The sequence below is a fragment of the Nocardioides sp. InS609-2 genome (assembly GCF_023208195.1).
Taxonomy (GTDB): Bacteria; Actinomycetota; Actinomycetes; order Propionibacteriales; family Nocardioidaceae; genus Nocardioides.
This window is the reverse complement of record NZ_CP060034.1, coordinates 1398282-1453604: the sequence shown is the minus strand read 5'-3', so window position 1 is coordinate 1453604 and position 55323 is coordinate 1398282. Positions and strand designations below refer to the sequence as shown.

Annotated in this window: 57 protein-coding genes (2 of these 57 running past the window's edge); 42 read left to right on the top strand and 15 right to left on the bottom strand. The window is 70.7% G+C overall.

Going from position 1 to position 55323, the window contains the following annotated elements:
• Positions 1-158: the 5' portion of a DUF3107 domain-containing protein gene (locus tag H4Q84_RS07720; protein WP_248583626.1), read on the bottom strand. It extends 61 nt beyond the left edge of the window; only the first 158 of its 219 coding nucleotides appear in the window; the start codon lies at positions 156-158; its stop codon lies beyond the left edge, outside the window.
• A gap of 26 nt (positions 159-184) precedes the next feature.
• Complete coding sequence (locus tag H4Q84_RS07715) at positions 185-781, bottom strand: TetR/AcrR family transcriptional regulator (protein WP_349238422.1); 597 nt, start codon at positions 779-781, stop codon at positions 185-187.
• A 265-nt stretch (positions 782-1046) separates the two neighbouring features.
• Here H4Q84_RS07715 and moeZ point away from each other — a divergent pair, with 265 nt between their 5' ends.
• From moeZ to H4Q84_RS07670, 9 genes are all read left to right on the top strand, one after another.
• The gene (gene moeZ, locus H4Q84_RS07710) at positions 1047-2288 is read left to right on the top strand and encodes an adenylyltransferase/sulfurtransferase MoeZ (protein WP_248582807.1); all 1242 of its coding nucleotides are present in this window, start codon (positions 1047-1049) and stop codon (positions 2286-2288) included.
• Positions 2289-2446: 158 nt separating this feature from the next.
• Positions 2447-3325 (top strand): hypothetical protein, encoded by an 879-nt coding sequence (locus tag H4Q84_RS07705; RefSeq protein WP_248582806.1) that lies wholly within the window; start codon positions 2447-2449, stop codon positions 3323-3325.
• Between the two features lie 92 nt (positions 3326-3417).
• The gene (locus H4Q84_RS07700) at positions 3418-4167 is read left to right on the top strand and encodes a DUF4129 domain-containing protein (protein WP_248582805.1); all 750 of its coding nucleotides are present in this window, start codon (positions 3418-3420) and stop codon (positions 4165-4167) included.
• Positions 4164-4631 (top strand): hypothetical protein, encoded by a 468-nt coding sequence (locus H4Q84_RS07695; RefSeq protein WP_248582804.1) that lies wholly within the window; start codon positions 4164-4166, stop codon positions 4629-4631. Before H4Q84_RS07700 ends, H4Q84_RS07695 begins: the two co-directional genes overlap by 4 nt.
• A 20-nt stretch (positions 4632-4651) precedes the next feature.
• Positions 4652-5617, top strand: a complete 966-nt coding sequence (locus H4Q84_RS07690) for a MoxR family ATPase (protein WP_248582803.1) — start codon at positions 4652-4654, stop codon at positions 5615-5617.
• Positions 5614-6894 carry a DUF58 domain-containing protein gene (locus tag H4Q84_RS07685; RefSeq protein ID WP_248582802.1) on the top strand — a complete coding sequence of 427 codons (1281 nt, stop codon included), beginning with the start codon at positions 5614-5616 and terminating at the stop codon, positions 6892-6894. The genes H4Q84_RS07690 and H4Q84_RS07685 overlap by 4 nt, the downstream gene beginning before the upstream one ends.
• Positions 6891-7424, top strand: coding sequence for a hypothetical protein (locus H4Q84_RS07680; RefSeq protein WP_248582801.1), 534 nt, complete (start codon positions 6891-6893; stop codon positions 7422-7424). The genes H4Q84_RS07685 and H4Q84_RS07680 overlap by 4 nt, the downstream gene beginning before the upstream one ends.
• Positions 7421-7849 (top strand): MGMT family protein, encoded by a 429-nt coding sequence (locus H4Q84_RS07675; protein ID WP_349238411.1) that lies wholly within the window; start codon positions 7421-7423, stop codon positions 7847-7849. Before H4Q84_RS07680 ends, H4Q84_RS07675 begins: the two co-directional genes overlap by 4 nt.
• Before the next feature lie 332 nt (positions 7850-8181).
• The gene (locus H4Q84_RS07670; protein WP_248582800.1) at positions 8182-8850 is read left to right on the top strand and encodes a lysophospholipid acyltransferase family protein; all 669 of its coding nucleotides are present in this window, start codon (positions 8182-8184) and stop codon (positions 8848-8850) included.
• A gap of 91 nt (positions 8851-8941) precedes the next feature.
• Here H4Q84_RS07670 and H4Q84_RS07665 read toward each other — a convergent pair whose 3' ends face one another.
• From H4Q84_RS07665 to H4Q84_RS07655, 3 genes are read right to left on the bottom strand one after another with little or no spacing between them, the layout of a single operon-like run.
• Entirely contained in the window at positions 8942-10357 is a 1416-nt protein-coding gene (locus H4Q84_RS07665) for a DUF1116 domain-containing protein (RefSeq protein ID WP_248582799.1), read from the bottom strand.
• Complete coding sequence (locus tag H4Q84_RS07660; RefSeq protein WP_248582798.1) at positions 10354-11838, bottom strand: FdrA family protein; 1485 nt, start codon at positions 11836-11838, stop codon at positions 10354-10356. The genes H4Q84_RS07665 and H4Q84_RS07660 overlap by 4 nt, the downstream gene beginning before the upstream one ends.
• On the bottom strand, positions 11835-12575 hold the full coding sequence (locus tag H4Q84_RS07655) for a DUF2877 domain-containing protein (RefSeq protein WP_248582797.1): 741 nt from the start codon (positions 12573-12575) through the stop codon (positions 11835-11837). Before H4Q84_RS07655 ends, H4Q84_RS07660 begins: the two co-directional genes overlap by 4 nt.
• A 79-nt stretch (positions 12576-12654) precedes the next feature.
• Here H4Q84_RS07655 and H4Q84_RS07650 point away from each other — a divergent pair, with 79 nt between their 5' ends.
• The 8 genes from H4Q84_RS07650 (at position 12655) to H4Q84_RS07615 (ending at position 21675) form a co-directional block, all read left to right on the top strand.
• Positions 12655-13902 (top strand): helix-turn-helix domain-containing protein, encoded by a 1248-nt coding sequence (locus H4Q84_RS07650; protein WP_248582796.1) that lies wholly within the window; start codon positions 12655-12657, stop codon positions 13900-13902.
• Positions 13903-14059: 157 nt separating this feature from the next.
• The gene (locus H4Q84_RS07645; protein WP_248582795.1) at positions 14060-15421 is read left to right on the top strand and encodes a solute carrier family 23 protein; all 1362 of its coding nucleotides are present in this window, start codon (positions 14060-14062) and stop codon (positions 15419-15421) included.
• A complete protein-coding gene (locus H4Q84_RS07640) occupies positions 15418-16257 on the top strand; it encodes an FAD binding domain-containing protein (RefSeq protein WP_248582794.1) in 840 nt (279 codons plus the stop codon). Before H4Q84_RS07645 ends, H4Q84_RS07640 begins: the two co-directional genes overlap by 4 nt.
• The gene (locus H4Q84_RS07635) at positions 16250-16756 is read left to right on the top strand and encodes a (2Fe-2S)-binding protein (protein ID WP_248582793.1); all 507 of its coding nucleotides are present in this window, start codon (positions 16250-16252) and stop codon (positions 16754-16756) included. Before H4Q84_RS07640 ends, H4Q84_RS07635 begins: the two co-directional genes overlap by 8 nt.
• Positions 16753-19143, top strand: a complete 2391-nt coding sequence (gene cutA, locus H4Q84_RS07630) for an aerobic carbon-monoxide dehydrogenase large subunit (protein ID WP_248582792.1) — start codon at positions 16753-16755, stop codon at positions 19141-19143. Before H4Q84_RS07635 ends, cutA begins: the two co-directional genes overlap by 4 nt.
• Positions 19140-19766, top strand: a complete 627-nt coding sequence (locus H4Q84_RS07625; protein ID WP_248582791.1) for a carbon monoxide dehydrogenase subunit G — start codon at positions 19140-19142, stop codon at positions 19764-19766. Before cutA ends, H4Q84_RS07625 begins: the two co-directional genes overlap by 4 nt.
• Positions 19763-21151, top strand: a complete 1389-nt coding sequence (locus tag H4Q84_RS07620) for an amidase (RefSeq protein ID WP_248582790.1) — start codon at positions 19763-19765, stop codon at positions 21149-21151. The genes H4Q84_RS07625 and H4Q84_RS07620 overlap by 4 nt, the downstream gene beginning before the upstream one ends.
• A 380-nt stretch (positions 21152-21531) precedes the next feature.
• On the top strand, positions 21532-21675 hold the full coding sequence (locus H4Q84_RS07615; RefSeq protein ID WP_248582789.1) for a hypothetical protein: 144 nt from the start codon (positions 21532-21534) through the stop codon (positions 21673-21675).
• A gap of 10 nt (positions 21676-21685) precedes the next feature.
• Here H4Q84_RS07615 and H4Q84_RS07610 read toward each other — a convergent pair whose 3' ends face one another.
• Positions 21686-23047, bottom strand: a complete 1362-nt coding sequence (locus H4Q84_RS07610; protein WP_248582788.1) for a helix-turn-helix transcriptional regulator — start codon at positions 23045-23047, stop codon at positions 21686-21688.
• Between the two features lie 267 nt (positions 23048-23314).
• Between H4Q84_RS07610 and H4Q84_RS07605 the strand changes: the two genes are divergently transcribed.
• From H4Q84_RS07605 to H4Q84_RS07590, 4 genes are all read left to right on the top strand, one after another.
• Positions 23315-23818, top strand: a complete 504-nt coding sequence (locus H4Q84_RS07605; protein ID WP_248582787.1) for a hypothetical protein — start codon at positions 23315-23317, stop codon at positions 23816-23818.
• 438 nt (positions 23819-24256) lie between these two features.
• Positions 24257-26374, top strand: coding sequence for a hydantoinase/oxoprolinase family protein (locus tag H4Q84_RS07600; RefSeq protein ID WP_248582786.1), 2118 nt, complete (start codon positions 24257-24259; stop codon positions 26372-26374).
• Positions 26371-28287 carry a hydantoinase B/oxoprolinase family protein gene (locus tag H4Q84_RS07595; protein WP_248582785.1) on the top strand — a complete coding sequence of 639 codons (1917 nt, stop codon included), beginning with the start codon at positions 26371-26373 and terminating at the stop codon, positions 28285-28287. Before H4Q84_RS07600 ends, H4Q84_RS07595 begins: the two co-directional genes overlap by 4 nt.
• An 80-nt stretch (positions 28288-28367) precedes the next feature.
• Positions 28368-29078, top strand: coding sequence for a DinB family protein (locus H4Q84_RS07590; RefSeq protein WP_248582784.1), 711 nt, complete (start codon positions 28368-28370; stop codon positions 29076-29078).
• Between the two features lie 93 nt (positions 29079-29171).
• Here the strand turns inward: H4Q84_RS07590 and H4Q84_RS07585 are convergent, their stop codons facing one another.
• Positions 29172-29711 (bottom strand): Type 1 glutamine amidotransferase-like domain-containing protein, encoded by a 540-nt coding sequence (locus H4Q84_RS07585; protein ID WP_349238410.1) that lies wholly within the window; start codon positions 29709-29711, stop codon positions 29172-29174.
• Between the two features lie 225 nt (positions 29712-29936).
• Complete coding sequence (locus tag H4Q84_RS07580) at positions 29937-30635, bottom strand: DNA alkylation repair protein (protein ID WP_248582782.1); 699 nt, start codon at positions 30633-30635, stop codon at positions 29937-29939.
• Positions 30636-30658: 23 nt separating this feature from the next.
• Here H4Q84_RS07580 and H4Q84_RS07575 point away from each other — a divergent pair, with 23 nt between their 5' ends.
• The 10 genes from H4Q84_RS07575 to H4Q84_RS07530 all read left to right on the top strand — a co-directional run bounded on the left by H4Q84_RS07575 (position 30659) and on the right by H4Q84_RS07530 (position 38332).
• A complete protein-coding gene (locus H4Q84_RS07575) occupies positions 30659-31348 on the top strand; it encodes an NAD(P)H-binding protein (RefSeq protein WP_248582781.1) in 690 nt (229 codons plus the stop codon).
• 3 nt (positions 31349-31351) lie between these two features.
• Positions 31352-31921 carry a pyridoxamine 5'-phosphate oxidase family protein gene (locus tag H4Q84_RS07570; protein WP_248582780.1) on the top strand — a complete coding sequence of 190 codons (570 nt, stop codon included), beginning with the start codon at positions 31352-31354 and terminating at the stop codon, positions 31919-31921.
• Positions 31918-32394: a nucleoside deaminase gene (locus tag H4Q84_RS07565; protein WP_248582779.1), complete on the top strand. Its 477-nt coding sequence runs from the start codon at positions 31918-31920 to the stop codon at positions 32392-32394. The genes H4Q84_RS07570 and H4Q84_RS07565 overlap by 4 nt, the downstream gene beginning before the upstream one ends.
• On the top strand, positions 32394-33587 hold the full coding sequence (locus tag H4Q84_RS07560) for a lanthionine synthetase LanC family protein (protein ID WP_248582778.1): 1194 nt from the start codon (positions 32394-32396) through the stop codon (positions 33585-33587). The genes H4Q84_RS07565 and H4Q84_RS07560 overlap by 1 nt, the downstream gene beginning before the upstream one ends.
• Positions 33588-33622: 35 nt before the next feature.
• Positions 33623-34849, top strand: coding sequence for an MFS transporter (locus tag H4Q84_RS07555; RefSeq protein WP_248582777.1), 1227 nt, complete (start codon positions 33623-33625; stop codon positions 34847-34849).
• Between the two features lie 9 nt (positions 34850-34858).
• Entirely contained in the window at positions 34859-35605 is a 747-nt protein-coding gene (locus H4Q84_RS07550; RefSeq protein ID WP_248582776.1) for an SDR family oxidoreductase, read from the top strand.
• Between the two features lie 63 nt (positions 35606-35668).
• Entirely contained in the window at positions 35669-36004 is a 336-nt protein-coding gene (locus H4Q84_RS07545) for a hypothetical protein (protein ID WP_248582775.1), read from the top strand.
• Between the two features lies 1 nt (position 36005).
• Positions 36006-36188, top strand: coding sequence for a hypothetical protein (locus H4Q84_RS07540; RefSeq protein WP_248582774.1), 183 nt, complete (start codon positions 36006-36008; stop codon positions 36186-36188).
• 88 nt (positions 36189-36276) lie between these two features.
• On the top strand, positions 36277-37215 hold the full coding sequence (gene arcC, locus H4Q84_RS07535) for a carbamate kinase (RefSeq protein ID WP_248582773.1): 939 nt from the start codon (positions 36277-36279) through the stop codon (positions 37213-37215).
• A 22-nt stretch (positions 37216-37237) separates the two neighbouring features.
• The gene (locus H4Q84_RS07530) at positions 37238-38332 is read left to right on the top strand and encodes a ring-opening amidohydrolase (protein WP_248582772.1); all 1095 of its coding nucleotides are present in this window, start codon (positions 37238-37240) and stop codon (positions 38330-38332) included.
• A gap of 87 nt (positions 38333-38419) precedes the next feature.
• Here H4Q84_RS07530 and H4Q84_RS07525 read toward each other — a convergent pair whose 3' ends face one another.
• Together H4Q84_RS07525 and H4Q84_RS07520 are read right to left on the bottom strand one after the other, a co-directional pair.
• Positions 38420-38833 carry a VOC family protein gene (locus H4Q84_RS07525; RefSeq protein ID WP_248582771.1) on the bottom strand — a complete coding sequence of 138 codons (414 nt, stop codon included), beginning with the start codon at positions 38831-38833 and terminating at the stop codon, positions 38420-38422.
• Positions 38834-38864: 31 nt separating this feature from the next.
• Positions 38865-39401: a TIGR03086 family metal-binding protein gene (locus H4Q84_RS07520; RefSeq protein WP_248582770.1), complete on the bottom strand. Its 537-nt coding sequence runs from the start codon at positions 39399-39401 to the stop codon at positions 38865-38867.
• A 56-nt stretch (positions 39402-39457) separates the two neighbouring features.
• Here H4Q84_RS07520 and H4Q84_RS07515 point away from each other — a divergent pair, with 56 nt between their 5' ends.
• Both H4Q84_RS07515 and H4Q84_RS07510 read left to right on the top strand, forming a co-directional pair.
• Positions 39458-42664 carry an ATP-dependent DNA helicase gene (locus H4Q84_RS07515; RefSeq protein WP_248582769.1) on the top strand — a complete coding sequence of 1069 codons (3207 nt, stop codon included), beginning with the start codon at positions 39458-39460 and terminating at the stop codon, positions 42662-42664.
• The gene (locus tag H4Q84_RS07510; RefSeq protein WP_248582768.1) at positions 42661-45888 is read left to right on the top strand and encodes a UvrD-helicase domain-containing protein; all 3228 of its coding nucleotides are present in this window, start codon (positions 42661-42663) and stop codon (positions 45886-45888) included. The genes H4Q84_RS07515 and H4Q84_RS07510 overlap by 4 nt, the downstream gene beginning before the upstream one ends.
• Here the strand turns inward: H4Q84_RS07510 and deoD are convergent.
• Complete coding sequence (deoD, locus tag H4Q84_RS07505) at positions 45869-46573, bottom strand: purine-nucleoside phosphorylase (protein WP_248582767.1); 705 nt, start codon at positions 46571-46573, stop codon at positions 45869-45871. The genes H4Q84_RS07510 and deoD overlap by 20 nt on opposite strands.
• 32 nt (positions 46574-46605) lie before the next feature.
• Here deoD and nudC point away from each other — a divergent pair, with 32 nt between their 5' ends.
• Positions 46606-47550: an NAD(+) diphosphatase gene (nudC, locus tag H4Q84_RS07500; RefSeq protein ID WP_248582766.1), complete on the top strand. Its 945-nt coding sequence runs from the start codon at positions 46606-46608 to the stop codon at positions 47548-47550.
• Between the two features lie 22 nt (positions 47551-47572).
• Here nudC and H4Q84_RS07495 read toward each other — a convergent pair whose 3' ends face one another.
• The gene (locus H4Q84_RS07495; protein WP_248582765.1) at positions 47573-47821 is read right to left on the bottom strand and encodes a mycoredoxin; all 249 of its coding nucleotides are present in this window, start codon (positions 47819-47821) and stop codon (positions 47573-47575) included.
• A gap of 89 nt (positions 47822-47910) precedes the next feature.
• Here H4Q84_RS07495 and H4Q84_RS07490 point away from each other — a divergent pair, with 89 nt between their 5' ends.
• From H4Q84_RS07490 to H4Q84_RS07470, 5 genes are all read left to right on the top strand, one after another.
• Entirely contained in the window at positions 47911-49962 is a 2052-nt protein-coding gene (locus H4Q84_RS07490; protein ID WP_248582764.1) for an ATP-dependent DNA helicase UvrD2, read from the top strand.
• A 143-nt stretch (positions 49963-50105) separates the two neighbouring features.
• A complete protein-coding gene (locus H4Q84_RS07485; RefSeq protein ID WP_248582763.1) occupies positions 50106-50315 on the top strand; it encodes a hypothetical protein in 210 nt (69 codons plus the stop codon).
• A 114-nt stretch (positions 50316-50429) separates the two neighbouring features.
• Entirely contained in the window at positions 50430-50717 is a 288-nt protein-coding gene (locus tag H4Q84_RS07480; protein WP_248582762.1) for a WhiB family transcriptional regulator, read from the top strand.
• A gap of 38 nt (positions 50718-50755) precedes the next feature.
• Entirely contained in the window at positions 50756-50956 is a 201-nt protein-coding gene (locus H4Q84_RS07475) for a hypothetical protein (protein WP_248582761.1), read from the top strand.
• Positions 50957-50992: 36 nt separating this feature from the next.
• Positions 50993-51244: a hypothetical protein gene (locus H4Q84_RS07470; protein ID WP_248582760.1), complete on the top strand. Its 252-nt coding sequence runs from the start codon at positions 50993-50995 to the stop codon at positions 51242-51244.
• A gap of 12 nt (positions 51245-51256) precedes the next feature.
• Here the strand turns inward: H4Q84_RS07470 and H4Q84_RS07465 are convergent, their stop codons facing one another.
• Positions 51257-52057, bottom strand: coding sequence for a hypothetical protein (locus H4Q84_RS07465; protein WP_248582759.1), 801 nt, complete (start codon positions 52055-52057; stop codon positions 51257-51259).
• A 117-nt stretch (positions 52058-52174) separates the two neighbouring features.
• On the bottom strand, positions 52175-52333 hold the full coding sequence (locus H4Q84_RS07460) for a DUF5679 domain-containing protein (protein ID WP_248582758.1): 159 nt from the start codon (positions 52331-52333) through the stop codon (positions 52175-52177).
• A 183-nt stretch (positions 52334-52516) separates the two neighbouring features.
• On the opposite strand from H4Q84_RS07460, the gene H4Q84_RS07455 reads away from it, so the two are divergent.
• The 3 genes from H4Q84_RS07455 to H4Q84_RS07445 all read left to right on the top strand — a co-directional run bounded on the left by H4Q84_RS07455 (position 52517) and on the right by H4Q84_RS07445 (position 55216).
• Positions 52517-53317, top strand: a complete 801-nt coding sequence (locus H4Q84_RS07455) for an enoyl-CoA hydratase-related protein (protein ID WP_248582757.1) — start codon at positions 52517-52519, stop codon at positions 53315-53317.
• 307 nt (positions 53318-53624) lie between these two features.
• A complete protein-coding gene (locus tag H4Q84_RS07450; RefSeq protein ID WP_248582756.1) occupies positions 53625-54683 on the top strand; it encodes a PHP domain-containing protein in 1059 nt (352 codons plus the stop codon).
• A complete protein-coding gene (locus tag H4Q84_RS07445; protein WP_248582755.1) occupies positions 54680-55216 on the top strand; it encodes a M48 family metallopeptidase in 537 nt (178 codons plus the stop codon). The genes H4Q84_RS07450 and H4Q84_RS07445 overlap by 4 nt, the downstream gene beginning before the upstream one ends.
• A 27-nt stretch (positions 55217-55243) precedes the next feature.
• Here the strand turns inward: H4Q84_RS07445 and H4Q84_RS07440 are convergent, their stop codons facing one another.
• Positions 55244-55323, bottom strand: partial view of an NUDIX domain-containing protein gene (locus H4Q84_RS07440; RefSeq protein ID WP_248582754.1) — the final stretch only. 475 nt of this gene lie beyond the right edge of the window; the window shows 80 of its 555 coding nt (coding positions 476-555); its start codon lies beyond the right edge, outside the window — the gene reads right to left on this strand; the stop codon is at positions 55244-55246.

Sequence of the window (55323 nt, the reverse complement as noted above, 5' to 3'; positions counted from 1 at the left end):
GCGGGTACGACGATGCGTCGACCCTTGCTGTCGGTGAGTGCGAGCACGCCGTCACCGGCCACGGCCGCTTCGAGCTGCTTCTCGACGTCTTCGGCGGTGGCGTCGGTTTCGACGACGAGTTCGCGGGGGGCGTGCAGTACGCCGATCTTGACCTCCACGGTCAGGGCTCCTTCTGTTGCGGGCATCAGTGGTCGTCGGTGAGCGGGTAGCCGCGGATGCCACGCCAGGCCAGACCCGCCACGAGTGCGGCGGCGTCGTTCTGGGTGATGTCCCCCGAAGCTCCCGCCCCGGACAACCAGAACCGCGCGCTGACCTGAGCCATTCCCACCAGCGACACGGCGAGCAGCCGCGAGGCCTCGTCGGGCAGGCCGGTGTCGTCGTGGATGACGTCGGCGATCATCTCGGCGCAGTCGATGGTGACCCGGTCGACGAGGGCGCGCACGGCGGGCTCGTTGGTCAGGTCGGACTCGAAGACCAGCCGGAACGCGCCGGTCTCGCTCGCGACGTACGCGAAGAAGACCTCCACCGTCGCGCCGACCCGCAGCTTGTTGTCGGTGGTCGAGGCCAGCGCCTGGCGACAGTTGTCGATGATCTGGTCGCAGGAGGTGTCCAGGAGCGCGAGGTACAGCTCGAGCTTGCCCGGGAAGTGCTGGTAGAGCACCGGCTTGGAGACCCCGGCCCGCTCGGCGATGTCGTCCATCGCGGCGGCGTGGTAGCCCTGCGCGACGAAGACCTCCAGCGCGGACCCGAGTAGCTGTTCGCGGCGCTCCCGGCGCGGCATCCGGCCACCACGGGGACGGACCTCGGTGGCGTCGTGCTCGGCCACTAAGCGGCTCCTTCGGCTGGTCGTGTCTGGTGCTACGGCGCGGCGCAGGCACCGCTGTCGGTGAACCCTACCGGCACGGCAGGAGGGGCCCCGCGAACGAGCCCCCCAGGTCCGGGATCCGGTCGTGGGGCTCCGGTCGCCCGCCGGCGAGGGAGGATGGGAAGAAGCCGCTCCCGGTTGTCGTTGTCGTGGGAGCAGCCGCCCAGACGAAGGAGCAACCGTGTCCTACCCAGCGCTCGTAGAGCCCGCAGCCGAGCTCACAATCGACGAGGTACGCCGCTACAGCCGGCACCTGATCATCCCCGATGTCGGCATGACCGGGCAGAGGCGGCTCAAGAACGCGAAGGTGCTCGTCATCGGCGCGGGCGGCCTCGGCAGCCCGGCGCTGCTCTACCTGGCAGCGGCCGGCGTACACACGCTCGGCATCGCGGAGTTCGACGAGGTCGACGAGTCCAACCTGCAGCGGCAGATCATCCACGGCCAGTCCGACATCGGGAAGTCCAAGGGCCTGTCGGCCAAGGAGTCGATCGCCGAGGCGAACCCCTACGTCGAGGTGATCCTGCACGAGGAGCGCCTCGACAACGACAACGTGATGCAGGTCTTCGAGGGCTACGACCTGATCGTCGACGGCACCGACAACTTCGCGACGCGCTACCTGGTCAACGACGCGGCGTACTTCCTGAAGATCCCCTACGTGTGGGGCTCGATCTACCGCTTCGACGGCCAGGCCAGTGTCTTCGCGCCGTGGCTACGCCAAGAGAACGACGCGCTCTCCTCATCGGCCGACTCCGTCGGGCCGTGCTACCGCTGCCTCTATCCCGAGCCCCCGCCGCCCGGCATGGTCCCGAGCTGCGCCGAGGGCGGCGTGCTGGGCGTGCTGTGCGCGAGCATCGGCTCCATCCAGGTCAACGAGGCCATCAAGCTGATCACCGGCATCGGTGACCCCGCGATCGGCAAGCTCGTGATCTACGACGCCCTCGAGCTGGAGTGGCGCAAGCTCAAGGTCCGCAAGGACCCGAACTGCGCGCTGTGCGGCGAGAACCCCACCGTCACCGGCCTCATCGACTACGACGCGTTCTGTGGTGCGGTCAGTGACGAGGCGGCCGAGGCCGCCGCCGGCTCGACCATCTCCGTCGTGACGCTCGAGCACATGCTCAAGGAGCGCGAGGAGGGCACTCGCGACTTCGTGCTCGTCGACGTACGCGAGCCCAACGAGTACGAGATCAACAAGATCCCCGGCTCGGTCCTGATCCCGAAGGGCGACTTCCTCAACGGCCATGCGATAGCGCAACTCCCGCCTGTCGACTCCGGCAAGCAGGTCGTCATGCACTGCAAGTCGGGCGTGCGCTCGGCGGAGACGCTGGCGATCGTCAAGGGGGCGGGGTACGCCGACGCCGTGCACGTGGGTGGCGGGGTCGTGGCCTGGGTCAACCAGATCGACCCGAGCCAGGCCTCGTACTGAGTCTTCGGGCTGGTCGGCCCGCGCCCTCGCTGGCCCACGGTCACCCGAAAGCAGTCCCATGGGTCTACGGAGTAACCCACAGGTAACTTCGTCGTTGGACCGCTCGCAGACACCGGCGGCAGACTCAGGAGCCGCCGGGACATGACGAGAGGGAACTCATGCGTACCCATCGCACTCGCGCAATCGTCGGGGCCGTGTTCGGCGCCGGCATCCTGGCCACCATGGCCGCGGCCGCGGTCACCGGTCCGGCCAACGCAGCCACGCCCACCTGGGCGCCGGCCGCCACCGCCGAGATCCACCCCGGCGTACAGATGTACACCGAAGGTGCCCAGTGCACCGCCAACTTCGTCTTCGCCGACAGCGCCGGCAATACCTATGTCGGGTACGCCGCGCACTGCGCCGGCCTCGGCGCGGCCACCGACACCGACGGCTGCCTGGCCGAGTCGCTGCCGCTCGGCACGCGCGTCACATTCAACGAGGGCGGCTCGCTGCTCTCCGAGGGCACCCGGGTGGGCGGCGGCACGCTGGCCTACAGCTCCTGGCTGACCATGCAGCAGCGCAACGAGCAAGACGCCAACACCTGCGCCTACAACGACCTCGCGCTGGTCAAGGTCGACGCGGCTGACGTCGCCAACGTCAACCCGTCCGTGCCCTTCTGGGGCGGCCCGGTCGGCATCGACACCGACGGCACGGCTGCCGGCGACAAGCTCTACACCTACGGCAACTCCAGCCTGCGCGGCGGCATCGAGGAACTGTCCCCGCACGTCGGGGCCAGCATCGGCGACGACCCGACCACCGATGGCTGGACCCACCCGCTCTACACCGTGACCCCGGGCGTCCCGGGAGACTCCGGCTCGGGCTTCCTGAGCGCGGACGGCTCGGCCATCGGCACCCTCTCGACCCTGGGTCTGGCGCCGCTGCCGCTGTCGAACAACATCGGTGACCTGGGTCGCGAGCTCGCCTTCGCCCAAGCGAACTCTGGCATCTCCGGTCTCACCGTGGTCAACGGCACGGAGCCCTTCAGCCCGATCCTCTGACCCGCACACCATCCGGGTGCGACGCCCCGACCGCGCAAGCGAGCGGGGCGTCGCGCGTGTCGCCCACCGGGGAGTGAGGCTAGGTTGCTGCCATGCGGGGGCAGACGACTGGCGGCACGCGAGCAGGCGTGGTCGCCGTACTCGCCGTCGCGGGCCTGATGCTCGTGGCGGTCCTCGCCGTGTGGGCAGCCTCGATCGGCCGCGACGCGGTGCTCTCGGGCGACGGGCCGGAGCGCATGCAGATCGACACCCCGACGCCCACGCCCACACCGAGCACGAGCGAGGGCCCCGGCCCCCCGCCCATCAACAAGTTGCCGAGCGAACCCCCGGCCTTCTTCCGCGTCCTCGCCCTGCTGGTCGTGGCCGTCTTCTGGCTGTTGCTCGCGGTGCTCGTGTTCTTTTTCCTGCGCGGGCTGTGGCGACAGGCACGGCTCATCCGCCGTGAGGCCGAGGCCGCGCCGGTGGAGATCGACATGCTCGAGCCTGACCAGCCAGCCCGGGTGAGCGACCAGATGGAGCGCGACGCGTCGACCCAGCGCGCGCTCCTCGAGGAAGGCAGCCCACGGACCGCGATCGAGGCGTGCTGGCACCGCTTCGAGGTTCAGGCCGGCGAGGCCGGTCTAGCGCGGAAGTCTTGGGAGACGTCCTCGGAGTTCACCTACCGGATGCTCGACGTGGTGGGCGCCGACCCGCATGCCGCCTTCACCCTGGGTGAGCTCTACCGCGAGGCCCGGTTCTCCGAGCACCCGCTGGGTGAGGAAGCCCGGGCGTCCGCTCGCGCCGCGCTCGCCGCGATCCAGCTCGGCCCCCGCCTGCGCCGGGCCAGCGAGGAGCAGTCATGAAGGGCTGGCTGGGGCGCATCTCGCTGACGGCGGTGAGCTACGCCGTGCTGTACGTCGCCCTGCGGCGCTTCGACTTCGAGCCGCACGCGGTGCCGCTCCTGCTGCTTGTCATCCTCATGCTGCTCGTCTGGTGGCTGGTCAGGGACGCGCTCGACGCACCGCCGGCCGAATGGGACGTGGGCACGAGCGCACCCTTCCAGCCGCCCGGCCAAGACGTCGTACTGTCCGGATACCTGCGGCTCCTGGAGAGCCACATGGCGTCCCGCCAGCCCGAGCACGCGCTGCGCCGGCGGCTCCTCGTGCTCGGGCGCACCCGGCTGGAGACGCGACTCGGCATGCCCGCCGACGACCTCACCTCCGACAATGAGCTCGGGCCCGAGTGGGCCGCCCTGCGCCGGGACCCTGACCGCCACCTGTCCGCGGCCGAGATCGACCGACTGCTCACCCGAATCGAGGACCTGTGACCACAGAGACGACCCCGCCGATGAGTGTCGCCGACGCGGCCGGGCTGGCCGGCCGGGTGCTGACCGAGGTCGAGAAGGCCGTGGTCGGCAAGCACGACAAGCTGGCGCTGGTGCTGGCGGCCGTGCTTGCCAAGGGGCACGTCCTTCTCGAGGACTTCCCGGGGCTGGGCAAGACGCTGGCCGCCCGGTCGTTCGCGCAGGCCCTCGGACTCGACTTCGCGCGCGCCCAGTTCACTCCCGACCTGCTGCCGGCGGATCTGACCGGGTCGTTCATCTACGACCAGCGCGAGGGGCGGTTCGACTTCCGCAAGGGCCCCCTGTTCACCGGGCTGTTGCTCGCCGACGAGATCAACCGGACGCCGCCCAAGACCCAGGCCGCGCTGCTCGAGGCCATGCAGGAACGCCAGATCACCATCGAGGGCGAGACGTTCCTGCTGCCCGAGCCGTTCCACGTGATCGCCACCGCCAACCCGGTGGAGTACGAAGGCACCTACCCGCTGCCCGAGGCGCAGCTAGACCGCTTCCTGCTGCGCGTCAGCTTCGGCTATCCCGGCCCCGAGCAGGAGTACGACGTCGTGGCGCGGCGGCTGGTCCGGCGACGCGAGGAGATCGACCTGGACCAGGTGACCGACGCGACCGGCGTGCTGGCCATGCAGGCCGCGGTCGAGGAGATCGAGGTCGACGCGAGCATCGGCCGCTACTGCGTCGACCTGGTGACCGCCACCCGCCAGCATCCGGACGCCCTGACCGGCGCGTCACCCCGAGGCTCGCTGGGTCTGGTGCTGGCGGCACGCGGTTTCGCGTTGCTGCGCGGGCGTGACTACGTCATCCCCGAGGACATCAAGGCGGTCGCCCGGCCGGTGCTGTCGCACCGCATCACCGTGCGCCCCGAGCTGTGGATGACCCAGGCGTCGGGGGAGCGGATCGTCGACGCCGTTCTCTCCGACGTACCCGCACCGCCCACTCTTGGTGGCAGGCGGTCGTGACCGCCTGGCAGGCGACACCGGCCCTGGCGCGGGCCGTCGTCCTGGCCGCCGTCGGCGTGCTGGGCGCCGTCACGCTGGGTGAGCCGGTGGTCATCGTGCTGGTCAGCCCGTTCCTCGTGGTGACGCTGATGTCGGTGCTCCAGCGACCGCGGGCCGCCGCACGGGTGGATCACCGGCTGGACCACGTGAGCCTGCACGAGGGGCAGGGCACCGTGTCGCGGCTCCACATGACCGGCGCCGACGAGGTCGAGACCGTCACACGGGTCGCCCAGCGAGTGCCGTACGTCGCGATGCGGCCGACGGGCGGAGCGCTGGTCGCGCTGGCCGGCGACGACCATGACCTGAACTTGAGCCCGCGCCGGTGGGGACGCCGGCAGCTGGGCTCCGAGAACGTGGCGCTGACGAGCCGGTGGGCGGGTTTCCGGCTCGGCGTGGTCACGCTGGGCGGGCAGGAGATGTACGTGCTGCCTGCGCGGGCGCCGTACGACTCACGCGCTGAGGCGCCGGCTCCGGTCGGCCTCGTCGGCGCGCACCGGTCGCGCCGCAACGGATCGGGCACGGAGTTCTCCGGCATCCGGCCGTTCGCGTCGGGCGACCGGCTTCGACGCATCCAGTGGCGTACGTCGCTGCGCACCGGCGCACTGCACGTCGTGACCACCCGCGCCGAGGAGGACAGCGCCGTCCTGGTCGTGCTCGACGCGCTCGTCGACCTGGGTCGCTCCGACGGCATCGACGGCGAGGCGAGCAGCCTCGACCTCGGCATCCGGGCCGCCTCTGCGCTGGCCGAGCACCACGTGCGACGCGGCGACCGCGTCGGCCTGCGGGTGCTGGGTGCGCACGACGTGCGGCTCGCGCCCGCCGCCGGGCAACGGCACCTGCGGCGCCTGCAGGGGCTGCTCGCCCGCACCCACATCGAGCGCGGCCACCTGCCCGGGGGCTTCGCGCTCGGCGTGTCCGGCGGCACCGTGGTCTACGTCCTCTCCCCGATGCTCGACGACGGTGTGGTGACCGCCGTGGCGACCGCCAGCCGGCGGGGACTGCCGGTCGTCGTGGTCGACACGCTGCCGCCCGACCTACGAATGGCCGTGGTCGAGGGCACCGACGTGGCGCTGGCCGACCTCGCCTGGCGGATGCGTCGCCTCGATCGCGAAGACCTGCTGCGACACCTGGCCGCCACCGGCTGCCCGGTCGTGCCCTGGCGCGGGCCGGGCACGCTCGACGAGGTGCTGCACCGGCTTGCCCGGCGCGCCCAGCTGCCATCGGTGCGGGTCCGATGAGGAGCCGGAGTGACGGGGCCCAGCTCTGGGTGCTGCGGGCGGCGGTGACGGTCGCACCGGTCGTGGCGTTGTTGCTGGGCGGGGTGGTGGGCCCGGGTCCGGGGCTCGGGCTGGTGGTCGTGGTGGCGGTGCTCGCAGGTGGCTGGGCGGTCTTCCCCGAGTCGGCCGCCGGCGTCGTCGTACTCATCGTCGTGGTGGCGTGGTGGGCGGGTGGTCCCGAGGGTGACGCCGCCCTGCATCCGATCGTGATCGCGGTCGCAGCCTGCCTGATCCTCGCGCACGTGGCCGCCCTGCTGGCGTCGTACGGACCGTCGGAGGCCGCCCTGCGGCGCCCGCTGGTGATGCTGTGGGTACGCCGCGGGCTGGCCGTGCTGGTGCCGGTGCCGGTGCTGCTCGGGGTGGCGTGGCTGCTGCGCGGTGACGTCGATGTCGCCGGCGCGTGGACGGCCGGGCTGGTGGGCGTGATGGCCGCGACCGTGCTGTGCGCTCTCGCGGTTCGACGGCCGCGCGAGGAGGAGGTGTCGTCGTGACGCGCGTCGATCCGGAGGAGTACGCCGAGCTGGTGCTGTCGTGCGTGGAGCGCGTGCCGCGGGGGCGGGTGACGACGTACGGCTCGATCGCGGAGGCTGTCGGCGCCGTGGCCGGTGGCGGCGGACCCAGGCAGGTCGGCTCGGTGATGTCGTCGTACGGCGGTCCGGTGCCGTGGTGGCGCGTGGTGCGCGCCGACGGGTCGCTGCCGCCGAGCCACCAGGACGAGGCCCGGCAGGCGTACCTCGAGGAGGCCACCCCGCTACGGCAGTCGGGGTCGATCGACCTGGCTCGGGCCTTCTGGTCGGCGGAGCTCCCGGCCGATCTCAGTGTGGACATCCCTGTGGACAAGTCTGGGGATGAACCGGGCCTACCTGTGGACAGCGGGGTCGTGGCTGTGGACGACACGCCGGACCCGGCGAAATAGTCCAGAAAGTTCGGCAAACCCCTTGTGCGTAGAGGTTCTGAGCACATAGAACTTCTCCCACGCACTTCCTCCGGGAAGAGCGGGATGGCTCGGAGACGAGGATCCGTGCGGTAGTTCTTCCCTTCTGGGCAGGGCCGCCGAGGCGCCAGGGTGACGGGGCGTCGGGATCGGAGTCGATGGGCAGTCGACCGGAAGCGTCACCACGATCCGGTCACCAGAAGGGCCCCTGCATCTCATACATGCGGGGGCCCTTCGTCCATCCCGGGACTTCTCGGCGGTCGGGCCTGAGCACGTGTGCTGGCTCACCGCCGCGACCCGGCATGATGGGCGTCATGCTCTACGGCCTGATCCACCGCGTCGTCGCCCCGCTCTCCAAGGCGGTGTGGCGCCCCGACGTCACCGGCCTGGAGAACATCCCGCCCACCGGCGGGGTGATCCTGGCCAGCAACCACCTCAGCTTCGTCGACTCCGTGGTGATCCCCGTCGTGGTGCCGCGCAAGGTGGCGATCCTCGCGAAGAAGGACTACTTCGAGGGCACCGGCCTCAAGGGGTTCCTCACGAAGGCGTGGTTCGTGGGCATCGGCATGCTGCCGGTCGACCGCGACGACCCGCAGGCCGCGATCAACAGTCTCAACACCGCGCTGGAGGTGCTCGGCAAGGGCGAGGCGTTCGGCATCTACCCCGAGGGCACCCGCAGCCGCGACGGCCGGCTCTACCGCGGCCGCACCGGCGCCGCGCACGTCGCCCTGACCGCCGGCGTACCCATCGTGCCGGTGGCAGTCCGCGGCACAGAGAAGCTCATGCCTGTCGGGACCAACCGGCCGCGGCTGGTCAAGGTGTCCGTCACGTTCGGTGAGCCGCTCGACTTCACCGGTCGCTTCGACGGCGTACCTCTGGGCAAGGCTCGTCGCATGGTCACCGACGAGGTGATGGCCGCGATCGCTGCCCTCTCCGGGCAGGAACTCGCCGGCGTCTACAACGAGCGGGCGCCCGACGCTTAGGAGTCCCGCTCGTTGAGTTGCGCCCCTGTCCCCGTTCAGTTGCGTCTGTGTGCGGAACGGAAACGCAACTCAACGGGTACGACGGCGCAACTCAACGGGTACGACGGCGCTGCCGCGCCTTCTCGGCCAGCCTGACCAGCGCTGCCGGGAAGATCTCTCCGGGCGGGGTCACGAGCCCGGCGCCGACCTGTCCGGTGCCTGCGACCTTGCCGGCCATGCCGGTGTTGATCTGCGGCAGGATCCCGGTGCGGCAGACGCGGGTGACGTCGATGCCGGACGGAACGCCGCGGAAGTCGAGGATCGGCACCGACCAGCGCGGGTTCTCACCGAGCGTGATCTCGTGCATCCGCCGGGTGGTGGCCAGGGCGTCGGACACGGTCCCGCCCACCAGGCGCACGATCGCGGGTGCGGTGGCCATCGCGAAGCCGCCGATGCCGGCGGTCTCGGTGATCGCCGAGTCGCCGATGTCGGCGTTGGCGTCGTCGGGGCCGTAGTCGCCGAGGTAGAGACCGTCGGCGACCTGTGCCGGCCCGGTGAACCATTCGTCGCCGGTGCCGGAGACCTGGATGCCGAAGTCGGTGCCGTTGCGCGCCATCGCCACCACCATCGTCGAGCCCTCGATGTCGCGGGCCGCGTCGAGCGCCAGCTTGCAGGCCGGCATGGCAAGGTTGAGGAAGAAGTGGTCGTTGGCCCCGATAAACCTGAGCGACTCGGCAATGTCAGCAGGGTCGGCCGAGTCGGCCCGGGACATCGCCATCGCCGGCGCGAGATCGCGCAGCATCATCAGCGTGCCCGCGCGGTTGCGGTTGTGGGCCTCGTCGCCCATCTGGAGCATCTGGGTCAGGATGCCGGTCACGTCGACCGGACCATGGGCGCGTACGGCGGTGCGCAGCAGTGGCCCGAGCACGTCGCCCATCCAGCGCAGTCGGGTGAGCACGTCGGGGCCGTAGGCGCCGTACCTCAGCACCTTGCCGAGGCCCTCGTTGAGCGAGCAGTGCGTACGCCGCCCGGTGGTCGGGTCCTCAAGCACGAACATCCACATCGACGGCGTGACCACACCGGCCATCGGGCCGACGGTGTTGCGGTGGTGGCAGGGCTCGAGGCTGACGGACGTGCCGGCCTCGAAGAGGCGTACGGCGTCCTCGGGGTCCTCGACCAGGCCCTCCAGTGCGGCGCCACCCATCAGCGCGCCACGTAACGGGCCGGTCGCGCGGGCCCACTCGATCGGCGGGCCGGCGTGCAGGAACTCGCCCTCCTGGAGGCCGAGCACCTCGCTGGCCGGGCCGACGTCGACGAGCATCGCCTGGACGCCGAGCATCGCCGCGAGGGCCTGCTCGTTGGCGGCGGAGCGGAGCGGGTCGCTCGCCAGGGTGGCCAGGTCGTCGGCCGTGTCGGGCATCGGCGGGCGCCAGTCGACGCGGGTGACGTCGACGGCCTGGCCGGCCACGGCGTCGGCGAAGAGGTCGGCGCCGACGCCGACGACGAGCTGGGGGGTGGGGGTGGTCATCGGGGTCCTCCCGCGAGAGTCAGGGCGACGGCAGCACGGGTGGCCGCCGCGTTGGAGAGGTGCACCTGCGCGCCGGCTTCGGCGAGGGCGGCCACCTGCCGTTCGAGTCCTTGGGGGTCGGCCGCCGTGCCGACCACGGAGACCACGACGGGCTGGCTGACTGCCGCGATGGCCGGGGCCAGCAGGGCCGCCGGATCGGGCTCGGCCGCATGGCCGAGTACGACGTCGAGGAGGAGTACGCAGGTAGTGGGGTCGGCGGCGGTCCGGGCGAGATGCTCGAGGCGGAGCGTCGGGTCGATCATCGGGTGCGCACGCCCGGCGGTCAGCTCGTCGTCGCCGAAGTCGATCATCGTGTGACCAACTGCTGTGAGGCCTGCGCCGAGCTCGAGCTCGAGCCCGGCCGAGAGCGGGATGTTGCTGCGGATCGGGCCGAGCTCAGCCGTCGCGATCAGCATCGCCTCATCGCACAGGGTGCCGCCGACGAAGAGGCCTCGCAGATGGCCGCCGGTCGATGCGCGCACAGTCGCGGGCTCGCGCACCGGCCACTGGGGCACCGGCCTGCCCAGTGCGCCGAGAGCCGACTCGCAGGCGGCGGTCAGGTCGGGTCGCCCGGCACCGAGGAACGCGAACTCGACCTGCGTGCCCAGCCCGGCGGCGTACTCACGAATCTCGTCGGCGACGTCGTCGGCCGGCGGCTTCGAGACCAGGACGATGAGCTCGACCGAGTCGTCTGCGTCGAGGCGGGCCAGCGCGGCGCGCGTGGACAGGCCACGCACCTGGGCGGAGAGGTCGCGGCCGCCGACCCCGAGTGCGTGCGTCACGCCGACGCCGGCGTGGTCGAGCAGGCAGAGGAGCTGCTGGGCCCCGGTGCCGGACGCCGCGACGAGAGCGACCGGTCCGGGCTCGGTGGTGTTGGCGAAGCCGAGCCCGATGCCGCCCAGGACGCTGGTGCCGCAGTCGGGTCCCATGACGAGTACGCCGCGCTCGGCCGCCGCTCGTTTGAGGGCGAGCTCGTGGTCGAGGCGCATGTTGTCGCTGAAGATCATCACGTCGCGGCCGGCCTCGACCGCGTCCATCGCCTCGACCAGGGCGTTCGCGCCAGGCACCGAGACCAGCACGAGCGCGTTGTCGGGCGCCTGCCTGAGCGCGGTGGCGGTCGTGCGCGGCGGCGCCTGCTCCTCGGAGGCCGACTCGGTGCGGGTGGCGAGGGCGTTCTCCATGGCGGCGTGAGCCTTGGCGAGGGCGTCGGGGCCGGCGTCGTCGGTCAGCCTGACCGCCACGACCATGTCGTTGGGCGTGGCACCGGCGGGCACGTCGAACCCCATCTGCGCGAGCACGTCGACGTTGAGGGGAGTGCCCATCGCGACCTGGGCGGTCGCGACTCCGGGCAGCTGCTGGAGGGTCCGGCTGACCTGCAGCAGGGCCACGGAGTCGGCGTACGCGCCGGGGCGCAGCTCGACGTGGCTGGTGGCAGTGGTCATGCGGCGGCCTTCCGGTGGAGGTGGGTGAGCGCGGCGCGGGCGCCGTAGAGCAGTCCGGAGCCGGAGGAGTGGCCGACGGCGGCCAGCCTCGCAGCCCGGGTCGGTTCGTCGGCCTCGGTCGCGGCCATCCACGCAGCGAACTCGGGGATCACCTCGCCGTGGGCCGCACACTCGATGAGCGTGGCGGACAGGGTCGTGGTGCGCGTGCGCGCGCGGCCGACGAGGTCGTCGGCCCAGGGCGTGGCCACCCTGACGGAATGGTGCAGGGCGAGCCAGCCGCACACGACGTCGTCGCCGAGCGGGGTCAGGCCGCCGCCGCGGCCGAGCAAGCTGTCGAGCCGTTCTGCGTGGAGGTCGAGGGCGGTGAGCTCTGCGGCCACGCCGGGGTCGATGCCGGCTGCCGGGTCGCCGGCTACGGGGCCTCGCATCAGCCGGGGCACGGCGGCGTCGACCACGCGGCGTACGGGAAGGGCGACACCGTCGACCTGCAGGACACCGCCACGGATCTCGGCGTGCTCGCCGGTGAGTGGAGCGACCGTGGTGGTGGCCAGGCGCAGGCCGCACGGTACGGCGGTCGCGGCGGACCCGACCACGCCCGTGCAGAAGGCGTCTGGCCCGGGGAGCGCGACGTAGATCGCGTGCGGTCCGCGGTGCACGATCGCCAGCGTCGCGTCGGGTGTGCGCGCCACCAGGGAGCGCAAGCGCGCCGGGGCGCTGACTGGCAGTTGGACCATCATGATCGACCACGCTAGTGGCGATGCATACTGTTGACCGATGTGAGGTTCTGCCAACGATCTGGTGAATGAGGTCCAACAGTTGACGACACGTGGTGGGGCCAGCGCGGCGCTGGCCCGGATCGATGCCCTGCACTCGGCGCTGACCGAGCTCGTCCTCGAGGGCGGTGACCTCGACCGGATCGCCGCCGAGGCCGCGCGCGTCCTCGACCTGGGTGTCCTGATCACCTCGACCGACGGCCGGGAACGGGCGTCGGCGGTCAGCGACGACCTGCGTACGGCGCTCGGCGAGGCCGGACTTGTCGACCCCACCGGCCGGGTCCGGGTCGAGCGGGCCGGTGCCGACGGCGTACCCCTGGGCACCGGTGAGGCGCGCGTGCTGCGGGTCGTCGCGGGCGGCACCGACCTCGCACGCCTGGTGGCCTGCCGGGCGGACGGCGAGATCAACCAGGACGACGTGCACGCGCTCGAACGTGCGGCCGCCGTGGCCGCGTTGCTGATCACCCGTGAGCAGGCGGTGTCGGCCGTCGAGACGAAGTACCAGGGCGACTTCCTGCGCGACCTCTTCCTGGGTCGGGCCGGCGACATCGCCTACGTCACCGGGCACCTGGCGTCCTTCGGCTGGGACCTCAACCGCCCCAACGTCGTCGTGTGCGCCGAGATCGACCCCGCGCCCGCCGACGTGGCGGGGGAGTCGGCCCAGCACCGGCAGTGGCAGGAGCGTTTCGCACGGGCCTGGCGGCAGGTCACCCGCGACGTCGGCCCGGGGATCCCGACGGCCGACTTCTCCTCGGAGGTGGTGTGCCTGCTGCCCGCCCTCGAGCGCGACCGCGTGGCCCACGACGTCGTACGACGGGTGGTGAAGGCGGTGGCCGGCGACAAGGGCGGTGGGCGCCGGCCGTTCACCGTCGGCGTGAGTCGGGTGATCACGTCGCTGGCCGGGCTGCCGGACGCCTATGCGCAGTCGCGCCGGGCGCTGGCGATCGGAAAGAAGCTGCACGGCAGCGGATCCACGACGTTCTTCGACCAGCTCGGCGTGCACCGTCTGTTCGCGCTGGTGCCGGACTCGCTCGAGCTGCGCGAGTTCGCCCGCGACGTACTCGGTCCGTTGGCCGAGCCGACGGACGAGGCGGCCAAGGCGCGCGAGACCTTGCAGGTGCTGCTCGACACCAACTTCAACGTGGCCGAGGCGGCGCGGGCGCAGTTCGTGCACTACAACACGCTGCGCTACCGGGTCAGCAAGCTCGAACGTCAGCTCGGTCCGCTCTCGAGCGACCCGCACCTGCGGCTCGACGTCGCGGTCGCGCTGCGGGTGCTCGACATCTCCTGAGAGCCCGCCGTCCGGCGATCCCAAGCGACACGCGTCAACCTCTGCCAACGAACCCGGCGTTCCTTCGACAGATCTCGCTCTGACTGCGGTGTGATGGGGAGCACTAACTTGTGACTTCTCGGGCACACCCGGACCAATGCGTGGAGGGACTCCGAAGATGTCGATGTTCAAGTGGGACGTGGTTGACCCGGAGCCGGGAGTGGCCGTCGCGCCACACCAGCGGCTGCCGTGGGGCAAGACGATCGGGCTCGGCGCGCAGCACGTGGTGGCCATGTTCGGCGCGACCTTCGTGTTCCCCCTGGTGATGGGGCTCGACGCCAACCTCGCCATCATGTTCTCCGGAATCTGCACGATCATGTTCCTGCTGATCTGTGCCAACCGGGTGCCCAGCTACCTCGGCACCAGCGCGTCGTTCGTCGCGAGCGTCGCGGCGATCCGTGGCCAGGGCGGCGACTCCGCCGACGTCACCGGCGCGATCATGGTCGCCGGCGTCGTGCTGCTGCTGGTGGGCGTGCTCGTCCACTTCGCCGGCGGCGCCGTGATCCACAAGATCCTGCCGCCCGCCGTCACCGGTGCCGTCGTCATGCTGATCGGCTTCAACCTGGCTCCGGTCGTGGCGGGCATCTACTGGCCCCAGGACCAGTGGATCGCGCTGCTGACCGCCGCGTTCATGGTGCTGGCGGCCGTGACGTTCCCCGGCTTCTGGGCCCGGATCGCGGTGTTCCTCGCGCTGATCTTCGGCTACCTGATCAGCCTCTTCGCCGACATCATCTTCGGCCCGATCAACTCCATCACCGGGTCCAGCAACGGCGAGCTCCTCGACCACGACCGGGTCAGCTGGGCGGGCGTCAAGGCCGCCGACTGGATCGGCTTCCCGAGCGGTGACCTTCTTGACGGCGTCTCGGTCGTGCACGGCCCGAGCATCTCGCTCTCGTTCGTGCTGCTCGTGCTGCCCGGCGTCATCGCGCTGATCGCCGAGAACACCGGACACGTCAAGGCGGTCGCCGAGATGACCGGCGAGAACCTCGACCCCTACATGGGCCGCGCGATCGGCGCCGACGGCCTCGCCACGGCGTTCGCCAGCGCGTTCGGCGGCTCGCCCACCACGACGTACGCCGAGAACATCGGCGTCATGGGTGCCACTCGCGTCTATTCGACGGCTGCCTACTACGTCGCCGCGATCGTGGCGATCCTGCTCGGTCTATGCCCCAAGTTCGGCGCCATCGTCAACGCCACCCCCGGTGGTGTGCTCGGCGGGATCACCGTGGTGCTCTACGGCATGATCGGCCTGGTGGGCGCCAAGATCTGGGTCGAGAACCGCGTCGACTTCGGCAACCCGGTCAACTTGGTCGGCCTCGCCGCCGGCCTGATCGCCGGCATCGGCGGCGTCACGCTCAAGATCACCGACGACTTCGAGCTCGGCGGCATCGCCCTGGGCACGATCATGGTGATCGCGTTCTTCCACATGGTCAACTTCCGCAAGAGCCGCGATTCGGGCGAGGTGACTCGGGCGCTGTGAAGCCGGCACCCTTCGCCTACGTCCGCCCGTCGACGCTGTCGGAGGCCCTCACTGCACTCGGTGAGGACCCCGACGCGAAGGTGCTGGCCGGTGGCCAGTCCCTGCTCCCGTTGCTGTCGATGCGGCTCGCCGCACCGTCGCGTCTCGTCGACATCAACGGGCTGCCCGACCTCGACCACGTGACGTGTACTCCGGCAGGCGTGCGCGTCGGCGCCCTGGCTCGGCACAGCGCGGTGCTGGCCTCTGCGGAGGCCGCCGCGTCGCAGCCGCTGCTGAAGATGGCCCTCGAGCACGTCGCCCACGCGACCATCCGCAACCGTGGCACCACGGTGGGCTCCGTCGTACACGCGGATCCTGCGTCGGAGCTGCCTGCCGTGCTGATGCTCCTCGGTGGCTCGGTCGATGTCGAAGGGCCATCGGGGCGGCGCACCATCGCCGCCGATGAGCTCTACGTCGGCCCGCTCGAGACGTCGATGCGGCGCGACGAGATCGCGGTGGAGGCGTTCTTCCCCGCCCTCGTGCCGAGTGCGGGCGTGGCCTTCGAGGAGATCGCCCGGAGGCAGGGCGACTACGCGATGGCCGGCCTGGCCGCCCACGTCGTACTCGACGGCGACCGCGTGGTCTCGGCCAGGGCTGGCTTCTTCTCTGTCTGCGACCAGCCGACCGTCGTCGACCTCACCGGCGCCGACGACCCGGGTGCGGCAGCAATGGCCCACCTCGATCCGGCCGCCGACATCCACGCCACCGCCGACTACCGCGCCCACCTGGTGCGCGTGCTGACACCGCGCGTGCTGGCTGCCGCGACCGAACACGCCCGCGGGAGGGCCCATGGCTGAGTCATTTCGGGAAGAACTGCACGACGTCACGCTGACGGTCAACGGTGCACCGCACGCCGTGCGCGTGCCCGCGCGTCGGCTGCTGTCCGACGCGATCCGCCACGACTGCGGGTTGACCGGCACCCACGTCGGCTGCGAGCACGGCGTCTGTGGAGCCTGCACGGTCTTGCTCGACGGCAAGCCGGTGCGCTCGTGCCTGCTGCTCGCGGTCTCCGTCGCCGGCGCCGAGATCACGACCGTCGAAGGACTCGGCGGTGACGACGACTCGCTCGGGCCCGTGCAGCAGGCGTTCGCGGACTGCCACGGCCTCCAGTGCGGCTTCTGTACGCCGGGCTTCCTGACCACGATCACCGCCGGGCTGCGCGAGAACCCCACGCCCACCAAGGCCGAGGCCACCGAGATGATCGCCGGCAACCTGTGCCGCTGCACCGGCTACCAGAACATCGTGAAGTCGGTCCTGCGCGCAGCCGAGATCACTGCCGAGCGGGAGCAGTCATGACGACCAGGCTCTTCGGCCAGAAGGTCCCGCGCGTCGAGGACCAGCGTTTCCTGCGCGGCAAGGGACGGTACGTCGACGACATCCTGGTCGGCGCGCACGCCGGCACGCTGCACGCCGCCGTACTTCGATCACCCCACGCCCACGCCAGGATCCTCGAGATCGACGTCGACGAGGTGCTCGGCCTCGAAGGCGTGCACGCCGTCTGGACCCACGAGGACCTGACCGGCGCGATGGCGGCCCCGCTGCCGCTGCTGATCCCGCATCCGGCGCTGACGCACGGACGCACGCAGTTCGCTCTCGCGAAGGACGAGGTCAACTACGTCGGCGAGGCCATCGCCTTCGTGGTCGCCGACGACCGCTACGTCGCCGAGGACGCCGTCGACCGGATCCGGGTCAGCTACGAGTTCCTGCCGCCGGTGGTCGGCATCGAGGCCGCTCGCGCGGCCACCAACCTCGTGCACGACGACGTACCCGGCAATGTCGGTGCGCGCATGGAGCAGAAGAACGGCGACGCCCCGGCGGCGATCGCCAAGGCTCCGCGCACCCTGTCGCTGGACCTCTTCATCGAGCGCAGCTCGTGCCAGCCGATGGAGGGCAGGGGAGTGGTCGCGCGCTGGGACCCCGACACCAGCCGGCTGACCGTGTGGAGCTCCACGCAGACGTCCACAGGTGTCCGAGGCTGTGTCGCCGCGCGGCTCGACCTTGCCCTCGCGCAGGTCGACGTCGTCACGCCCGACGTGGGCGGCGGCTTCGGCGTCAAGATCGTGCACCCGTGGCCCGAGGAGCTGCTCGTGCCGATGGCGGCGCGCGCACTCGGGCGCCCGGTGAAGTTCACCGAGGACCGGCGCGAGCACTTCATCTCCTCCGCGCACGAGCGCGCACAGGTGCACCACGTCGAGGTCGGCTTCGACGACGACGGCCGGGTGCTCGGCCTGGACGTGCAGTTCTGGCACGACCACGGCGCCTACTCGCCGTACGGGCTGATCGTCCCGATCATCACGGCCACCCAGCTGCTGGGGCCGTACAAGCCGGGTGCCTACCGGGTGCGGTTCGAGTCGCTGTTCACCAACACGGTGATGGTGACGCCCTACCGCGGCGCCGGCCGGCCGCAGGGCTGCTTCGTGATGGAGCGGACCATGGACGCCATCGCTGCCGAGCTCGGCATGGACCGTGCCGAGGTGCGCGCCAACAACTTCATCCAGCCCGACGAGTTCCCCTACGAGCACGGGCTGGTCTTCCAGGACGGCCGCGAGCTGACCTACGACTCGGGTGACTACCCGGCGTCGCTCGAGAAGATCAAGGCGCTGATCGGCTGGGACGACTTCCCGGCGCTCAAGGCGGAGGCGGCAAAGGAAGGGCGGCAGCTCGGCATCGGCCTCGGCTGCTACGTCGAGGGCACCGGCGTCGGACCCTACGAAGGCGCGCACGTCCACATCGAGACCTCCGGCAAGGTCAAGGTCGCGATCGGCCTCACCACCCAGGGCCAGGGGCACGCGACCGTCTTCGCGCAGCTCGTGGCCGACGAGCTCGGCGTACCCATCGAGGACGTCGAGGTCACCTCCGGCGACACCCGCAAGATGCCGTACGCCGTCGGCACGTTCGCGTCGCGCGCGGCCGTGATGAGCGGCTCGGCGGTGCACCTGGCCGCCAAGTCGGCCAAGGAGAAGGCCCTACGCATTGCGGCGGAAGCGCTCGAGGCCGACGTCGACGACCTCGAGATCATCGACGGGATCGTGCGCGTGCGCGGCACCGACGCCCAGCTCGCACTTGGCACGGTGGCGGTGCTGTCCAACCCGCTGCGCTACGCGTTCGACGAGGCCTCCAAGGCTGCCACCCAGTTCGCCGTGGGCGACGCGAGCAAGCCGCCGGTCGCCGAGGGCGAGTCGCCCGGTCTGGAAGGTCGGGAGTTCTACTCACCACAACGCGCGACGTTCGCCTCCGGCATGCACGCCGTGATCGTCGAGACCGATCCGGACACCGCGGAGATCAGGATCGTGCGGTACGCCGTCGTCCACGACTGCGGCAACATCATCAACCCGATGATCGTGGAGGGTCAGATCCACGGCGGTGTCGCGCAGGGCGTGGGTGGTGCGCTCTACGAGAAGATGGCGTACGACGAGTCCGGCCAGCTGCAGAACGCATCGTTCATGGATTTCCTGATGCCTTACGTCACCGAGGTCCCCGACACCATCGAGATCGACCACCTCGAGACACCGTCGCCGCTCAACCCGCTCGGCATCAAGGGCGCCGGCGAGGCCGGCGTGATCCCCGGCTCCGCCGCGATCGCGGCCGCCATCGAGGACGCCGAGGGCTTCACCATCACGTCGATGCCGATCTCGCCGTCCGACCTCTACGCGCTGCGCCTGACCCACAAGGAGACCTCATGAAGTTCACGGGCGAGAACGTCCTGAATGCACCCATCGACCAGGTCTGGGACGCGCTGCTCGACCCGGCCGTCCTGGTGCGCACGATCCCGGGCTGCTCGCGGCTCGAAGCGACCGGCGAGAACTCCTACGACATGACCGTCACCGCCGGCGTCGCCGCGATCAAGGGCACGTACGCCGGCACCTGCAAGCTCCACGACCTCCAGCCGCACGAGTCGCTGATGATGGACCTCCAGGGCGCCGGTGCTCCCGGCACCATCGGCGCCCAGGTGGCCGTCGCCTTCCACGACGCCGGCGACGGCACCACCCGCATCACCTACGACGCCGACGCAGTGGTCGGCGGCATGGTCGGCGGCGTCGGCCAGCGGATGCTCACCTCGGTCTCGCGCAAGATGGCCGGCGAGTTCTTCGGCAACGTCGGCAACGTCCTGTCTGGCGCCTCGCCCACCCCGCCGGTCGAGCGGAGTCGAGACCAAGCCCCGGCAGAGGTCGGCCAGGTCTTCACCGCCCCCGCGGCCACCCCGGCGGTCGGCTCCCAGCAGGACTTCCTGACGGGCATCGCCGTCGGCGCCGGGCTCGTGCTCGCCGGCGTCTTCGCGGGCGCCGTACTCGGGCGTCGTCGATGACCGACCTCACGGTCGACTCCACCGCGCGCGAGATGGTCGCGGCCGTGGCCGACCGTGGGATCTCCGCGCGCGAGCTGATGGACCTGCACCTGGCGCGCATCGCCGAACGCAACCCCGGGCTCAACGCGATCGTCTCGCTCGACGAGGAGCGCGCTCGCACCGGCGCGACCGAGGCCGACGAGGCGCTGACGTCCGGCGACGAGGTCGGACCGTTGCACGGGCTCCCGTTCGCCTTCAAGGACACCCACGCGGTCGGGGGCTGGCGCACGACGTACGGCTCGCCGCTCTTCGCCGACCACGTGCCCGAGAACGACGAGCTGGTCGTCGAGCGCGTACGCCGCGCCGGCGCGGTGACGATCGGCAAGACCAACGTGCCGGAGTTCGCCGCCGGGTCGCACACCTTCAACACGATCTTCGGTACGACGCTCAACCCCGTCGACCCGCGCTTCTCCGCCGGCGGCTCGAGTGGGGGAGCGGCGTGCGCGCTGGCCTCCGGCATGGTGCCGCTCGCGGAGGGCTCCGACATGGGCGGCTCGCTGCGCAACCCGGCGTCGTTCTGCGGTGTCGTCGGCATGCGCCCGTCGCTGGGCCGGGTGCCGGAGTGGCCGCAGCGCAACCACTGGGAGACGACGTCTGTCGCCGGACCGATGGCCCGCAACGTCGGCGACCTGGCGCTGCTCCTCTCTGTCCTCGCCGGCCCGGATCCGCGGGCGCCGATGGCCTTGGGCGACCCCGGCTCCGTGTTTGCGTCTCCGGTTGCCGGCTCGTTGTCCGGGCTCCGGGTCGCGCTGAGCATCGACCTCGGCGGCGCCTTCGAGGTCGACGACCGGGTCGCCGCGGTGGTCGAGGAAGGCGGACGGACGTTCACGGCGAACGGCTCTCACGTCACGGGTGCACACCCCGACCTCAGCCTCGCCGATGACACCTTCCGCACCCTCCGCGCCTGGCACTTCCAGGCGAAGTTCGGGAAGCTCCTCGCCGACAACCCCCACTCCTTCAAGCAGTCACTGGCCGACAACATCCGCCTCGGCCAGGGCCTGACCGGCGCCGACATCGCCCGCGCGTACGCCCAGCGCACCTCGCTCGCCGAGGCGATGCGCCTGTTCTTCGAGCAGTACGACGTCCTCGTGCTGCCGGTCTCACAGGTGCCGCCGTTCCCCGCCGATCAGGAGTTCCCCTCCGACATCAACGGCAAGCCCATGGAGACCTACCTCGACTGGATGAAGTCGGCGTACTTCATCACCGTCACCGGCTGCCCGGCCATCTCCCTCCCCACCGGTGACACCGTCGACGGCTTGCCGGTCGGCATCCAGATCGTCGCCCCTCATGGCGCCGACCGGAGGCTGCTTGAGATCGCGGCGGCCGTCGAGGGCGCCGACCGCTGAGGCCAGCTGGGCTAGACCACCATGGCCACCTTGGTCTCGAGGGACGTACTCGGCCGTGACCGGGGCGGAAGCCCGGAGACTGCCGGCCCGCCCGCGCGGGCTGCGGCTTCCCGGAGGCGCGTGACCGTCGGCCGCGCCTGCGATCAGGGCCCGGACGGCGCTCGACCCCGCCTACGGCTCCGGGGGGAGGTTGACCGGGCGGGGTCGATGCGTCTTCTCTGTGCCGCGTTCCCGAGACACACACCGCCAGATGGGGGATCTGATGTGCGGGTGGTGCCTCGAAACGCAATGTAGGGCTATTCTGCCACAAGCCTTGCCAATATGTGACAAAATCTTGTCAAACTACCGTTCCGGTCTTCCGGGGCCAGAAAGAAGTCATCATGAGCGGAACGCACAGGATCCTCGTCGGAGTCGTCGCCATGCTGTCGCTGCTGGGAGTCGGGGGAGTGGTCACCGCCGCGACGCCGGACTCGGCGAGCTTGGACTCCGCGCCCGTGGTGATGTCAAACCGCTGGTGCTGCTGACGCCCCGGAGTCAGCGTGTCCTCGCCGGTGTCACCTGGCGTGAGGACGGAGCCATCAGCCCGGTTGCCGCTGCGGCGCGACGGTAGGCGTCTAGCGCAGACGCGGGTTCGTCGACGCTCTCGAACAACCCGGCGAGCTCGAACCACAGCTGCGCGGCCGCGCGGTCCGCGCCCACTCCACTGAGCAGGAGGACCGCCTCCTGGAAGTGGCTGCGGGCGGTGTCGAGCGCATCCTCGTGCACTGCGATCTGACCGAGCAGGGCGAACGCGTCTGCGGCGAGTAGCGGCATGCCGGAACGAACCCCCGTCGCGGTCTCGGTGGCCTGACGACGAGCGCCGTCTGTGTCCCCGAGCAGGAACCGCGCGCGCGCCTGTGCGATCCGGTTGTCGGCCAGGTCGGCCGGCCCCGCACCGGTGAACGCGAGATCGTCGGCAGCATGCGTCAGGAGATCGAGCGCCTCCTCGGGCTCCGGCGGGTCGAGTCGAAGTTGGAGGATGCCCAGGTGGGTGCGCAGTCGCGCGATGTTGCGTGCGTCGTCGGTAGCTTCGATCACGGCCAGGGCGCGACGGGTCATCGGCAGCGCTGCTGCGGCGTTGCCGCGCATCGACTCGATGACCGAGCTGTTCCAGTACGCCATCGCCTTCGCAACGGGCGAAGCAATGGCCTCCGCGCGCTCGATCCCGCGCCGGCACAGGCGAGCGGCGTAGGCGGCGTCACCCTGCTCATAGTAGGCCGCTGCGAGGGTGAGGGTCAGCCGGATGGCCTCGTCGACCCCGTCCAGCTCGAGCTCCTCGACGCGCCGGGTCCCCTGGGTGCCGACCTCGATCGCGCGGCCGAGCTCGCCTGACTCCCGGTAGCACCGGCTCAGTGCGGCCAGACCGTCGATCCAGGCCAGGTCCGGCGGCGATGTCTCGGCGAGGTCCTCGAGCGCGAGGATCGCCTCTTGTAGGTCACCGGTCGCTTCGAGGGCACTTGCGCGGAGGTAGCAGGTGCTGCGACGCAGGTCGGTGAGCTCCTCGACCGCGGGATCCGCGAGGATCCGGCTGACGATCTCGAGCGCCTGGTCAGGCGACCCCGTGGCCAGTGCCAGCTCCGCGTGGTCGAGCTGGAGCCGCAGCTCGGCGATGTGGTCGGGCGCGACACCGAGCAGCAGCTCATCGACGGTGACGGCGAGCCGATCTGCAATCCCGACGAGCAGCCCGGTGTCCGGCCGACGCTGTCCGCTCTCGATCCGCGAGACGTATCCGACCGAGACCGCGTCACCCGCCACCTGGGTCTGGGTCAGCCCCGCGCGCAGGCGCGCAGTTCTGATCCGGTCGCCCAGCTGTGCAGGGTCGATCGTGCGGAGCAGGTCGATGAGGTCGTCGCGCATCCCCCCATTGTGACTGAAGATGACGAATACGTGTCAGCCTCGCGAACTGAGCACGACAAGGACCTGTCGAGGAACGGCCCATCAACGCCCCGGACGATCCGCACCTCGTGTGCCTTGACGTACCCGAACCGGCGGCTCCGGGACTGCCGAGACGCGCCGTTGGCCATGCACTGACCCATCGACGGGTCACCCATCTTTGGCGATGACAGGTCGGCCGCCGATCCGGTGCACTGGGTGCAACACCCCCGGCCGGGTTGGAGGATCGCCATGCCTACGTCAATGTCAGGCGCCTTCGTCGAGCTCGCGAAGGCAGGTGACGGCCTGGAACGGTTCGTGCGCGTGACCCGCCTGGTCACCGCCCTCGCTGCCCGGGGCGCCTCGGTCGCCGACATCACCGAGCTCTACGACCTCCGCCGGGAGGTGCGCCCCGACGCGCGCCGTCAGGCCGAGGCATTGCTGACCTTCTTCGAGAGCTACCGGGGAGCATTCGAAGAGACCTTGGCAGATGCGGCCAAGCAGGGTCGCTTCGCACCCCAGCGGTTCGCCGATGACTTCGTGGGCAGAGGTGTCGCGGGCGCCCGGAAGCTGGTCGACCGCTACGCCCCGGACGTGGCGGCCGATGACGACGATGACGACGACATCTGTGAGGCCATCGACGAGCTGATCGTCATGGAGTACACCGAATACATAGCCGGCCACGGAGCCGAGCACGAGGTGTACGCCGAGCAGTGGATCGCCATCGGCCAGGACGAGGGCTGCCTCGAGAGCTGACGTCTTCACTGATGTCGCCAAACCCCTCCCGCGCCGTACCCGGGCGGATGCCTTGCGGCTGACCTCGCGCCGAGCGTTGGGATCCCGACCGGATCATCTGTAGCGCTTCTGGACGTAGATCTTGTGTTGCCTGTCCAGTCCGGCCGGACGTTCGCGCCTGCCGCGCAAGCTCCATTAGGCCTGCTAATCGAGCCATCTGGAAACGGCGGTTGTTGGCCTGCCCGCGCGGGTCTTGAGTACGAAGCAACCTAGGCAGGAGCGTTGCCATGTCCGATGAACTGACCGCCCCGACCCGACGCCTCAACTATGGCGTCGACGATGTGCCCAAGCCCTTCCCCAAGCCGCTGCACTTCATGGCATGACCTGACAACGATCGCCCATTTTGTCAGCAGATTGTGACCTCGCAGCCCGTCGTACACGGTCGTTTGAATGGTCCCCATGTCTGAGCCAGCAACGCGTAGGATTCGCATCGGCATCGACACCGGTGGCACGTTCACCGACGTCGTCGCCCTCGACGAGGAGAGCGGGGAGCTGGTCACCACCAAGACCCCCTCGACGCCCTCCGACCCGGCCGACGGGTTCATGGCCGGCATCGACAAGGTGCTGGGGCTGCTCGGGCTTCCCGAGGGTGACGGCAGCGCGATCGCCGCGGTCAGCCACGGCACCACGGTCGCGACCAACCAGCTGCTCGAGGGCAAGGTCGACGCGCTCGGGTTCATCACCACCGAGGGCTACGACGCGATGCTCGAGATCGCGCGGCAGTCGGTGCCCGACGGCTACGGCAACTCCTACTTCTGGGTGAAGCCGCCCCGGATCGTGCCCAGGCACCTCGTGAAGGCGGTCGGCGGTCGGCTCGACTTCACCGGCGCGGAGGTGCGGCGGTTCGACGAGGACGGCGCGCGCGAGGTCGCTCGCTGGTTCAGGGCCAAGGGCATCGACACCCTCGGGGTCTGCTTCCTGCACGCCTACGCAAACCCCGACCACGAGGAGCGGATGCGCGCGATCCTCGCCGAGGAGCACCCCGACGCGGTCGTCTCGATCTCGAGCGAGGTGCTGCGCGAGTACCGCGAGTACGAACGCGCCATGACCACCCTCGTCGACGCGGCGGTCAAGCCGAGGCTCAGCCGCTACGTCACGAACATCAGCCGACGCCTCCAGGAGTACGGCGGCCGCAAGGTGCCGTTCTACGTGATGAAGTCCAACGGCGGGGTGCTGTCGGCCGACGAGGTCGTGCACCAGCCGATCACCACCGTGCTGTCCGGGCCTGCCGCGGGCGCCCTTGGCGCCGCGCTGATCGCCAAGGTGGCCGGCTTCGACCGTGTCCTCACCAGTGACGGCGGCGGCACGTCCACCGACGTCTCGGTCGTCATCGACGGCCAGCCTGCGCTCACCACCGAGGGCAGCGTCGGGGCCTACCCGTCGAAGATCCCGATGATCGACGTGGTCACCGTCGGCGCCGGCGGCGGCTCGATCGCCTGGCTCTCGCCTGAGGGCACGCTCAAGGTCGGGCCACAGTCGGCGGGCGCCGACCCCGGTCCCATCTGCTACGGCAAGGGCGGCGACCAGGTCACCATCACCGACGCGCACGTCTTCCTCGGCCGCATCCCGCCACATCTGCTCGGAGGCGAGATCCCGCTCGACGCCGACTCGGCGAAGGCGGGCATCGAGGCGCTGGCCAAGGAGCTCGGCATGTCGGCCGAGGCCTGTGCTGCCGGCGTACTCGAGATCTCCGCCTGGAACCAGGCCAACGCCCTGCGCCAGGTCACCGTCAAGCGCGGGCTCGACGTCCGCGACTTCACCCTCACCACGTTCGGCGGCTCCGGCTCGCTGCTGCTCTGCAGGTTGATGGACATCCTCGGCATCCCCACCGTGCTGGTGCCGCCCAACCCCGGCAACGTGTCGGCGTTCGGGCTGCTCACCGTCGACGTCAAGAACGACTACGTGCAGACCCATGTCGCGCTGCACGAGTCGGTCGACCCCGCGACCCTGCAGACGGCGTACGACGCGCTCACCGAGCAGGCCCGCGTTGCCCTCACCACCGAGGGCTTCGCCGACGAGACGCACGTCTTCCAGCGGACCGCCGACGTGCGCTACTTCGGGCAGGCCTTCGAGGTGCGGGTGCCGGTGCCCGACGGGCCGCTCGACCGGGCCGCGCTCGACGAGGTGGCGAACCGGTTCCATGCGGAGCACAAGACGTTGTACGGCTACGACTTCTCTGCTGACGACTCGCAGCAGGTGGAGTGGGTGAACGTGCGGACGTCGGGGATCGGGCCGATCCAGCGGCCGGAGATCCGGAAGGCGGAGGGTCTCGATACGCCCCCTCGTGCCTCGGGGGCTACTCGACCAACGAGAGAAGTGTGCTTTGACGCGGAGATCGGGTACGTCGACACCGCATTGTTCCAACGCTCCGAGCTGCCACCGGGGACCGTGATCAACGGCCCGGCCATCATCGAGGAGTTCGGCTCCACGGTGCCGCTGCACCCGGGCTTCAGTGCCCGGGTCGACGACTACCTCAACATCATCGTGACTCGAGTCGACAAGAGGGATCAAGCATGAGCAGGCGCGCGCCGACCCAGTTCCCCTACGGCATGTTGACCGACGACGCCGGCGCGAGCGCCGACCCGGTGCTGGTCGAGATCGTGCAGGGCTCGCTCGCGAGTGTCGAGATGGAGGTCGAGACCGCCATCGGCCGCACCAGCCGCAGCCCGATGATCCGCGACGCGCACGACTTCCGCGCCGGCATCCACGACCGGCTGCTGCGCAAGCTCACCGGCCGGTCCTACTCCGCGCTGGTGCACCCGGTCGCCCGCGACTTCCCGATCGAGGAGATGCGCGAGGGCGACGTCTTCTTCCACAACGACGTCTACCGCTCCGAGGGCGGCATCGGCCACCTGCCCGACCTCTGCGTCACGGTGCCGGTCTTCGCCGAAGGCAAGGTCGTCGCGTTCGTGCAGGCTTTTGGTCACCACGACGACATTGGCGGCGCGGTGCCGGGCTCGATGCCCAGCCACGCCACCAGCGTCTTCGAGGAAGGCCTGATGGTGCCGCCGATCCGGCTCTGGGACGCGGGTGTGCCCAACCGGGCCGCGTTGAGCATCATGACCCGCAACTCCCGGATGCCCGAGTCGCTCGCCGCCGATCTCGACGCCGAGTGCTCGGCCTGCCTGATGGGTGCCCGACGTCTCGGTGAGCTCTTCGAGAGGTACGGCGTCGCCACGGTCGAGTCGTGCTTCGACGCGATCCTGGACCGCACCACCACGACGTACCGCCGCGAGATCCTCAGCCAGATCCCGGTCGGCTCGTGGACCTGGGAGGACTACGCCGAGCACGACGGTGTCGACGACCCCAGGCTGCACACCCAGCGGATCACCCTCACCCGCACACCCAAGGACGACCCCGACGGCGAACGGCTGGTGCTCGACTTCGACGGCACCAGCCCGCAGGCCAAGGGACCGATCAACCACTGCGGTGACTACAGCGACGGCGTCTTCCTCAAGAAGTGGCTCGCGCCGATCCTGCGCAACCTGGCCGAGTCGCCCGAGCGGATGGCCGAGCTCGACGTCAACGAGGGCATCGTGCCGCTCATCGAGATGCGGTTCCCCGAGCCCGGCACGCTGCTGACGCCGGTCTTCCCGGCGCCGACCAACGCGCGCACCTTCGTCATCCTCCGGCTGCTCGGCGTACTCGCCGGCGTCGTCGCCAAGGCGGTCGACGGCAAGATGCCCGCCGACCAGGAGACGATCCGCTACACCGGTGTGTACGGCGACGACCGCGACGGCCGCTCGTACCTGATGCGCGAGGTGCTCGGCGGCGGCTCCGGCGGGCGCTACTACGCCGACGGCGAGGACACCATCCACGTCGTGCCCGACTCCCGCAACCTGCCCAGCGAGTTCACCGAATCGCGGTTCCCGTTCCTCGTCGAGTCGCTCGGGCTCGCGATGGACTCCGGCGGCGCGGGGGAGTACCGCGGCGGCCTCGGCTACGAGAAGCACATCCGGATGGTCAAGGACGGGCACTTCATGTCCATCGCCGACCGCTCGATCCTGGCCTGCTGGGGCGTGCGCGGCGGCAAGGCCGGCAAGCCGTTCGAGGTCACCATCGACGCCGGCGGCCCCAACGAACGCGTGGTCGATGCCCTCGCCGACGACGAGATCGTGAAGGCCGGCGAGGTCATCCGCATCCGTACGACGGGTGGTGGCGGCTGGGGCGACCCGCTGGTCCGCGACCCGGAGCTGGTGGTGCGCGACGTGGTCTGGCGCAAGGTCTCGCCGGAGGCGGCGCTGGCCGACTACGGCGTGGTGCTCACCGGCTCGCTCGACGACGACTCACTCGGCCACGACGCCGCCGCGACCGAGGCCGAGCGTGGCTCGCGGGCAGCGTGGGTGCGCGAGGACGCGTTCTTCGACCGCGGCCCGGGCTACGCGCAGCTGGCCGACGGTGCGCTGCACGCCGAGGTCGACCTGGTCTGAGCGAGTCGCGTGCTCGGGCCCGCTCGCGGTGGATCAACGTCAGCACGCGACTGTCGGCGCTCCGCGACACACTGTCGGGCATGGCGACCTTTGAGGAACAGGACCTGACCGACGCGGAGTTCCGCGAGTGCGACCTCACGCGAGCACGCTTCGTCGGGGTGGTGATGCAGGACGCCGAGATCGACGGCCTGATCGGCAACCTGGTGGTCAACGGGGTCGAGGTGACGTCGTACGTCGAGGCCGAGCTGGACAGGCGGCATCCGGTGCGGCTGCTGATCCGTTCGGCCGACCCGGCCGACCTGACGCAGGGCCATCGGCAGCTGCAGGCCGGCTGGGCGGCGACGGCCGAGCGCCTCCGCGCGATGCCCCGGGGATCGGAGCACGAGCGGGTCGGCGGTGAGTGGTCGGCGGTCGAGACCCTGCGCCACCTGGTCTTCGTGCACGACTCGTGGTTTCGGCGCTGCTGCCTCGGTTCGACCCAGCCGTTCACGGCTATCGGTTTGGCGACGGACTTCGTGCCCGACCAGGAGGAGCAGGGCATCGACCGAGCGGCCGCACCCAGCCTCGACGAGGTGCTGGCCGTGCGCGACGCGCAGGCGGCCGAGCTGACGGGGTGGCTGGCGACTGTGACCCCCGAGGAGCTCTCGGCGGCCGCGCCGGTGCCCGATGGGCCGGGCTGGCCGCCGTACGCCCGCGGGCGTACGGCGCTCAGGTGCCTGCACACCGTCCTGGGGGAGGAGTGGGCCCATCACGGCTTCTGCGTGCGCGACCTCGATCTGCTCGACGGGTGACCACGAGCCATCGGTGCCCCCGAGGTCGACCCGGTCTGGCTATCCATCTTGCTGCGCGTCGGCAGGTCTGACCGCGCGGATCGACGGGGACGCCTACGAGGGGAACAGCTTCCAGTGCCCCTGCGAGACGACCTCGACGGTGCCGTCGGTCACCTTGATGGCGGTCTCGTCGTCGATGGCGTACGCCGGACCTCCGAGGCCGGCCGCCCACTTCTCCGCCTCGTGCATGGTGTTGTCCGGCATGAGCTCGTGACCGAGGTGCGGGAAGATCGAGAAGTCGACGATCCCTAGGGTGCTGTCGCCCCCGGTGGCCGGCTTCCAGTTGACGAAGTCGTCACCGATGCGGGGGGTCATCACCATGCTTCCGGCGCTCATCCCCACCCAGACCGTGTCGGGCAGGGACGGCAGGAGGTCCGCCAGTCCGGACTGCCGCATCCAGTGGCACAGATACGTCGCATCGCCGCCGTCCACCAGCAGGACGTCGGCCCCCCGGACCCAGGGGACCCAGCGCTCCTCGCCGATGCTGGGCAGCGCGGTGAGCTCGAGCACGCCCAACGACTTCCAGCCCAGGTCGCACATGGGTCCCGGGGTCTGGCCGGCGATGAAACGCCAGGCCGAGGCTGGAGTGCACATGGGGTGCCCGTACTCCGCCGTCGGGATGCAGAGGGCGTTGCATTCGGCGATCGGTTTGCCCAAGAGGTCGACCAACGCCCCGTGGATGCTCGGGTTCGTGACGCCCCCGGACGTGAAAAGAAGCCTCAAGATGTCTCCCGATGTCGGTGACGGTGCCGGAGCAAAGGCTATCTGCAACGGCCGGGCCACCTCCCGAGGTCGCCGCGAGAGCCGGGTCCGCAGGCGTCAGAGGAGGTACGCCGCCCGCACCCCGGGCGGCAGCTTCTCGATCGCCAGCCGCAGACCGGGCCGCGGCATCGAGGCAGCATGCTGGTCGAGGAACGACCGCAGGCCGGCCTCGTCGGCGGTGCCGGCGTGCTTGAGGAAGATGCCGACGGCGTTCTGCACCACCGGCTCGGCATCGGTGGCGAGCCGTGCGGCGAGGTCGAAGCCGCCGGCCAGGTCGGCGAAGCTGCCCGACTTCACGAAGTAGAGCGGCGCCGTGATCGCCGTACGGCGCTCGAGCGGGACGGCCGAGTCAGCCAGCTTGTGCAGTGGAGCCAGTGAGCTGCCGACCAGGTGACCGCCGACGACACGCGGCGCGGAGCGGTCGACCATGTCCCAGGTGGTGATGCGGTCGTGGCGGCGCAGGTAGAGGTCGTAGCGCTCGGTGCGCGCCTCGTCGTCCAGGCGGCCGCGGACCTGGAAGTCGAGAATGCAGAAGGCGGCCATCCGGGGTTCGTACGCCGGGTGCTCCAGCAGGGCTTCGACCTCGTCGAGGGGGAGCGAGGTGAAGGACTTCGCGGTCGCGAAGAGGTCAGCCATGCGCATCCCGATCGCGGGCTCGTCGGCAGCGAGGCGTCGGCGTACGGTCGCCAGCTCGTTCTCGTCGCGGTGGGCCTCGAGGGCGGTCACCACCGCGTCGGCGGTGAGGGGTGCATCCATGGCGCCAGCGTAGGTTTCGGCGCATGAGGACCACGGTGGTGGGTGGCACGGGCAAGACCGGGCGAGCGGTCTGCGCGGCGCTGGAGCGGCGCGGCCACACGGCACTCCCGCTCGGTCGCGACGTGTGGACGGACCTCGCCGGCGCGCTGGGCGGTTGCGACGCGGCGTACGTCATCGCGCCCAACATGCACCCGGACGAGGCGGCGTACGTGACGACCGTGGTCGAGGCGGCACGCGACGCCGGGGTGGCCCGCATCGTGTTCCACTCTGTGGCCTCGCCGTACACGCCGGCGATGCCGCACCACGTCGGCAAGGCCGAGGCCGAGGACGTCGTACGACGCTCGGGACTGGCGTGGACGATCCTCCAGCCGGGCGCGTACCTGCAGAACCTCGACCTGACGCAGACCGTGCGACTGCCGTACCGGGCCGAAGTGCAGTTCGGCTTCGCCGACCTTGATGAGGTGTCCGAAGTGGCCGCCATCGTGCTCACCGAACCCGGGCACGAGGGTGCGACGTACGAGCTGGCCTCGCGACAGGCCACCGTCGCCGAGCTCGCTGCGGAGGCGGGCGTCGACGTGGTGGTGGAGCGCCCGACCGGAGAGCCGAGCAGCCGCGAGGAGGCGTGGCTGCGCGCGATGTTCGCCTACTACGACGAGCACGGCCTGCCGGTCGGCACCAGGACGCTCACGGCGCTGCTCGAAATGCGAGCATGACGCGTGAGCAAAGTGATGAAGACGATCGGCCCGAAGCTGCGTGAGTGGCTGCTGGCCCAGCCGATGTTCGTGGTCGCGACGGCACCGTCCGAAGGTGGGCACGTCAACGCGTCGCCCAAGGGGATGGCAGGGACGTTCGTGGTGCTCGACCCGACGACGGTCGCCTATCTCGACTACACCGGCAGCGGCGCCGAGACCATCGCGCACCTGCGTCAGAACGGCCGGATCGCCCTGATGTTCACCGCCTTCGAGGGTCCGCCCACCATCGTGCGCCTGCAGGGTCGCGGCCGGGTGGTGATCGCGGGCGAGCCGGAGTTCGACCTGCTGCGGCCGCTGTTCTCGAAGGAGCGCGAGCTCGGGCAGCGGTCGATCATCGTCGTCGAGTGCGACCGGATCGCCGACTCCTGCGGTTTCTCCGTGCCGCACATGGAGTTCGTCGCCGAACGCGATCTCCTCGACCGCCACGCCGCGCGGCGCGACCAGGCGCACTACGACCGCTACTGGGTCGAGCGCAACGCCGTCAGCATCGACGGCCTGCCGGCCCTGCCCGTCCGCGAGGCCGACCTGCGATGAGCATCAACGACCTCGACCTCGCCCACCTCCGCACCTGCGTGGACCTGGCCCGCGAGGCTCTGGCAGACGGTGACGAGCCCTTCGGCTCGGTGCTCGTCGACGCCGCGGGGGAGGTGCGGTTCCGCGACCGCAACCGGGTCAAGGACGGCGACGAGACCCGCCATCCCGAGTTCGAGATCGCCCGGTGGTCTGCGACGCACCTCATGTCGGCGGAGCGCGCCGCGGCAACGGTCTACACCTCCGGCGAGCACTGCCCGATGTGCTCAGCCGCCCACGGCTGGATGGGCCTCGGCCGCATCGTGTACGCCGTCTCTTCGGCCGCGCTCGCCGGCTGGCTGGACGAGTGGGGCGTCGCGCCGGGACCGGTGCTGCCGCTGCCGATCAGTGCCGTAGCGCCCGGTGTCGTCGTCGACGGACCGGCGCTGGAGCTCGAGGCCGAGATGAAGGCGCTGCACCGGCGTCGGTTCGCCTGATGCCCGAGCCCGACGCCTACGCCGACCTCGCCGAGGCCGGCTGGCGCTGGGTGCTCGACCAGGTGCGCTGGGACGACGGGCCGTGGATCCCCGAGTCGGTCCCGCCGGAGAGCGACGGCGTCCCCGACGACCGTGACGCCATGCACAGCGGCGTCGGCGGCCTCGCGCACGTGCTTGCCGAGATCGGGTTGGCTCGCCCGTGGACGGCTGAGGAGACGACGCTCGCCGACGGCATCGCGAGCCGAGTACGGCGAGGGCTCGCCACCACCACGGCGTACTCGTACTTCGAAGGACTCGTGAGCGACCTGGGAGTCCTCACCGCCCTGGAGGCCCCGGGGGCCGATGCCGTTGTTGCGAGGCTGGCCGAGCTGGCCACCTCCAACGGCTGGCCGCAGGCCTATCTGGAGCCGCCGCTCTTCACCCCGAACGCGCGGATCAACGACGCCACCCTCGGCACTGCCGGCATCCTGCTCGGCGCCCTCTGGTGCAGGCGCCAGGGTGTCTTGGCCGCAACCGGCCTGGCCGAGCATGCGGTCGACGTGCTGATGGCAGAGGCGGAGCCCGTCGAGACCGGCACCAACTGGCGGTTCGTGCCGATTCGCTTCCGCGAGAACGTCGAGGTCGACGTGCCCAGGGAGATGCCGAACTGGTCGCACGGCATCGCCGGCATCGCGGCCGCTCTTGCCGTCGCGGGTGCCGACCTCGGCCGGCCCGATCTTGTCGCGGCGGCCCGCAGCGGGGCCGAGCACCTCGTGACCCTGGGCGACACGAGCGACGGAGGTTTCGTCGTACCCCACTTCATCCCGTCGATCGAGGACTTCGACGACGCCACCTTCACCTGGTGCCACGGCCCGACCGGCACGTCGCTGTTGTTCAGCGCGCTCGAGCTTGCCGGCGTCGGCGACGTGTTCCTCGACGCGTGGCAGCGCGGGGGAGAGGACGACGATCTGGCCTTCGCCGTTCGGCTGGCGGACGCCCTGGTCGAGCGTGCCATCACCGACGGGCCGCACGCTTTCTGGCGGTTTGTCGAGCACCGCAACGAGGACCCGCTGCTGCCGCCGGGGGTCGGCTGGATGCAGGGCGGCGCCGGCATCGCGGCGTACCTCTTCCGTACGGCGCGGCTGCTGCGCGACGGTCGCGAGGCGCCTGCGGTGGCGCGGCTCGACACCTGGTGGGGACTGCCCGGACAGTGACGTCGCCCGGCAACGCTCCTGGGCGACGTCCAGACGTGTTCGCGCACCAGGGGTTCGCCCGCTTCTGGCTCGCCGAGACAGTCTCCGGCTTCGGCAGCTACGTCACCACGGTCGCGATACAGGTCCTGGTGGTCCTGACGCTGCGCGGCTCCGCCGCCGACGTCGGTTTCGTGAACGCGGCACGGTGGCTTCCCTATCTGCTGCTCGGATTGGTCGTCGGGGCCCTCGTCGACCGCCGTCGTCGTCAGCCGGTCCTCGTTGTCACCGATCTCGGGCGGGCGGTCTTGCTCGGCGTCATCCCGCTCCTGTGGTTCCTCGACCGGCTGACGCTGCCGGTCCTGATGGGCGTGATGGTCGTGTTCGGCACCTTGTCCCTGCTGAACGACGCGGCGACCCAGTCGCTCCTGCCACGGCTGGTGCCGCGATCCGCGCTGCTCGCCGCAAACGCGCGCCTCGATCAGAGCGCGTCGGTGGCCCAGACATCCGGGCCGGTGGTCGGCGGCGCCCTCGTCACCGCGCTCGGGGCGCCGCTGGCGGTGCTGGTCGACTCCCTGTCCTACCTGGTGTCGGGTGTGTTGACCGCCACCGTCAGGGTCTCCGAGACGGTCGCGCCCCGTGACGGGAAGCTCCACCTCCGCCGCGAGATCGGGGAGGGGCTGGCGTTTGTCTACCGTCACCGAGTGCTGTCGCCGTTCGCGATCACGACCCACGGCTGGTTCCTGTTCAACAGCGCCCTCACCACGGTGTTCGTGCCCTTCGCGCTGATCGGGCTCGGACTGAGCGCCTTCGAGCTCGGCGTCGTCCTCGCGGCCGCCGGGGTGGGCGGCCTGCTCGGGAGCCTGGCGGCGACCCGCCTCGGTCTGCGGTGGGGTGCCGGACGGACAGTGATCGGGTGCCAGATCCTGATGCCGGTCGCTTGGGCGATCGTCGTACTCGCCCCGGGCCGTGAGGAGGCGCACGTGCTGGCCCTGGTGGTCGTTGCCTGCGGGCAGTTCCTCTACGGCATCGCGCTGGGCGTCTCGAACGCGAACTCGATGGGCTACCGCCAGGCAGCGACGCCGGACGCTCTCCAGGGTCGGATGAACACCACGATGCGGTCCGTGAACCGCGCGATGATCGTCGTCGGTGCACCCGTGGGCGGGCTGCTCGCCGACGCCCTCGGCTTCCGGCCCGTCATGTGGATCGGGGCCGCCGGGCTCGTGCTGGTCGCTCTCGCACTTGCCCTCTCGCCGTTCCGGCACGCCGTGCACGAAGCTGATTGACTGACGCGCATGGAACGTCCCCTCACCCTCATCACCGGCGGCACCCGAGGAATCGGCGCCGCCACCGCCCTCCGGCTCGCGGCCGACGGCCACGACCTGGTGCTCGGCTACGCGCGCGACGATGAGGCCGCGGAGGAGTGCCGGCTCGCCGTCGAGGACGCCGGCGCCCAGTGCGTGGTCGTTCGCGCGGACGTGGCTGATGCTGCTGGCGTCGACGCGCTCTTCGTCGAGGCTGCGCGCCGCGGCCGGCTGACCGGCGTGGTCAACAACGCCGGCGCCACGCTCCACGTCGGCCCACTCGCGGAGACGCCGGTCGACGTCATCGCGCGCACGGTCGAGCTCAACCTGACCGGTGCCCTCTATGTCGCGCGGGCCGCGGTGCGGGCCCTCGCCACGACGTACGGCGGAAGGGGCGGAGTGATCGTCAACGTCAGCTCCGGCGCCGCGACGCTCGGGTCGCCGGGGGAGTACGTGCAGTACGCCGCGGCGAAGGCCGGCGTCGACGCGATGACCATCGGGCTGGCCCAGGAGGTCGCCGAGGGCGGGGTTCGGGTGGTCGGCGTCGCACCGGGCATGGTGCGCACGCGCATCCACGAGGACGCCGGGGACCCTGGTCGGCTGGAACGTGTCTCGGCGCGGATCCCGCTCGGGCGTCCGGGTGAGCCGGCCGAGATCGCCGACGCGATCGCCTGGCTGATGAGCGATGCGGCGTCGTACGTCACCGGCAGCACGCTGCGCGTCGCCGGCGGCCGCTGACGCTGGTCCTCCGGCGCCACCGGAGGAACCATGGCTCGTGCCTGAGCAGGGGGCGGCACTGCGATGAGCGGCGTGGACGCGCGGGCTCCCTGGGTGGAGCTGCGCGTCCACGGAGTGAGCGGCACGCCGCCCGCGGACCTGCTCGACCGGCCGCGCGTGAAGCAGGTCGACGGCGACGTGCGATCGCGCTTCTTCCGCGCCACCGACGGTGACCACCACGTGCTCGCGCGGCGCGCTCCGAGTCCCCAACCCTGCGTCGCGGGGCCAACATCGTCTGGGACGTCGTGGTGCTCTGGCCGCACGCGGTCCACCCGTTCATCCCGGCGCCGTACTCGCTGCGCGTGCGATCTCGCCCAGCGCATCCGCGACCATCACGCCAACGCCCGGCACCGGCCGTGACGTGGTGGTGTGTGCGCACAGCCAGGGCAGCCTGATCACGTTCGCCGCGCTCAACCTGCTCACCGACGAGGAGATCAAGCGCGTCGGGCTGGTCACGTTCGGATCACAGCTGCGGGTGATCTTCCCGCGGAGCCATGCCGATCTGGCTGCCGGGGTTCGGGCGCTGGAGGCGGCTCGGGTCTGACGATTGGCAAGAAGTGCCCGCTTCCGGGCTCCCCGTTGGCCGTTGTTGCTGGTGCCCGGGCTCCTTTCGCGGCACTAGGTTCGTCGCCATGAAGGTCCTTCTTGCGCTCGGCGGCAACGCGATGACGAACGTGGACGGGCGGGCGCGCCCGGAGGACCAGATCGCCGCCGCCGAGGCCGCGATGGAGGCCGTCGCCGGACTCGTCGCCGCCGGGGTCGATGTCGTGGTGACCCACGGCAACGGTCCCCAGGTCGGCAATCTGCTCGTCAAGAACGAGCTCGCCGCAGCCGTCGTACCCCCCGTGCCGCTCGACTGGTGTGGAGCGCAGACGCAGGGGACGCTCGGCTTCGTGCTCATGGACGCGCTCGACGCGTCGCTGGCTCGCCGGGGCGTCGACAAGCGCAGCGCCGCCGTCGTGACCCGCACCCGCGTGGACGCCGACGATGCCGGCTTCACCTCGCCGACCAAGCCGATCGGCCGGTTCCTGTCGGCCGAGGAGGCGGGCCATCTCATGGACCACGGCGAGACCTGGCAGGACCGCGGCGAGAAGGGCTGGCGCCGCGTGGTCGCCTCGCCCGAGCCGCTCGAGGTCATCGACGCGCCGGCCGTGCACGCACTGGTCGAGGCCGGGTTCGTGGTGATCGCCAACGGCGGTGGCGGCATTCCCGTCGTACGCCGCGAAGACGGTGTGCTCGAAGGTGTCGAGGCCGTCATCGACAAGGACCTCGGTGCCGCGCTGCTGGCCCGGTCGATCACCGTCGACGTGCTCGTCATCGCCACCGACGTGCCCAACGCGGTGCTGCACTACGGCACCCCCGAGGCCGCACCGCTCGGTCGCGTGACGGTCGCCGAGATGCGTGGCCTGGCCGCCGAAGGACACTTCGCCAGCGGGTCGATGGGCCCGAAGGTCGACGCCGTCTGCCGTTTCGTCGAGAACGGCGGCGGTCGCGCCGTGATCACCAACCTGGACCACATTGTCGACGCGGTCACCGGCGAGGATGCCGGCACCGTCGTCGTACCGAACTGAACGCCCCACCGAAAGGAAACCCATGCCCAGCGCCATCGAAGTCCGCAAGGTCCCGATCCACTCGGTCGCCGACGCGTCCGAGCTCGCGAAGCTCATCGACGAGGGGGTGATGGCGGCCGACCGCGTCATCGCGATCATCGGCAAGACCGAGGGCAACGGCGGGGTGAACGACTACACCCGGATCATCTCCGACCGCGCGTTCCGCGAGGTGCTCGTGGCCAAGGGTGCCGACGCCGACGCCGTGAAGCAGATCCCGATCGTGTGGTCCGGGGGGACCGACGGCGTGATCAGCCCGCACGCCACGATCTTCGCGACGACCGACGCCGAGCCCACCGACGAGCCGCGGCTGACTGTCGGCTTCGCGATGAGCGAGGTGCTGCTGCCCGAGGACATCGGCCGCGTGGCGATGGTCAGCAAGGTCGCCGACGCGGTCAAGGTCGCGATGGACAAGGCCGGCATCACCGACGTCGCGGACGTCCACTACGTGCAGACCAAGACGCCGCTGCTGACCGTCCACACGATCCGCGACGCCAAGTCGCGCGGCAAGACGGTGTGGACCGAGCACACCCACGAGTCGATGGACCTCTCCAACGGATGTACGGCGCTCGGCATCGCCGTCGCTCTCGGTGAGATCGAGATGCCGACCGACGCCGACGTCATGCACGACCGCTCGCTGTTCTCGGCCGTAGCCTCCTGCTCGTCAGGCGTCGAACTGGACGTCGCCCAGGTGGTCGTCGTCGGCAACGCGACCGGAGTGGGTGGGCGCTACCGCGTCGGCCACTCGGTCATGAAGGACGCTCTCGACGCCGACGGCATCTGGGACGCGATCCGCTCGGCCGGTCTCGACCTGCCCGAGCGCCCGCACACCTCCGACCTCGACGGCAAGCTCGTCAACGTCTTCCTCAAGTGCGAGGTGTCGCAGGACGGTGCAGTGCGAGGTCGCCGAAACGCCATGCTCGACGACTCCGACGTGCACTGGCACCGCCAGATCAAGGCCGCGGTCGGTGGCGTGACGGCTGCCGTCACCGGCGACCCGGCGGTCTTCGTGTCGGTCTCCGCCGCGCACCAGGGCCCCGACGGTGGCGGCCCGGTGGCGGCGATCGTCGACCTCGGCTGACCAGACCTGTCACGCAGAACAGGCACAAACGCCGATTCGGGCCGATATCGGCCCGGAATCGGCGTTTGTGCCTGTTCTCGTGAACGCTCAGGCCGGCGCGAAGAGCTCGAGCGCGATGTTGTCGGGATCGCGGAACTCCAGGATGAAACCGGCCCCGATGTCCTTGACGTCCGCGTGCGTGATGCCCTTGTCGTCGAGCATCGTGGCGGCGGCGTCGAGGTCGGAGCGCGCGGGTACGGCGAAGCTGACGTGGTCGAGACCCGAACGGTCCTCGTCGAAGCCGTCGTCGGCCACGGGACGCAGCCCCAGCAGCGAGTCGCCCAGTTTGTAGATCACGCCCCCGAACAGGAACGAGAGTTGCTGCTTCGTCTCCTCGTCGGGGTTCTCGGGCATCTCGAAGGCCACCGGCAGCCCGAACACGTCGTCGTAGAAGGCGCGCGACCGGTCGATGTCGGTGACGGTCAGTCGCACGTGGGCGTAGCCGCTGGTGGGGATGCTCATGCGTCGATCGTGTCACGAGCACCCTGAGGCACTACGGCGTGCGGCCGGCCCACCCAGCGAGCCGGTCGTAGACGGGGGCGTCGTTCGGCACGGGGGCCGGGGACGCGAACGCAGGACCGCGATTGTCGTCGGTCAGCCCGGCGCTCATGAAGGCCAGTCCGCGTTCTGCCACCTCCGGGTCGAAGGCGTCGACGGACTGTCCGGTCGCCCGAGCCAGGTCCCACGCGTGGACGGCCATCTCGGCGGTCTGCCAGTCGACCTGCCCGGCGTCGGCGTCGTCACCCTGCTGGTGCCAGTGGTGGATGAGGTCGTCGGCCGCCGCGCGGAACTCTGCCGCCCAACCGCTGGTGGCCGGCACCGGGCCAGCCGACCAGTCGGTCTCCTCGCCGCGGAGCATCGCGAGGAAGTTGCGGGGACTCGAGGTGATGTGACCGATGAGCTCGGCGACGTCCCAGTCGGTGCACGGGGTGGGCAGGGCGAGCTGGTCCGGGTGGACCGCTGCCAGGACGTCCCCGGTCTGGTCGAGGGAGCGGGAGAGCACGATGACGGCTTCGTTGGTGGTGGTCATGGCCCAACGGTAGGCCGTTCCGCCGACATGTCGGAGCCCTCTGCTTGGCTGGGTGCATGACCGAAGCCGGAGCCGCGACCTACCAGCTGGCGCGTGCCCACGCGCCGGTCGCGGTCCCCGAGCTCGATGCCGACCAGTGCCGGGTCGTCGAGCACCCCGGCGGTCCCTTGCTCGTGCTGGCCGGGCCGGGCACCGGCAAGACGACGACCCTGGTCGAGGCGATCGTCGACCGGGTCGAGCGGGGCGCGCAGCCTGACTCCGTGCTGGCGCTGACCTTCTCGCGCAAGGCCGCCGAGCAGTTGCGCGACCGGGTCACCGCACGCCTCGGCCGCACCACCGCCACCTCGATCAGCTCCACCTTCCACTCCTTCGCCTATCAGCTGGTGCGTCGCTACGCGCCTGCCGAGCTGTACGCCGCCCCGTTGCGGCTGCTGTCCGCGCCCGAGCAGGACGTCGTGCTGCAAGAGCTGCTGGCCGACACGCCAGAAGCAGTGCGGTGGCCCGACTCGCTCAGGGCTGCGGTGGGCACGCGGGGGTTCGCGCGCGAGGTGCATGCGGTGCTCGCCCGGGCACGCGAGCGTGGGCTCGACCCCGAGGACCTCGTGGCGCTGGGCCGGGCCGAGGGCGTGCCGGAGTTCGAGGCGGCGGGCGCCTTCATGGCGCAGTACCTCGACAACCTCGGCGACCAGAGCGCGATCGACTACGCCGACCTGGTCGCGCGCGCGGTCGTCGAGGCCGAGCTGCACCGCGACGAGCTGCGGGCGCGGTTCACGGCCGTGTTCGTGGACGAATACCAGGACACCGACCCCAGCCAGGTGCGGCTGCTGCGCTCGATCGCGGGCGACGGCCGCGACCTGGTGGTGGTGGGTGACCCAGACCAGTCGATCTACGGATTCCGAGGAGCCGACGTTCGTGGCATCCTCGACTTCCCCCACGACTTCCCGCAGGCCGGCGGGGCAGCGGCGCCGGTGATCGCACTGGGCACCACCAGGCGGTTCGGCTCCCGGCTGCTCACGGCGTCGCGCTCGATCGCGGCCGGCATCGGCATCACCGGCGCAATCCCGGCCGGCACCTACGACGCGTTCCGGCACCCGACTCCGGTCGTGCACGAGTTCGGGCCCGGGCACGTCGAGGTGCTGACCTTCGACACCGCGCGGGCCGAGACCGAGCAGGTGGCCGATCTGTTGCGGCGCGCCCACCTCGAGGACGGAGTGGCGTGGGCCGACATGGCCGTGCTGGTGCGTTCGGGTCGCGCGACGATCCCGGCGCTGCGGCGCTCGCTGGCCGGATCGGGCGTGCCGGTCGAGGTCGCCAGCGACGAGACGCCGCTGGCGCGGGAGCCGGCCGTGCTCCCGCTGCTCGACGTTTTGCGAGCTGTGGTCGACGCCGGTGTCGACGAGCCCGAGGATCCCCGCTACGTCGGGCACGACCGCATCGACTCGCTGCTCACCTCGCCCATCGGCGGCCTCGACGCGACCGACGTACGCGCCCTGGCCCGGGTGCTGCGCCAGCGTGACGACACGGGCTCGTCGTCCCGCGCGCTCCTGCGCCGGGCGGTCGTCGAGCCGGGGTTCCTCGAAGGTTTGACGGGTGAGTCGGTCGACCGGGCATCGCGCTTCGCCCGGTTGCTGGCCTCCGCGCGCGAGTCGCTGGCCGCGGGTGACACCGTCGAAGAGGTGCTCTGGGTGCTGTGGGACGGCACCGACTGGGGTCGCCGCCTGCGGTCGGCCACCCGCAACGGCGGGCATGGCGCACGGCTTGCCCACCGCGACCTCGACGCCATCTGCGCGCTGTTCGAGGTGGCCGCGCAGACCGAGGAGCGCAAGGGCCACACCTCCGTCGAGGCGTTCCTCGACACCCTCGTCGGCCAGCAGATCCCGGCCGACACCCTGGCCGACCGCGGGGTGCGCGGCGAGGCGGTGCGGCTGCTCACCGCGCACCGGTCCAAGGGCCTCGAGTGGCGGCTCGTCGTCGTCGCCCACGTGCAGGACGGCAGCTGGCCCGACCTGCGGCGTCGCGACTCCCTGCTCTCGGCCGACCGCATCAGCCGCGACCACCTGCTGCCGCCCGTCACGACCACCGCGATGCTGGCCGAGGAACGCCGCCTCTTCTACGTCGCCAGCACCCGTGCCCGCCAGCGACTCGTCGTCACGGCCGTCGCCTCGCCCGACGACGACGGTGAGCAGCCGTCGAGGTTCATCAACGAGCTGGGGGTCACGCCCGTGCACCGTGTCGGGCGACCCAAGCGGCCGTTGTCGCTCGCCGGGCTCGTCGCCGAGCTGCGCCGCACTCTCGCCGATCCGGCCCAGCCCGAGTCGCTGCGCGACGCGGCGGCACGACGGCTGGCGATGCTCGCAGCAACGCAGGTGCACGGTCGCGCGGTGGCCCCGCAGGCCGACCCGTCCACGTGGTGGGGGCTGCGCAGCCCGAGCCGTGCCGACCAGCCGGTCCGGCCCGGCGACGAGCCGCTGGTGCTCTCAGCCAGCGCCGTCGAGGGGTTGCTGAGCTGTCCGGCGCAGTGGTTCCTGACCCGTGAGGCGGGCGGCCAGGTGCCGAGCTCGGCAATGCAGGGCTTCGGCAACGTCGTACACGCGCTCGCCGACCGGATCTCAAAGGACGAGCTGGCGAGCGGGCCCGAGCTGATGGACGACGTGATGCGCCTGGTTGACGAGGTGTGGGGCCGGATGGACTTCCGCACGCCGTGGTCTGCGTCGCGTGAGCGGGCCGAGGTGCACGACGCGCTGGCCAGGTTCGTGGCCTGGCACGAGCGGCCGGGGGCGCGCGTGCTCCTGTCGACCGAGGCGAAGGTGCGTGCCGAGGTGACGCTGCCCGACGGGCAGGCGATCCGCCTCCACGGCTACGCCGACCGCCTCGAGCTCGACGAGGCCGGCCGTGTCGTCGTGGTCGACCTCAAGACCGGCAAGTACCCACCCACCGCGGGCGAGGTCGCCGAGCACGCCCAGCTCGGCGTCTACCAGCACGCCGTGGCGCACGGTGCCGCCGACGAGCTGGTCGGGCGACCCGCCGAGCCGGGCGGGGCCCAGCTCGTGCAGCTGCGCAAGGGCACCGAGCTGCCCAAGGAGCAGACGCAGGATCCGCAGCAGCCCGGCCCAGACGGCACCACGTTGGTCGAGCGCCAGTTGATGCAGGTATCACGCACTCTGCGCACCGAGGACTTCGTGGCACGACCCGGCAAGCAGTGCGAGCGGTGCGCATTCACCGCGATCTGTCCCGACAAGAGCTCCGGCTCGGTGCTGTCATGACGGCGCGCGAGATCACCACGCCCGAGCAGCTGCGTGACGTGATGGGCACCGACTTCACGTTCAGTGCCCAGCAGTTCGCGGCGATCACCGCACCGCTCGGGCCGGCCGTCGTCATCGCCGGCGCCGGTTCCGGCAAGACAGCCGTGATGGCCGCGCGCGTCGTCTGGCTGGTGGCGACCGGCCGGGTCGAGCCGCACGAGGTGCTCGGCCTGACGTTCACGACGAAGGCCACCGCCGAGCTGGCGCACCGCATCAGGTCGTCGCTGCGCGCGGCCGGGCTGGTCGCGGTGCCGGGCGTCCGGGCCGTCGACGAGGCCGACGAGGTGGAGGAGCCCACCGTCTCCACCTACCACTCCTACGCCGCCAACCTGCTGTCCGAGCACGGCTTGCGCATCGGCCATGAGCCCGACGCCCGGCTGATCGCCGACGCCTCGCGCTACCAGCTGGCCGCTCGCGCCGTACAACGTCACACCGGTGACGTCGAGCACCTCACCGACTCGCCGACGCACGTCGTCCAGTACCTGCTGTCACTCGACGCCGAGATGAGCGAGCACCTCGTCGACCCCGCCGCCGTGCGTGCCCACGACGCCGCCGAGCGTTCGTTGTTCGTCGACGGGATGGCCGACGAGTCGCGGGTGACCTACCGGGCGGTCAACGAGAAGGCGATTCTCGCGATCGACCGCCGGGCCGAGCTGCTGGATCTCGTGGCGGGCTACCGCGCGCTCAAGGCTCACCTCGGGCTGATGGACTTCTCCGACCAGATCGCGCTCGCCGCCCGGCTGGCCGAGCAGTGCCCCGAAGTGGGCGGGATCGAGCGCGGCAAGTTCAAGGTGGTGCTCCTGGACGAATACCAGGACACCTCGGTCGCGCAGGCGCTGATGCTCAGCCGGCTCTTCTCCGGCCCCGACCCCGACTCTGGCCTCGGACATCCGGTCACCGCAGTCGGTGACCCCAACCAGGCGATCTACGGCTGGCGCGGCGCGTCGGTCTCCAACATCCTCGACTTCGGCCACGACTTCCCGGCTCTCGACGGCGACCCGACGACGTTCCCGCTCACGGTCAACCGGCGGTCCGACCGCCGCATCCTCGACACCGCCAACCACCTCGCCTCCGCGCTGTACGCCGACCTTGCGCAGGTGCAGCCGCTCGAGCCCAAGCCCGAGGCGGCCGACGGGTCGGTGACGGTGGCGCTGCACGCGACGTACCACGACGAGCTCGACTGGCTGGCCGACCAGGTGATCGCCGCCCGCGACGCAATGGAGACGCCGATGTGGAACGAGATCGGCGTGCTGACCCGCAACAACGCGCACGCCGCCCACGTCTTCGACGCGCTGACCCTGCGCGAGATCCCGGTCGAGATCGTCGGCCTCAAGGGGCTGCTCCGGCTGCCCGAGGTCGCCGAGGTGGTGGCCACCTTGAGCCTGGTCTCCGACGTGACCGCCAACCCGGCTCTGCTGACCCTGCTGGCCGGGCCACGCTGGGCGATCGGTCCGCGCGACCTCGCGCTACTCGGTCGCCGGGCTCGAGAGCTGGCCAGCCCCGCAGGCCGCCGGGCGACGGACGCGCCGAGCGTCGCCGACGAGCTCGCCTCCGCGGTCGACGGGTCCGATCCAACCGAGATGGCGGCCCTCGGCGATGCGCTCGACGACCCCGGTGACCTGCCCTACTCCGCGCAGGCGTCCGCGCGCTTCGCCCTGCTTGCTGCAGAGCTGCGCCGGCTCCGTGCTGCCGCCAACGAGCCGATCCTCGACCTCGTCCGCCGGATCATCGACCTGACCGGCATCGACATCGAGCTGGCCTCATCGGTGAGCCCGGCCGCTGGCGCGCGACGCGACAACCTCGACCTGTTCGTGCAGGCGGTCGCCGAGTTCCAGGCGGTCGACGGACAGGTCACCCTGCCCGCGCTGATGGCCTGGCTCGAGGCCGAGGACAGCTTCGGTCAGGGTCTCGACGTGGCGACCCCGTCGGAGGCCGACTCCGTCAAGCTGCTGACGGTGCACCGCGCCAAGGGGCTCGAGTGGGACGCCGTGTTCCTGGTGGGCGTCACCGAGCAGAAGTTCCCCACCAACCAGTCCCGCAGCAGCTGGCTCACCGTGCCGTCCGTGATGCCCAACGTGCTGCGCGGCGACTACCGCGACCTGCCCAAGCTCGGTGGGCACCGGCCCGACGACATCAAGGCGTACGCCGCGGCCGCCAAGAAGCACGAGGCCACGGAGGAGCTCCGGCTCGCGTACGTCGCGTGGACCCGCGCCCGGCACGACCTCTTCGCCAGCGCCTGGTGCTGGCACCCGTCGCTCAAGCGCGGGCTCGGCGCGTCCTCGTACCTCCTGGCGACGAGAGAGGCGGTCGAGGGCTGGGGTGGCGAGCCCGAGACCTGGCAGCCGCCGGTCGGCAAGACCGGCGTCAGCCCCTACGCGAGTGACGACCCCGACCAGCAGTGGCCGATGTCGCACCACACGGCCGAGGTCGAGCGCCGTGCAGATGCCGCCAAGCGTCTCGCGGTTGCCGAGCAACAGCTGCGCGACGGTGAGCCCGAGGAGGCGGTCGAGGACATCCTGATCGCCGACCAGGTGGCCCAGTGGGACGCCGAGCTGACCCGACTGCTCGGCGAGGCACGGCGTGACCGCGCCGACACGATCGAGGTCAGCCTGCCGAGCAGCCTCTCGGCCACGTCCTTGGCCCGGTTGAGAGAGGATCCCGACCGCTTCGCAGCCGATCTGGCCCGGCCCATGCCGCGCAAGCCGTCGGCGTCGGCAAGGTTCGGCACCCGCTTCCACGCCTGGGTGGAGTCGCGCTTCGGGCAGCAGGGGCTGATCGACCCCGACGAGCTGCCCGGTCGCTTCGACACCGGCATCGACGACAAAGACGACCTGGCTGAGCTGATCGCGACCTTCGAGGCAGGCGAGTTCGCCGACCGGTTGCCGCACTCCGTCGAGGCGCCGTTCGCGCTGGTGCTCGACGGTCAGGTCGTGCGAGGACGCATCGACGCGGTCTTCACCGACGGCGACGGGTTCCTGCTCGTCGACTGGAAGACCAACCGGCACGAGATGGCCGATCCGCTGCAGCTCGCCGTCTACCGCGTGGCATGGGCCGAGCTGCACGGCATCGACCTCGAGCGCGTGCGCGCGGCGTTCCACTACGTGCGCACCGGTCACACTGTCGAGCCGACGGACCTGCCCGACCGGGCCGGGCTGGCGGAGCTGCTCAGGCCAGCGCAGCAGTGAGCGCGATGTCCACCATCGCGCCGAACGTCTGCTCCCGCTCCTGCGATGTCGTCTCCTCGCCGGTGACGATGTGGTCGGAGACAGTGCAGATCGCCAGCGCACGCCGACCGTGATTCGCGGCCAGCGTGTAGAGCGCGCTCGCCTCCATCTCCACCGCCAGCACGCCGTGCTCGACCATCGGCGCCATCAGCTCGACGCGCGGTGAGTAGAACGAGTCGCTCGAGAAGATCAGCCCGACGTGCGGGTCGATCCCGAGGGCGACCGCCGCGTCGTACGCCGCCCTCAGCAGGCCGAAGTCGGCGACCGGGGCGTAGTCGTAGCCGTGGAAGCGGTGCGTGTTCATCGACGAGTCGGTGCACGCGGCCGAGGCGATGACGACGTCGCGGATGGCGATCTTCTCGGTGAGCGCGCCGCACGAGCCGACCCGGATGACCGACTGCACGTCGTACTCCGTGAACAGCTCGTGGGCGTAGATCGCCAGCGACGGCTGGCCCATGCCGGAGCCCTGGACCGAGACGGGCTGGCCGCGCCAGGTGCCGGTGTAGCCGTACATGCCGCGCACCTGGCTGTAGCAGCGGGCGTCGTCGAGGAACGTCTCGGCGATCCACTTCGCGCGCAGGGGGTCGCCGGGCATCAGGACGGTGGGTGCGATATCGCCGGCGGCGGCGCCGATGTGGGTGCTCATGGGTGTGGAAACTACCCAAGTACGGTTGCGCTGTGACCACCCAGGACACCAGCGACCGCAGCACCAGCCTTCCGCACCTGGCCCTCTCGGCCCACGCGCACAACCGCGAAGGCATGCTGCGCACCGACGACGACTGGCTGGCGGCTCGCTGGGCCGACCCGACCACGAAGGTGCTGGTCGTCTCGGGCACCTTGATCCGACCGGTCGAAGGGGCTGTCTCGTGGGTCGCGTCGGCCGACGCGCCAGACGACGGCGTCCGCGTGCTGCTGGGGGAGCGAGACGGCGTCACCCGGTTCGCGCTGCTCTGTGACCCGACGACGGTGCCGGGGGAGCCGGAGGAATGGGTCAGCCTGCGCGGGGTCTTCAGGCATCTCGCCGAGGGTGGCCGGGACGAAGCACCGTTGCTCTTCCACGCGATCGGCCTGGCCGAGTGGCACTGGGCGACGAAGTTCTGTCCGCGTTGCGGCGGCAAGCTCGAGTCCCGCCATGCCGGGCACGAGCTCGTGTGTACGTCGTGCGGCAAGCCGCAGTTCCCGCGCACCGACCCGGCCGTGATCATGGCCGTCACGTTCGGTGAGCCCGGGTCGCCCGACGAGCGGATCCTGCTCGGCCGCCAGTCGCTGTGGCCCGCGGGCCGCTGGTCGACACTGGCCGGCTTCGTCGAGCCGGGCGAGACGTTCGAGGACGCCGTGCGCCGCGAGGTGATGGAGGAGGTCGGCACCCCGGTCGGCGAGGTGGCCTACTTCGGCAACCAGCCCTGGCCGCTGCCCGCCAGCCTGATGGTCGGCTTCATGGCCCGGGCGACGAGCGACCGGATCGACGTCGACGGCGCCGAGATCGAGGAGGCCCGGTGGTTCACCCGCGAGCAGCTGATCGCCGACGCGGCGGCCGGCAGGGTCGTCGTACCGCAGAGCGTGTCGATCTCGTCGTCGCTGCTCGAGCACTGGGTCGGCCAGTCACTGGCCGGCGGCTGGTAGCCCCGCCGCGCTGCCGGACGGGTCACGCCAGCGAAGCGAGCTTGTCCTTGATCTGGATCAGCGACGGGTTCGTCTGCGCAGAGCCGTCGGAGTAGACCAGCGTCGGGACGGTCTGGTTGCCGTTGTTGGCCTTCTCGACGATCGCGACGGCCTCTGGCACCTGCTCGATGTCGACCATCTCGAAGGGGATGCCTTCGCGGTCGAGCTGGCCCTTGAGGCGCTGGCAGTAGCCGCACCACGGGGTGGAGTACATCGTGAAGGTTTCGCTCATCGCAGGACTGTCCCCTCGGACGTCTAGGGTTACTGGCACCAGATCCAACCACGACGGTTCAGGAGTTGTTCCCCGCGTTGTCTGCCCCGGTGCCCACCACTGACGACCTGCTCGCGGCGCTCGATCCCGAGCAGCGCCTCGTCGCCGAGACGTTGCGCGGTCCGGTGCGCGTGCTCGCGGGCGCGGGCACGGGCAAGACCCGCGCGATCACCCACCGCATCGCGCACGGCGTCGCCACCGGCATCTATGCGCCGACCGAGGTGCTGGCGCTGTCGTTCACAACGCGTGCGGCCGGCGAGATGCGCGGCCGCCTCCGGGTGCTGGGCGCTTCCGGTGTGCAGGCCCGCACGTTCCACTCGGCCGCACTGCGGCAGCTGCGGTTCTTCTGGCCGCGGCTCCACGGCAACGAGCTGCCGACGCTGATCGAGTCCAAGCTGGGCATCCTCTCCACGGCCGTGCGCCGACGGCGGCTGACCACCGACCAGGCGCTGCTGCGCGACCTGGCCTCCGAGATCGAGTGGGCCAAGGTCAGCAACGTCTCGCCGCACGACTACGCCCGCATCGCCCCGCAGCGCGCACGGAGCGTCGGAGACGTCGCGCCCGAGGTGGTGGCCGGCGTCTTCGAGTCCTACGAGGAGACCAAGCGTGAGCAGGGCCGGATGGACATGGAGGACGTCCTCCTGTTCACCGCAGGCATGCTCGCCGACGACGCGCGCGTCGCTGCCCAGGTGCGCCAGCAGTACAAGTGGTTCGTCGTCGACGAGTTCCAGGACGTCTCGCCCATCCAGTACGCCCTCCTCGACCTGTGGCTCGGCGGCCGCGACGAGCTGTGCGTGGTGGGTGATCCCGCCCAGACGATCTACTCCTTCGCAGGTGCACAGGCGTCCTACCTACGCGACTTCGCGACCCGCTTCCCCGAGACGGCGTCGATCGATCTGGTCCGCAACTACCGCTCCACGCCCGAGATCGTCGGCTTCGCCAACCAGATCCTGGCCGGCACCCCGAGCCAGGGTGTCCAGCTCGTGGCCCAGCGCCCGACCGGTCCGACCGTGGTGGCGCAGGCGTGTCCCGACGAGGTGGCCGAGGGCCAGCACGTCGCCGACCGCATCGCCGAGCTCCGCGCCGCGGGCACGCCGGCGTCGGAGATCGCGGTGCTCTTCCGCATCAACGCCCAGTCCGAGGCCTACGAGGACGCGCTCGCCGTCCGCGGCATCCCCTACGTCATCCGCGGCGCCCGCCGCTTCTTCGACCGGCCCGAGGTGCGCCAGGCCGTGACGATGCTGCGCGGCACGGCGCGCGGCGGGCAGTCCGCCGACGAGCCGCTGGTCGATATCGTCCGGGCCACGCTGGGTGGCATGGGCTGGTCGACCGAGGCGCCCACGAGCAGGGGCCAGACCCGCGACCGGTGGGAGTCGCTGCAAGCGCTGGTCGACCAGGCCGTCGAGTACGCCGCCGCCGACCCTCTCGACCTCGGTGGCTTCGTCGACGAGCTCGACCGGCGCGCCTCCGAGCAGCACGCCCCGGTGGCCGACGGCGTCACCCTCGCGACGCTGCACGCCGCCAAGGGCCTCGAGTGGGACGCAGTGTTCCTGTGCGGCATGCAGGAGGGCACCCTGCCGATCATCTACGCCGAGTCTCTCGCCGAGATCGAGGAGGAGCGCCGCCTGCTCTACGTCGGCATCACCCGTGCCCGCCGCGAGCTCTCCATCTCGTGGTCGGCCGCCCGCAACCCCGGTGGCCGCGCCAGTCGCAAGCCGTCACGCTTCCTCGACGGCGTGCTCACCGATTCACGAACGGTTCACAGCAAAGGCCAAAACGTCCCCGGTGCCCGCCGCAACCGCAAGGCCGTGCACTGCCGCGAGTGTGGCAAGCCCCTGGACACCGCGGCCCAGAAGAAGGTCGGCCGGTGTGCCGACTGCCCGGCGTCCTACGACGAGGCGCTGTTCGAGGCGCTGCGCACGTGGCGGCGTGAGCGGGCCAGCGACGACGAGGTGCCGCCGTACGTCGTGTTCACCGACGCGACCCTCCAGCTGATCGCCGAGCACAAGCCCAGCACCGATGCGGGCCTGCTCAAGATCGCCGGGGTGGGGCCCACGAAGCTCGAGAAGTACGGCTCCGAGGTGCTCGCTCTGCTGGTCTGAGCAACAACTCGAAGAATTTCAAGGAAATACCCACTAAATCGTTTGCCCATTACGCGGGCGGCGCGATAGTTTTCTCTCATCCAGTCCACGCGCTCAGGACCTTGGCACGGTTCGCGCACGAAGCACCGAAGGAGGTGGCACGCATGACCAAGAACATCTACACGATGACGGCCCTCAAGCCGTCCTTCGGCATGCCCGTTCACGGCGCCACCTTCGCGACCCCTGCCTGCTCTGGCTCGGTCATCACGGAGCCCGTGCGTCAGCTCGGCGGCTTTGGCACGGACGCCACCGTTGTCGCGACCGCCCAGGGTTCGTTCCCGGGGACCACTGCCTGGAGACCACCGTCCTGTTGAAACCCAACAGCACCGGCGCCTCCAGGCCGCGGAACCCGAATCAGGGATCCGCGGCCTTTCTGTTTCTCCAGAACCATCAGATCAGCGATCAGGTCAGCAGAGGAGGTGACTTACATGACCATCAGTGTTCTCGACCGCGTATCGGAAGAACTCCAGACGCAGGCACCGTGTCGCATCAACGACCCGGACCTGTGGTTCGCCGAATCGCCCATCGACGTGGAGCACGCCAAGGCCCTGTGCCAGGACTGCCCGGTCCAGGCGATGTGCCTCGACAACGCACTCGAACGGCGTGAGCCGTGGGGTGTCTGGGGCGGCGAGCTCTTCCTGCAAGGCGTGGTGATCCCGCGCAAGCGCCCACGCGGTCGACCCCGCAAGAACACCGACGACGGGGTGGCTGCCTGAGCGGCGGACCTCCACATCACGAAAGAAGCCACACCTCGATGAACCTCAACTCGAAGACCGAAGGACGTAACGACATGAATCTCATGTACGAAAGTCTCGCGCGCGCACAAATGACCGAGCGCCTGGGAGAGGCGCAGCAGTTGCGGCGCGGCCACCAGCTGGCCGTGGCACGTCGCATGAGCCGCAAGGCTGAGCAGGCTGCGCAGAACGCACGTCTCGCTCTCGCCCGCGCTCTCTGATCAGGGCCAGTCACCAGCACCTGACCTGATCGCCGCGTGACAACTCCGACAAGAGCCGGGTACGACGACCGTCGTCGTACCCGGCTCTTCGTGCGTCCGGAGCGTGACGGGCGTAGCCTCGATCAGGTGTTGACGTGTGACTTCTGCGGCCGGACCGTCGAGACCGAGGTCGAGACGCTGACCTGGACCACGTCGGTGGAGCGCGGCCGTAAGCGCACCTTCTGCGACACCTGCTCGCGCACCCACCTGCGGGCCATGGAGGGCAAGCTCGACAGCGAGTGGTGGTGACGCGACCGCGCGTCAGCCGGTGACGTCGAGTGCCCACCCGCAGCCGCACCACGCGTGCCGGGTCCACGACCGGATGTCGGGCAGCCCGTTCTCGTCGAGCCAGATGGTCGACGACCAGGTCGTCGGGGCTTGCGCATGGCACCACCGCACGACGTCGGCGCAGGCCCAGGCCAGCGCGAGCGACACCAGCGAGGGCTCGACCTCGGCCACGTGCTCGGCGGAGTTCCACTGCTCGACCAGCACCGGGTGCCGGGCGTCGCGCTCGCGGGCGTGCGCGTCGAGGCACTGGAGACACGCCGTCTGACCCGGCACCACCCACGGCCCCAGCCGGACTCTTCCGTCGATCGCGGCCACGAACAGCGTCGTCTGGTCGGAGTGCAGGCGGCGGTCGGCAAGGTCGCGGTCGGGCTCGCCCGCGGTGAGTACGACGGCCAGGTCGGTCGCGTCTGGCTCAACGCCGGTGCGGATGCCGACGTCGGCCAGCCGGGCGGCCAAGTCGTCCTGCCACGGCCTCGAGCCGACGATCTCGACGAGGGTCGCGGCGCGGCGGAGCAGCCGACGATCACGCTCACCCGGGTCGACGACCAGGCCGGCGGCGGCGAGACGAGCGACGAGTGCTGCCTGGCCGGACCCGAGCACCGAGGGGTCGAGTCCGTGGGTCAGCTGGTCCAACAGGTCGACGTACGGCTCGGTGGCCTTGACGACCACGCTGGCCTCCGGGTGGGAGCCGACCTGCAGGTGGCCGTCGTCGCGGCGTACGACCGGGACGCCCGATCGCAACCGCACCCACCGGGTCGTGTCGTCGTCACGCATGCCGCCCACCCTCGCACCGCGGGGCAGGGGAGCGCGGCCGTCATCCACAGGGCCTGAAAATGAACAGCGGCGGCGCCACCCGTGAGGATGACGCCGCCGTGTCAGCTGGGGGGCTGGTTACCCCTTGCCGAGAATGCGGTTCAGGTTCGTGCCGCAGACGGGGCAGACACCCTTGGCCATCCGGGTGCCCTTGTCATTGACCTTGACTTCACCCTCTGCCTCACGCTTTTCCTTGCACTTCACGCAGTAGAACTCGCCGCTCCAGGTCTCCGCCATGACGGCCTCCTTGCCTATAAATTTTCGGTCGTCGCGGCGGGGGATCTGGGGAAGCCCGCCGGTGCCCGGGACGGGTGTCCCTGAGCCGTGAACGACCCTACTTCACGCCTGAGCGCAGGCGTAGGAGGCACCCCTCCAAGCGTGGTCGTGTCGGGGTCCGGCCGACCCTCGTATCCTCACGCCATGGCTGACCACGACTACGCACATCTGCGTCTCGAGCGACCCTCCGACGGCGTCGTACTCATCACTCTCGACAACCCCGACCAGCGCAACGCGATGTCTGACGACATGACGCGTTCGTGGGTCGAGGCCATCGACGCGATCGCCACCGACCGCACGGTGCGCGCGGTCGTCGTGACGGGCCAGGGCAGTGCGTTCTGCTCTGGCGGCAACACGAACTGGATCTCGAGCGAACCCGAGGCGACCGTCGACGAGCTGCGCGAGCGGATGATGCCGTTCTACCGCGCGTGGTTGTCGATCCGGCGGCTCGAGGTGCCGACGATCGCCGCGGTCAACGGGCACGCCATCGGCGCCGGGCTGTGCCTGGCCCTTGCCTGCGACATCCGGTACGCCGCGGCGGGGGCTCGCCTGGGCGCGCCCTTCGTCAAGCTCGGCATGCACGCCGGCATGGCCGGCACCTACCTGCTGCCCGACGTGGTCGGCCGCGCCGCGGCACGTGACCTCCTGCTGACCGGGCGGCTGGTCGGGGCTGACGAGGCGCTGACCTTGGGTCTGGTGTCGCGCGTGATCGCGCCCGAGGGATTCCTGGACGACGTGCTGGCCACTGCCGCCGGCATCGCGGGCACCGCGCCGATCGCCAGCCGGCTCACCAAGCTGGCGCTGGCCGGCAGCGGGCACGTCGACCTCGAGGCCTGCCTTCAGTGGGAAGCGCTGGCGCAGCCCGTCACGCTGGCGACCGCCGACCTGCAGGAAGGCGTCGCGGCCGCGCGTGAAAAGCGGGCGCCCGTCTTCGGCGGCCGCTGAGCCGGAGCCCGCACGCAGAAGAAGAGGCCCCCTGCCGCTCCACCCGGCGTTTGCCTTCCCCATCCGAACCCAGCGCAGATGGGCCGCGGGCCTCAGCTGGGCGCAACGCCAGGAGTCCGCGGCCGCCGAGGTCAGCGCAGCTTGTCCACCCCTGTGGAAAACCCTGTGGACAGAGCTGTGGATGGAGCGTGGGATCCGTGGAGAACCTGGGTACCGCGCGGGATGAGCCTGTGCAGGACACGCGGTGCTTCGCGTCGTACAGGCGCCTGACCAGCCACAATGGCGGCAAGCGGATGTGGAGGAAGAGTTGGTCGACGTAGCCAGTGCCGGAGAGCCGTACGACGGCGGTGCCGTGGGCGCCTTGCGCCGGATCGCGTTTCTGCTGGAGCGCGCCCGAGAGGACACCTACAAGGTGAAGGCGTTCCGCGCGGCTGCAGCGACGGTGCTTGCGCTGGGTGACGGGCTCGCCGCGCACGTCGACGCAGGCACGCTCACCAAGATGCCCGGTATCGGCGCCAGCACCGCGTCGGTCATCGCCGAGGCGGCGCAGGGACGACTGCCCGAGCGGCTGGCCCGCCTCGAGCGCGAGCACGGTGGGCCGGTGACCGAGGGTGGCGTGACGCTGCGGGCCGCCCTGCGTGGCGACCTGCACTCGCACTCCGACTGGTCTGACGGCGGCTCGCCCATCGAGGAGATGGCGTTCACGGCGATCGAGCTCGGTCACGACTACCTCGTGCTCACCGACCACTCGCCCCGGCTCACCGTCGCCCACGGCCTCAGCGCCGAGCGGCTGGCCCGCCAGCTCGACGTCGTCGACGCCGTCAACACCCATCTGGGTGGGGCATTCACCCTGCTGAAGGGCATCGAGGTCGACATCCTCGACAACGGTGACCTCGACCAGACCGACGAGATGCTGGCCCGCCTCGACCTGCGGGTGGCCAGCGTGCACTCGAAGCTGAAGATGGAGCAGGCCGCGATGACCCGCCGGATGATCGGTGCGATCACCAACCCCCGGATGAACGTGCTCGGCCACTGCACCGGCCGGCTCGTCACCGGCAACCGCGGCACCCGCGGGCAGAGCCAGTTCGATGCCAAGGCGGTGTTCGAGGCCTGCGCCGAGCACGACGTCGCGGTCGAGATCAACTCCCGTCCCGAGCGCCGCGACCCGCCGACCAAGCTGCTCGAGCTCGCTCGCGACATCGGCTGCTTGTTCTCGATCGACAGCGACGCGCATGCGCCCGGCCAGCTCGACTTCCTGCCCTACGGCTGCGAACGCGCCGAGGCCGCCGGCATCGAGGCAGACCGGGTCGTCAACACGTGGCCGCGCGACCGGCTGCTCGCCTGGGCGGCTGGTGGGTCGTCATGACCGACCAGGAGCCGCAGGTCGAGGTACGACGCTCGTCGCGCCGGCGCCGTACGGTCTCGGCATATCGCGACGGAGACCGCTTCGTGGTGATGATCCCAGCGACGATGAGCAAGAAGGACGAGGCCTCGTGGGTGGCCAAGATGGTCGCCCGTCTCGAGAAGGCGGAGGCCCGCAAGCGCCCCAGCGACGACCAGCTGATGGCCCGCGCCCGGCAGCTCAACGACGAGATCTTCGGCGGCCTCGCGCTGCCCGAATCGGTGCGCTGGGTGGTCAACCAGCGCTCACGCTGGGGTTCGTGCACGCCGGGCGACCGGTCGATCCGGTTGTCCGAACGGCTGCAGGGCATGCCGACCTGGGTGATCGACTACGTGCTCGTCCACGAGCTCGCCCACCTGCTCGAGCCCGCGCACGACGCGAACTTCTGGGCCTGGGTCGATCGCTTCCCAAGGGCCGAGCGCGCCAAGGGCTACCTCATCGGCTGGTCGGCCTCGGCCAACATGGAGCCGCCCGACGACGGCGACCCGGTCGACTGACTGCTCCCGCGCCAGGAGCCGGCGACGCTACGAGACCCGCTGCGCCCACCGCGCACGCGAGAGCTCGATCAGCGTCAGCATCTCCGGCTCCAGCTCGGGCAGTTCCG

What these genes read in the sequence shown, in the direction of transcription:
- H4Q84_RS07455 (WP_248582757.1), top strand. Translation starts at nt 52,517, where the DNA reads ATGGCTGACCACGACTACGCACATCTGCGTCTCGAGCGACCCTCCGAC.
- H4Q84_RS07605 (WP_248582787.1), top strand. Translation starts at nt 23,315, where the DNA reads ATGCCTACGTCAATGTCAGGCGCCTTCGTCGAGCTCGCGAAGGCAGGT.
- H4Q84_RS07530 (WP_248582772.1), top strand. Translation starts at nt 37,238, where the DNA reads ATGCCCAGCGCCATCGAAGTCCGCAAGGTCCCGATCCACTCGGTCGCC.
- H4Q84_RS07525 (WP_248582771.1), bottom strand. Translation starts at nt 38,833, where the DNA reads ATGAGCATCCCCACCAGCGGCTACGCCCACGTGCGACTGACCGTCACC.
- H4Q84_RS07680 (WP_248582801.1), top strand. Translation starts at nt 6,891, where the DNA reads ATGAGGAGCCGGAGTGACGGGGCCCAGCTCTGGGTGCTGCGGGCGGCG.
- H4Q84_RS07610 (WP_248582788.1), bottom strand. Translation starts at nt 23,047, where the DNA reads ATGCGCGACGACCTCATCGACCTGCTCCGCACGATCGACCCTGCACAG.
- H4Q84_RS07550 (WP_248582776.1), top strand. Translation starts at nt 34,859, where the DNA reads ATGGAACGTCCCCTCACCCTCATCACCGGCGGCACCCGAGGAATCGGC.
- H4Q84_RS07495 (WP_248582765.1), bottom strand. Translation starts at nt 47,821, where the DNA reads ATGAGCGAAACCTTCACGATGTACTCCACCCCGTGGTGCGGCTACTGC.
- cutA (WP_248582792.1), top strand. Translation starts at nt 16,753, where the DNA reads ATGACGACCAGGCTCTTCGGCCAGAAGGTCCCGCGCGTCGAGGACCAG.
- H4Q84_RS07600 (WP_248582786.1), top strand. Translation starts at nt 24,257, where the DNA reads ATGTCTGAGCCAGCAACGCGTAGGATTCGCATCGGCATCGACACCGGT.
- H4Q84_RS07545 (WP_248582775.1), top strand. Translation starts at nt 35,669, where the DNA reads ATGAGCGGCGTGGACGCGCGGGCTCCCTGGGTGGAGCTGCGCGTCCAC.
- H4Q84_RS07655 (WP_248582797.1), bottom strand. Translation starts at nt 12,575, where the DNA reads ATGATGGTCCAACTGCCAGTCAGCGCCCCGGCGCGCTTGCGCTCCCTG.
- H4Q84_RS07665 (WP_248582799.1), bottom strand. Translation starts at nt 10,357, where the DNA reads ATGACCACCCCCACCCCCCAGCTCGTCGTCGGCGTCGGCGCCGACCTC.
- H4Q84_RS07700 (WP_248582805.1), top strand. Translation starts at nt 3,418, where the DNA reads ATGCGGGGGCAGACGACTGGCGGCACGCGAGCAGGCGTGGTCGCCGTA.
- H4Q84_RS07715 (WP_349238422.1), bottom strand. Translation starts at nt 781, where the DNA reads ATGCCGCGCCGGGAGCGCCGCGAACAGCTACTCGGGTCCGCGCTGGAG.
- H4Q84_RS07485 (WP_248582763.1), top strand. Translation starts at nt 50,106, where the DNA reads ATGACCAAGAACATCTACACGATGACGGCCCTCAAGCCGTCCTTCGGC.
- arcC (WP_248582773.1), top strand. Translation starts at nt 36,277, where the DNA reads ATGAAGGTCCTTCTTGCGCTCGGCGGCAACGCGATGACGAACGTGGAC.
- H4Q84_RS07585 (WP_349238410.1), bottom strand. Translation starts at nt 29,711, where the DNA reads ATGTGCACTCCAGCCTCGGCCTGGCGTTTCATCGCCGGCCAGACCCCG.
- H4Q84_RS07595 (WP_248582785.1), top strand. Translation starts at nt 26,371, where the DNA reads ATGAGCAGGCGCGCGCCGACCCAGTTCCCCTACGGCATGTTGACCGAC.
- H4Q84_RS07475 (WP_248582761.1), top strand. Translation starts at nt 50,756, where the DNA reads ATGAACCTCAACTCGAAGACCGAAGGACGTAACGACATGAATCTCATG.
- H4Q84_RS07465 (WP_248582759.1), bottom strand. Translation starts at nt 52,057, where the DNA reads ATGCGTGACGACGACACGACCCGGTGGGTGCGGTTGCGATCGGGCGTC.
- H4Q84_RS07510 (WP_248582768.1), top strand. Translation starts at nt 42,661, where the DNA reads ATGACGGCGCGCGAGATCACCACGCCCGAGCAGCTGCGTGACGTGATG.
- H4Q84_RS07620 (WP_248582790.1), top strand. Translation starts at nt 19,763, where the DNA reads ATGACCGACCTCACGGTCGACTCCACCGCGCGCGAGATGGTCGCGGCC.
- H4Q84_RS07705 (WP_248582806.1), top strand. Translation starts at nt 2,447, where the DNA reads ATGCGTACCCATCGCACTCGCGCAATCGTCGGGGCCGTGTTCGGCGCC.
- H4Q84_RS07670 (WP_248582800.1), top strand. Translation starts at nt 8,182, where the DNA reads ATGCTCTACGGCCTGATCCACCGCGTCGTCGCCCCGCTCTCCAAGGCG.
- H4Q84_RS07695 (WP_248582804.1), top strand. Translation starts at nt 4,164, where the DNA reads ATGAAGGGCTGGCTGGGGCGCATCTCGCTGACGGCGGTGAGCTACGCC.
- H4Q84_RS07575 (WP_248582781.1), top strand. Translation starts at nt 30,659, where the DNA reads ATGAGGACCACGGTGGTGGGTGGCACGGGCAAGACCGGGCGAGCGGTC.
- H4Q84_RS07690 (WP_248582803.1), top strand. Translation starts at nt 4,652, where the DNA reads ATGAGTGTCGCCGACGCGGCCGGGCTGGCCGGCCGGGTGCTGACCGAG.
- H4Q84_RS07445 (WP_248582755.1), top strand. Translation starts at nt 54,680, where the DNA reads ATGACCGACCAGGAGCCGCAGGTCGAGGTACGACGCTCGTCGCGCCGG.
- H4Q84_RS07520 (WP_248582770.1), bottom strand. Translation starts at nt 39,401, where the DNA reads ATGACCACCACCAACGAAGCCGTCATCGTGCTCTCCCGCTCCCTCGAC.
- H4Q84_RS07580 (WP_248582782.1), bottom strand. Translation starts at nt 30,635, where the DNA reads ATGGATGCACCCCTCACCGCCGACGCGGTGGTGACCGCCCTCGAGGCC.
- H4Q84_RS07480 (WP_248582762.1), top strand. Translation starts at nt 50,430, where the DNA reads ATGACCATCAGTGTTCTCGACCGCGTATCGGAAGAACTCCAGACGCAG.
- H4Q84_RS07560 (WP_248582778.1), top strand. Translation starts at nt 32,394, where the DNA reads ATGCCCGAGCCCGACGCCTACGCCGACCTCGCCGAGGCCGGCTGGCGC.
- H4Q84_RS07625 (WP_248582791.1), top strand. Translation starts at nt 19,140, where the DNA reads ATGAAGTTCACGGGCGAGAACGTCCTGAATGCACCCATCGACCAGGTC.
- H4Q84_RS07460 (WP_248582758.1), bottom strand. Translation starts at nt 52,333, where the DNA reads ATGGCGGAGACCTGGAGCGGCGAGTTCTACTGCGTGAAGTGCAAGGAA.
- H4Q84_RS07615 (WP_248582789.1), top strand. Translation starts at nt 21,532, where the DNA reads ATGAGCGGAACGCACAGGATCCTCGTCGGAGTCGTCGCCATGCTGTCG.
- H4Q84_RS07635 (WP_248582793.1), top strand. Translation starts at nt 16,250, where the DNA reads ATGGCTGAGTCATTTCGGGAAGAACTGCACGACGTCACGCTGACGGTC.
- H4Q84_RS07590 (WP_248582784.1), top strand. Translation starts at nt 28,368, where the DNA reads ATGGCGACCTTTGAGGAACAGGACCTGACCGACGCGGAGTTCCGCGAG.
- H4Q84_RS07660 (WP_248582798.1), bottom strand. Translation starts at nt 11,838, where the DNA reads ATGACCACTGCCACCAGCCACGTCGAGCTGCGCCCCGGCGCGTACGCC.
- H4Q84_RS07565 (WP_248582779.1), top strand. Translation starts at nt 31,918, where the DNA reads ATGAGCATCAACGACCTCGACCTCGCCCACCTCCGCACCTGCGTGGAC.
- deoD (WP_248582767.1), bottom strand. Translation starts at nt 46,573, where the DNA reads ATGAGCACCCACATCGGCGCCGCCGCCGGCGATATCGCACCCACCGTC.
- H4Q84_RS07515 (WP_248582769.1), top strand. Translation starts at nt 39,458, where the DNA reads ATGACCGAAGCCGGAGCCGCGACCTACCAGCTGGCGCGTGCCCACGCG.
- H4Q84_RS07645 (WP_248582795.1), top strand. Translation starts at nt 14,060, where the DNA reads ATGTCGATGTTCAAGTGGGACGTGGTTGACCCGGAGCCGGGAGTGGCC.